This window comes from Desulfitibacter alkalitolerans DSM 16504 (assembly GCF_000620305.1).
Taxonomy (GTDB): domain Bacteria; phylum Bacillota; class DSM-16504; order Desulfitibacterales; family Desulfitibacteraceae; genus Desulfitibacter; species Desulfitibacter alkalitolerans.
On record NZ_KK211105.1, the window covers coordinates 117,843 to 175,513 of the forward strand.

Below are 57,671 nucleotides of genomic sequence, written 5' to 3' on the forward strand. Positions count from 1 at the left end.
AGGAAATATAGCTGCTTCCGGAACAGAAATAATTCAAAAATTGGGCAAAGAACATATGGAAACTGGCAAACCCATCGTTTATACTTCTGCAGATAGTGTTTTTCAAATTGCTGCCCATGAGGAGATTATTCCCCTGGAAACCCTATATGAGTACTGCAGAATTGCCAGGGAGATCTTACAGCCGCCCCATGGAGTTGGCAGGGTCATAGCCAGGCCTTTTATAGGAAGTCCTGGAAACTTTGTTAGAACTGCAAATAGACACGATTACTCCCTGGAACCTCCTTACCCAATGCTGTTGGATATCTTAACTGAAAGTGGTTATAATGTGGTAGGAATAGGAAAGATCAAAGACATTTATGCTGGCAGGGGAATTACACAGTCTATTCCCACAATAAATAACCAGGATGGCATTGCTAAAACCATTGAAGCAATGACCAGGACAATCAATGGATTAATTTTTACAAACCTGGTTGAATTTGACATGAAATTCGGTCACAGAAATGATCCCAGGGGATATGCTGATGCTTTAGAGGAATTTGATAGAGAGCTTCCTGAAATAATAAATGCCATGGATAAGAATGATATTCTATTTATTACAGCTGACCATGGTTGTGATCCTACCATGGCAAGCACGGATCATACCCGTGAATATGTTCCTTTAATCATTTATGGGCGTCATGTTAAAAATGGGGTTTCTTTGGGGACAAGACAATCCTTTGCTGATGTGGCAGCTACCATTACTAGCCTGCTAAAAACAAGTCCCGTGCCACATGGAACTGACATGAGTAAGGATTTTTTAATAGATTAAGGAGGTAGCTAAAGGTTATGCCTAATAAAATGATAAGAGAATTTGAAGATACAAAAAAGTATATTAGAAATTCAATAAACAGTGAACCTGAGCTTGGTATTATCCTGGGCTCAGGTCTTGGAGTCCTGGCTGAAGAAATACAAAACCCAACTTTACTTCCATATAATGACATCCCCCACTTTCCTGTAACCACTGTGGAAGGTCATAAGGGTCAGTTGGTAATAGGAGAGCTTGAAGGTAAAAATGTTGTAGTGATGCAGGGAAGGTTCCACTATTATGAAGGCTACACCATGGAAGAGGTGGTTTATCCAGTGAGGGTTATGGGACAGCTTGGTATTGAAAACCTTATTATTACCAATGCTGCCGGAGGAGTGAATTTAGATTTTCAGCCAGGAGATTTAATGCTTATTACGGACCATATAAATCTATTAGGAACCAATCCCTTAATTGGGCCAAATATCCAACAGTTAGGGGATAGGTTTCCAGACATGTCAGAAGCATATAATGCGGGCTTGAGAGAACTGGCAGCATTAACAGCAAAGGACTTGACAATCCATGTGCAAAAAGGGGTCTATGCAGCAGTTTCAGGGCCAAGCTATGAAACACCTGCTGAAATTCGCTACCTGAGGACAATTGGAGCTGATGCAGTAGGCATGTCAACTGTGCCTGAGGTAATAGCAGCTAATCATATGGGTATTAAAGTACTTGGTATTTCATGCATAACCAATATGGCTGCTGGTGTTTTACCAGAAAAACTTAGTCATGATGAGGTCGTGGAAACGGCTGACAGGGTCAAGGACACCTTTATAAAACTAGTTAAGGGAGTCGTGGGGAGGTTATAGCTGTGAGGGCCCATGAATTAATTTTAAAAAAAAGAAACGGACATGAGTTGACCAGAGAGGAAATTAATTATCTAATAGATGGCTTTGTAAAGGGCAGTATACCAGATTATCAAATAGCTGCATGGTCAATGGCAGTTTATTTTCAAGGACTATCTGAAGAAGAAACAATCCATCTAACAGAGTCCATGGTTAATTCTGGGGATACAATAGATCTTTCCCCAATACCCGGCTGCAAGGTTGATAAGCACAGTACTGGGGGAGTAGCAGACACAACTACACTCATTCTTGTACCCCTGGTGGCTGCTGCAGGTGTACCTGTTGTAAAAATGTCAGGCAGGGGACTGGGCCATACAGGGGGGACAATTGATAAGCTTGAAGCAATTCCAGGTTTTAATGTGGAGCTGGAAATTGATTCCGTAGTAAGATTAGTTAAGAAAACAGGAGCTGTAATAGCAGGCCAAACAGGCAATCTGGTTCCTGCAGATAAAAAGCTCTACTCTTTAAGAGATGTTACTGCTACTGTTGACATAGTATCCTTGATAGCAAGCAGCGTAATGTCCAAGAAGATTGCCGCTGGTGCAGATAAAATTCTTCTTGATGTAAAGGTAGGCAAGGGTGCCTTTATGAAATCCCAGGAACAGGCCCTAGAACTGGCAAAAACCATGGTGAAGATTGGTGCTGGCATGAATAGAGAGACTACTGCCTTAATCACCAATATGGATCAACCCCTTGGCATGGCCATTGGTAATGCCCTGGAGGTTAAGGAAGCAATCCTGACACTTAGAGGAGATTTAAAGGGAGATTTATATGACCTGTCCATAGAGTTAGCCTCTGAAATGCTTTTAATGGCAAAAGCCGTTGGAGATAAAGCACAGGCTAAGGCCTTATTAATAGAGCTTATAGAAAAGGGCAGGGCAATTGAAAAGCTTGTCGAGATTATAGAAAATCAAGGAGGAAATCCAGGTGTGGTAGAAGATCTATCTATACTGCCTCATGCATCAACCATTACACCAGTATTGGCCTCCATGGATGGATACATTTGGGAGTTAGATGCCGAGAAGTTAGGAAGGGCTGCCATGGTTTTAGGTGCAGGTAGAGAATACAAGGAACAGAGCATCCTCCTGGAAGTAGGTGTGACCTTAAAAAAGAGGATAGGAGATGCTGTAACAAAAGGCGAATGTATTGCAGATGTTCACTCAATGAATTCCCACAACTTTGATGCCGCCTTGAGAATAATAACTGATGCAGTGAGAATAAAGGCAAAAAAACCCAGGGAGTACCCCCTGGTGTTTGGTAAAATAGCAAATTAATTTATTGTCATAAAAACCTATTAACTAAAATAAATTGAAATTAAGGACACAGCCGGACAAAGAGTTAATAGGGGGAGATATCATGCATTGGAAAAAAGGGCTCACAATTTTTTTGTTTGCCTTATTGCTTGTATTATTTTTTTGTATGCCAGCAGGAGCAGAGGTGGATATTAAAGCTGAAACAGCCATTTTAATAGATGCAGCTACTGGTGATGTGCTTTTTGAATTAGACAGCGAGAAGAAATGGTATCCAGCTAGCATGACAAAGCTTATGACCCTTGTAGTGGTACTGGATTTAGTGGAAAAAGGCCAGCTATCCCTGGATGAAAAAGTAATAACAAGTGAAAATGCAGCAAGCTATGGAGGAGCCCAATTGTACCTGGAGGTTGGAGAGGAGTTTACCTTAGATGATATGCTTAAAGCAATCATCCTGGGTTCTGCCAATGACGCTAGTGTAGCTGTGGCAGAGCATGTTGCCGGCAGCGAAGAGGCTTTTGTTGATATTATGAATAAAATGGCCAAGGAGATTGGATGTAAAAACACCCATTTTGTAAACACTCATGGCTTGCACCATGAAGACCACTACACCACAGCAAAGGATATGGCTTTAATTGGGCAGTACAGCCTAAGATATCCAAAAACCTTAGAGTATACATCAATGCAGTATTATGAGTTTCGTGAGGATCCTCCAACTGCTAGATATAGCCTTAACAAGCTGCTCTGGTGGTATCCAGGAGCCGACGGTTTTAAGACAGGTACTACTTCAGTGGCAAAAAGAAATTTGGTGGCTACAGCTTCTAGAGACGGGTTAAGATTAATATCTGTAGTCATGGGTGTTGACGAGGTAAATGGCCATTTTAGAGAAAGTATGAAATTACTAAATTATGGGTTTTCAAAATATACCTTTAAACAATTCTATGCTCAAAATACTGTTTTTGGTCAAGCAAAAGTAGGTAAGGGTGCTGAAGATTTTGTTGATCTTATAACAACTGATAACGTTGGAGTTACGATTCTTAAGGGTCAAGATGAGGGGTATTCTACCAAAATAATTATGCGTCCCTATCTGCCTGCACCCGTAGCAAAAGGGACAATAGCTGGTGAGCTGGTTATTATGAAGGATGGCAAGGAATTAAAAAAATATGATCTAGTAACAGCTAAAGAGGTACAAAAAGGTTCCTTTATGAAAATGCTAACAAAAGTATTAAGGGGTGTATTCAGCCTAGTAATTTAATACTGGAATTAATAAATATAAACCAGAAGGGGGAGAATCCTCCTTCTTTTTTTACTGTAGTGGTCATTTCGACATTATTTCTGTAAATATTATGCAGGAAGGATGTAAAAGATGGTAGAATAACTTTGTAGATTGCAACATAAGGGGGAAATATTTTGCTTACTAAAACAGAGCTTTTGGAGGAAAGAATACTTGTTAACGTAGCAGGAGAATTGGATTTAAAGGTTGCCGACAAGCTTCGTACAAAATTGGATGAACTAATTAGTGAAAACCCAGGAAAGGAGTTAGTCCTGGATTTTTCCAATGTTAATTTTATAGATAGCTCAGGCTTAGGTGTTTTACTTGGCAGATATAAAAAAATGCTTACATCTGGTACTAAAATCTACATAAAAAATGTACAACCCCAGGTAAAGCGTGTCCTAGAATTATCTGGTATTACTAGATTGATCAATGTTACAGACCAGTATAGGGACGTAGGAGGAATTAATAATGACTAAAAAAAGTGATAAGGTTTTAAATTTATTGAAAATGGAATTTTTAAGCCTTCAGGAGAACGTAGGCCTGGCCAGAGTAGCTGTAGCATCCTTTGCAGCTCAAGATGACCTAACCCTTAACGAATTAGAGGAAATAAAAGTAGCTGTTTCTGAAGCCGTATCAAACTCTATAATTCATGGATATGATAATTCAGAAAAGGGTATAATAAAGGTTACTATTATTCGTTATGAAGATAGAATGGAGATAGAGGTTACGGATGAGGGCAAGGGCATAGAAGATGTAGATCAAGCTGTACAGCCTGCCTTTTCTACTGATCCAGAAAGAATGGGACTAGGTTTTGTTTTTATGGGTTCTTTCATGGACACTTTAATTGTAAATTCTAAGCCTGGTTCAGGGACTCAGGTAATTATGGGAAAGCGGATAGTTAATAATCTAAAAAATTAGGTGATATGATTATGGGATCTAGATTATCTGAAATGAATCTACCTAGATTTCCCTTATTATCCGATAAGGAGATGCAGGAGCTCCTGACCAAAACAAAAGACGGAGATGGGGAGGCTCGGGAACGCCTTATCAATTGTAATCTAAAACTTGTATTTAATCTTGTACAGAGGTTTGAGAATAGAGGACATGATCTCGAGGATTTGTTTCAAATAGGAACTATAGGTTTAATGAAGGCAATTGATAAATTTGATTTAAACTATAATGTCAAGTTTTCTACATATGCTGTTCCTATGATCCTTGGAGAAATACGCAGATTTCTAAGGGATGACAGTTCTGTTAAAATAAGCCGCTCTCTTAAAGAAACAGCTTTTAAAGCATATAAAATGAAAGAAGATATGACCAAAGAGCTAGGTCGTGAACCAACATTGGTTGAATTAAGTGAAAGGCTTCATATCCCCAAGGAGGATATCATTGCTTCTCTTGATGCTGTTCAATGCCCATCCTCTATCCATGATACTCTTTATCAGGACGAAGGTGATCCAATATTAGTTGTAGACCAGTTAAGTGATAATAAGGTAACTGAGGATGCCTGGTTTGATAGAATTCTTGTTAGGGAGGTCCTTAAACATCTGCCTCAAAAGCACAGGCAGATTATCCTGCTGAGGTTTTTCCATGATAAAACCCAAATGGAGGTAGCGGAAATAGTTGGCCTGTCACAGGTGCAGGTATCTAGAATTGAAAGACAGGCATTAAAAAATATTAAAAATATTTTAAAAGAGCCATCCTAATATTTATAATTTGGGATGGTCTTTTTTAGCATAGATATTTTTTTGCTGGCAATAATAATAGAGAAAACTTTTAAAGGAGGTATTTTATATAATGCATGTAAAGGTAGTGGAGCTCGTCGGTGAATCCCATACAAGTTGGAAGGATGCAGTTCAGCAAGCAGTTAATGAGGCATCCAGGGAAATTCCAAATATTACAGGTGTAGAAATATACAATCTTACTGCTGATGTGGTAAATGGCCAGCTGACTGATTATAAAGCAAATGTGAAAATTGCTTATTCAACTCAGAGGGGTCATATGAATCAGCAGTATCATCAGCAGTATCAAGGTGACATGCTTTAATAGTATTATCAATAGACTGTTGAATTGCTCAGCAGTCTTTAAATTTTTTATGAACATGTCTGAATATTTTATCGAAGTAAAGAAAAAATAGCTAATATAAAAACAACTAGGATGATTACATGGGAAAAAACAAAAGAAAAGTAATCTTAATAACCGATGGAGATAAGGCTGCAAGAAAAGCTGTTGAAAAGGTTGCCAGGCAGGTTGGAGGAAGATGTATTTCTCTTTCGGCTGGCAACCCCACACCAGTGTCCGGTGAGGACATAGTTAAGCTGGTTAAAAGAACCCCCTATGATCCTATTTTAATAATGCTTGATGATAAGGGGGCAATTGGCCAGGGCAAAGGTGAACAGGCCATGGACTACATAATCAATCATCCAGATATTGAGGTGTTAGGAGTGGTAGCAGTAGCTTCAAATACCGAGTATGCTAAAGAAATTGATGTGGATATTTCCATTGATAGGTATGGCCATATTATTAGTGGGAGTGTAGATAAGGAGGGGCTTCCCTCAACAGGGGGTCTAGCAGGTGATACTGTAGAAGTACTAGAGGGTGAGGGTGTTCCCTTGATTGTTGGAACAGGGGATACTGGCAAAATGGAAGGCTTTGATAGTCTTAAAATGGGAAGCCCAATTACCTTAAAAGCAGTTGAAGAAATTCTTGCTAGGAGTGGATTTCATGTCAGAGAAAGCTGATAATGTTAGCGTTAACAAAGAATTTTCCAAAAACGTTGATTACCTGATGAAAAGTCTCGCCGTGGATGAAAACTTTGATGTTATCTACAGAGAAATGGAGTTTTTCAAAAGAAAATTTGGCATGTTCTTTATTGATGGTTTTGTCAAGGATGACATAGTTACAAAAATAACTAGATCCCTGGAAACTGTCAGTCGCGAGGAAATGTGTCCCTTTTCCCTGGAGAAATTAATTAAAAGGCACATTCATTATGTAGAAGCAGAAACTGAAGAGAAAATGGATAAGGTTATGTATTCTGTTCTGTCTGGAGCAATGGCTGTTGTAGTTGAAGGTGCTGACAAAATCCTTATATTAGATGTTAGAGAATATCCAATAAGGGGCTCAGAAGAACCTGATCTTGAAAGGGTTATTAGAGGCTCCAGAGACGGCTTTGTGGAAACTATTGTATTTAACATAGCATTAATCAGAAGAAGAATTAGAGATCCAAAGCTAAGGGTTAATATTATGCAGGCAGGCAGAAGGTCCCAAACTGACATATGCATAATGTATATTGAAGATATTGCCAACCCTGATACAGTTAATTCTATAAAAGAAAAAATAGAATTAATAGATATTGATGGATTACCCATGGGTGAGAAATCTGTGGAGGAGCTTATCACACCTGGAAGCTATTGGAATCCATTTCCCAAGGTCCGTTATACTGAGAGACCAGATGTTGCGGCAGTACACTTATTAGAAGGACATATACTTGTTATTGTTGACACATCACCTAGTGTAATGATCCTGCCAGTTACATTTTTTCATCACCTCCAGCATGCAGAAGAATACCGGCAGGGACCATTATTAGGTGCCTTTTTGAAACTCGGAAGATATACTGGAGTGTTCCTTTCCATATTTCTCCTGCCCTTATGGTTGCTATTTTCACTCAATCCAGCTTTACTGCCGGAAGGGCTTAAATTTATAGGGCCTGAGGAAACAGGTAATGTGCCCTTGTTTGCACAGGCTTTATTTGCAGAATTAGGCATTAATCTTATGCGAATTGCTGCTATTCACACACCTTCTGCGCTGGCAACAGCCCTTGGTTTGATTGCTGCTGTTCTTATTGGGGACATTGCCATAACCATTGGTTTGTTTTCACCGGAGATTATACTATATGCTGCTATAGCTGCAGTAGGTATATTTTCAACACCAAGCTTCGAGTTAGGGCTGGCCAATACAATAGTGAGAATCTTTATACTTATTGCAACAGGGCTGTTCCTATTGCCTGGATTTTTGGGAGCAGCACTAATGGCCTTTGTTTTTATCGCACTAACCAAGAGTTTTGGCGTACCTTACATGTGGCCTTTAATACCCCTAAACCTAAAGGCCTTATATGCAGTGATCTTCAGAAGTCCTGTACCTTTACATAATACAAGACTCAGCATAATTAAGCCGCAGGATAGAGACAGGCAGGAGCCGTCTCCTGCCTTGAAGCCAAAATCCAAAGAGGAAAAAGATGAATAATAAATGCTTTTCAGGAATTAACTGGAAACCCAAGTATATTTGGGTTTCTTTATGTTTATACTAAAAAAAGCATTTGTATAACCAAAAGGAGGAGCTATGACAATTAGGATAGGCCTACCACAATCACTGTTTTATTATTACTATTATCCATTATGGTCGACATATTTTAAGGAGATAGGCTGCCAGGTGGTGGTTTCAAATAGCACCAACAAGAATATTGCCACCAAGGGCGTACAATTAACTGTAGATGAAGTGTGCTTCCCAGTAAAAATATATTTTGGACATGTAGAAAATCTTTTATCAAGGGTTGATTATATTTTCTGTCCAAGGATAGTGAGTATTGAACCAAGGGAATACATCTGTCCTAAATTTATGGGGTTGCCAGACATGGTAAGGGCAGTCTTTAACCATAAAGTTAAATGGTTGACTCCCACCATTGCCTTGAAAAAAAACTGTCAGCAGGAGCACAAAACAGCTTTTATAGTCATGGCCAGGGAATTAAAGATTGATTCCAAACTTGCTCATCATGCATGGGATAAAGCAGTCAATGCACAGTTAAATTATGAAAAATTCTTATTAAAGGAGCTAACCCCAAATGATGCTCTGGAAGTTTTTTCAGGTAGCAAGACAGAAAAAAAATTATCAAGTAGGGATGCTCCAAATATAGCAGTTCTCGGTCATGGATATAACCTCTATGATGAGCATCTTAATATGAACCTCATTAAAAAGCTAAGGGACAATGGTTTTAATGTACTTACACCTGAGATGGTAGATAAGGAAATAATTAATCAGCAGAGCAGTAAGCTGCGTAAAAGGATATTCTGGACCCTAGGAAAGAAAATAATAGGCTCCCTTTATGATTTCTCCGAAAATAACAGGATACAAGGCATTATCTATGTGGCATCCTTTGGTTGTGGCCCAGATTCTCTTATAGGTCATCTGGCTGAGGGTTATATCAGAAAAAATAATATCCCCTTTATGCTCCTGACCTTAGATGAACATACAGGGGAGGCCGGAGTGAATACACGATTGGAGGCTTTTTTAGATATGCTAAGGAGGAGACATGCAGTATGAAGGTAACCTTTCCCCATATGGGGCATTTTCATGTTACAGGTAAAACCATATTTGAAGGATTTGGTTTAGATGTGGTTGTGCCACCGCCATGCTCAAAAAAGACACTGAACATTGGTACCAAGTACTCTCCTGAATCAGCCTGTCTTCCATTGAAAATAAATCTTGGCAACTACATTGAGGCAGCCGAATTAGGGGCAGACACAATCATCATGGGTGGGGGAGTTGGTCCCTGCAGGTTTGGATATTATGCTGAAATTCAAAGAGAGATTTTGGAGGATTTAGGCTACAATCTGGAAATGGTAGTGCTGGAACCACCGGATGTTCATCTAAGTGAGGTCTGGGATAAGGTGAAATATCTGAAGCGTTCCACATGGAGCCAATCCCTAAAAAGCATCCATCTAGCATGGCATAAAACCTATGCCATTGACCAACTGGAAATGGAACTCCATAGGCTTCGTCCACGTGAAATTAATTCCGGGGATGCTGATAATATTTTCAAGCATTTTTTAATTGAAATTGAATTGTGCAGTACTAAAGCTCAGGTTAAAAAAACTGCCGGTTATTATAAAGGGGAGCTTTCTGGTATACCTCTATGCAAGGGTAAACCTGTTGTCAAAATAGCCATAGTAGGAGAGATATATACAGTTCTTGAACCCTTTGTAAATTTTGATATGGAAAAGATACTAGGAAGATTGGGCGTTGAGGTCTACAGGCCCTTGTTTCTAAGCCAGTGGATTAATGACCACCTTCTTGGAGGATTGCTGCCCATTAAAGGCGCAAAGAAAGCAAAGAAACTAGCCTCACCCTATTTAAACTATTTTGTAGGTGGACATGGAAGAGAAACAGTTGGTCATGCAGTAGAATTAAAGGACAAGGTAGATGGTGTCATTCAAATTGCACCTTTAACATGTATGCCTGAAATTGTTGCTCAAACACTATTATTTAAAGTTAGTGAAGATTCTGGGCTGCCTATTATGACCATTTATGTTGATGAACAGACAGGCAAAGCAGGATTAACAACTAGCTTAGAGGCTTTTACTGACATGATATATAGAAATAAGCTTTTAGGAAAAAAGGAGGAAGCTGTTACATGCATGGGTATTTAGGTATAGATGTAGGCTCTGTGAGTACAAATATTGTGGTTATTGACGATCATAATGAGGTTAAACATAAACTATATATAAGAACCCAGGGCCAGCCCATTAAGGCTGTCCAGAAGGGACTACAAAAGGTAAAGGAAGAAATTGGCGAGGACTTGACCATCATGGGTGTGGGCACAACAGGAAGTGCTAGAAACCTGACTGCTCTTATGGTTGGAGCTGATGTGGTGAAAAATGAGATTACTGCACATGCCGTTGCAGCATCCACTCTAGTACCAGATGCCAAAACGGTAATTGAAATTGGTGGGCAGGATTCAAAGATTATCATTATACGCAATGGGGTTGTTGCAGATTTTGCAATGAACACTGTTTGTGCGGCAGGAACAGGTTCCTTCTTAGACCAGCAGGCCTCTCGACTTGAACTGCCCATAGAGGAATTTGGAAGGATGGCTCTACACAGCAATAATCCTGTTAGGATAGCTGGTCGTTGTTCTGTATTTGCTGAATCTGATATGATACACAAGCAGCAAATGGGTCATTCTCTTGAGGACATAGTGGCAGGTCTTTGTGAGGCACTAGTTCGCAACTATTTGAACAATGTGGGTAAGGGCAAAAATATTCAGTCAAAAATAGTATTTCAGGGTGGAGTAGCCGCCAATCATGGCATGATTGAAGCTTTTAAAAGGGAGCTAAAATGTGAGGTTGTTGTACCTGAATACCATGATGTCATGGGTGCTATAGGTAGTGCTTTATTAGCTAAAGAAACAACAAAAGGGCAGAGCACCAAATTCAAGGGTTTCAAATCAGCAATGGCCCAATACCAGGCCAGCAGCTTTGAATGTAACAGCTGTGCTAATAGCTGTGAGGTTATACAAATACTTGAAGGTGAAGAGGTCTTGGCAAGATGGGGTGATAGGTGCGGCAAGTGGGAAAATGGCAGCATGAAAAGGGAACAAATCAGCTAGTGGATTAGAAACTCGTTGGATGGTAAGTTGTAAAATTAAATGCCGTAGGGCATCAAAAATATAGACTCATGGTAAATCCAATGTATAATGTTAAGTGATCAAACAAAACATTGCAAAGGAGATACCATGAGCCAATATAATAATACCTTAGAAGCTAGAAAAAATAAACACCTTAGCCTAAGAGAAAGATACAGAATCGAAGATTTGCTAAGAGAAGGAATAGGGCCTCTTGAAATAGCTAATAGGCTAGGTAGAAACAAGCGAACCATTGAAAGAGAAATCTCAAAAGGAACAATAAAGCTTCAAAACAGCGATTTAACCTATCGGAAAGAATATTGTGCTGATGTGGGGCAACGGATTTATGATAAAAATGGGCAAAACAAAGGGCCTGGGCTCAAAATAGGCAATGACCACAAGCTAGTAGAGCACATTGAAAGGAAAATAATTAAAGACAAGTACTCACCGGATGCAGTTATTGGTGAAATCAAGGCAAAGGAACTGAAGTTTAAAACAAGCATATGCACAAAGACTTTATACAACTACATAGACCAGGGGATTTTCTTAAACATCACAAACAAAGATTTGCCTGTTAAGAAGGATAAGAAAAAAAGGTCCTACAGCAAGGTTAGAACCCACAGGAAGCTCAAAGGAACCAGCATAGAAGATAGACCCCCCGAGATAGAGACCAGAGAAGAATACGGTCACTGGGAGATGGACTGTGTGGTAGGAAAACGTGACGGTGGTGGACCTGTCCTGCTCGTATTAAGCGAGAGGCAGCGGCGGGAAGAAATCATTTTCAAAATACCCCAAAAGACTCAGGAATTCGTCAAAGAGAAGCTCGATTACCTCGAACTCCTGCATGGAGATGGGTTTAAAAAGAAATTTAAATCCATCACAGTGGACAACGGAAGCGAGTTTTTGGATTATGAGTCTTTAGAAAAATCACTCCTAAACCAGGAGAACAAACGGGTAACCGTATACTATGCTCATCCATACAGTTCTTGGGAGAGAGGAACCAATGAGAATATAAACAAACTGATACGTCGGTTTATCCCCAAAGGATCAAATATAGATGATTATACTGAGGAAGATATAAAAAGAATAGAGCACTGGATAAACAGCTATCCCCGGAGGATATTCGGTTATCGATCAGCAAACGATATGGCCGCTTAATGGATTAGCCTCCGAGTTTAAAGCAAGAGGCTGTGGATATGCCTCAGTTGTGGATTCTGATGGATAACTCTGAAGAGTTATCCACAGACTCCACAACTGCTTGGACAACGCAAAAGCAGCGTTGCCCACATACCCACAACCTCGACTACTAATTTTAATTATTATATTTAATTATATTTTAAATAAATAGGACAAAAAAGATACCCAAACATTATACTAATTACCATAAAATTCTAGGCATTTAATATTGCAATTTATAGAAACTCGTTGGATAAGAATTATTATTGACACCCATGGCATGGTGTGATACTATTGTTCGCAAAGCAATTGCCCACTTTCTGGCATTTAAAAACAGGATTTTTTAAACAGTTGTGGGAGTTAGTATTCACAACTGTTTTTTAATTACAATAGATATGTATGAGGAGTGAGTTAAGTGAAGCTTCATGGTACTTCTACCGTTAATGCTCAAGGGATTTTGGAAATAGGTGGCTGCAGTGCAGTGGAACTAATAGAAAAGCATGGTTCCCCACTTTGGGTTATGGATGAAGAACTCATAAGAAATACCTGCCAAAGATTGTCTAAAGCCTTCTTAGAAAAGGGGAACTCTCAGATTTTATATGCAAGCAAGGCTTTTTTAACAACTGCCATGTGTAAAATAGTCAATGAGGAAGGTCTAGGCCTTGATGTGGTATCAGGGGGAGAGCTCTATACTGCACTTAAAGCTGGGTTTCCTATGGAGAAAGTATTTTTCCATGGCAATAATAAAAGCCTTGAAGAAATAGAGCTAGCCTTAAAGCATGAAGTTGGACGCATAGTTGTAGATAACTTTTATGAGCTTCATGTTTTAAATGGCATTGCAAGTGAATTAAACATTAAGCAGGCCATCCTTTTAAGGATCACACCAGGTATTGAAGCCCATACCCATGAATATATTAAAACTGGTCAAATAGATTCAAAGTTTGGTTTTACACTAGCTAATGGACAGGCCATGGAGGGAGTAAAGACTGCTCTGAAGCTGCCTTTTCTGGAATTAAAAGGTATTCACTGCCACATAGGCTCACAAATTTTTGAAATGGGTTCCTATGGACATGCAGCCCATGTGATGATTGAGTTCATGAAGAACATAGAAAAAGAGACTGGATATGTTGTTGAAGAACTAAACCTGGGTGGTGGGTTGGGAATCTACTATTCTGAAGGTGATGAGCCTGCCAGCATTGACAGCTACTCTGTAATTGTTATGACAACTGTAAAGGATAAATGTAAGGAGTTTTCACTCCCTGTCCCCAGGATACTTATTGAACCAGGCAGATCCATTGCTGGCCCCGCAGGAACCACCCTATATAGGGTAGGATCTATAAAGAATATACCCGGTGTACGTAAGTATGTGGCAGTTGATGGAGGTATGAATGAAAATCTACGTCCAGCCCTTTATGAAGCAAAATATGATGTATATGCTGCTAACAAAATGAATGCTCCTAAGACTGATAAGGTTACCATTACAGGAAAGTGCTGTGAATCAGGGGATATACTTGCATGGAATGTAAATCTGCCGGAGCTAGAGCCTGGAGATATACTGGCCATGCCAACAACAGGTGCCTATGGATACTCAATGTCAGGCAATTATAATAGGATACCAAGACAAGCAGTGGTACTTGTTTATAAAGGCACATCAGAAGAGATAGTAAAAAGAGAAACCTATGAGGATCTTATTAGAAATGACATAATACCTGAAAGGTTAAAATAAGTGTTTTCAATTAAGGAGTACTAATGGTACTCCTTATTTTTCTATTAATCTCTATCTTTTCACAAAGAGTATAGTAATTACTGGTAAATTTAATTATACTAATTATGTCTTTATTAATACTTTTCTTTCTTAGGGGGGCTTGATGTGCAGGTAATTATATCCCATTTAAATTTAGACTTTGATGGTCTCGCTTCCATGGTAGCTGCCGGGAAGCTATATCCCAAGGCAAAAAAGATACTGCCTGAAAGGTTGAGCCTTTCAGTACAGCAATTCCTTGCCCTATATAAAGATAGTATGCAGCTATTCTCACCGCGGCAAATAGACTGGCATCGGGTTGAGGAGGTAATCATAGTAGATACTGGTGGCCTTGACAGGGTGGGCTATTTTAAAGATTATCTCAAGGAAGCTAATTTAATTATCTATGACCATCATCAATCTTCCAGCGGGAGTAATGATAGAATAGTTTTTAAAAATATTGACAGTGTTGGCGCAACAGTAACCCTTTTAATTGAACAATTACAAAAAAACAATATAACTATATCTGCCTTTGAGGCTACAATCATGGCGCTTGGACTCTATACTGATACAGGGTCCTTCTGTTATGCAAACACAAGCTCAAGGGATTTACATGCTGCAGCCTATTTGCTGGAAAAGGGAGCAAATCTGGGAATTGTCTCTAGATTTTCTGAAAGGCCCTTACTAGGGGAGCAACAGAACCTCTTTAACTCTTTAATGGTAAATAGTACAGAATTCAACCTGAAGGGATTAGACATACTAATTGCCTGGCATAGGCAAAAAAACTTTCAGGGGGGTCTATCTCTCTTGGCCAGTAAAATTTTAGAGGTAACAGGTGTACATGCCCTTTTCCTGGTTGTGGAAATGTCCAACAAGATTTTTGTAGTTGGCAGATCAAATACCGACATGATTGACATTCAGACAATAGTTGCCCAGTTTGGAGGTGGTGGACACTCAAAAGCCGCCTCTGCCTCTATCAAAAATGGAAACTATCTAGAAATACTGGAAACAATAAAAAGCCTTATAACAAAAACCCTTAAACCTTCCATATATGCTAAAGACATTATGAGCAGCCCTGTAAAAACAGTTTCGCCTGAGACAAGCATCGAGGAAGCTGCAAAGATTATGCTCAGATATGGTCATACTGGTCTGCCAGTAGTTAAGGATAGTGAGGTAATAGGGATAATATCCAGACGGGACGTGGATAAAGCAGCTCACCATGGGCTGGGGCATGCCCCTGTTAAGGGATTCATGAGTAAAAATGTAATTACAATATCTAAGGATACCTCAATGGAAGAAATTCAAAACACCATGATTGACCAGGATGTGGGAAGGCTTCCGGTTATAGAGGATGGAAAACTTATAGGGATTGTTTCCAGAACTGATGTATTAAACTATTTACATGGTGAAAATATTAAAGGCAATGAAATCAGCACAGTTTTGCCCGTACCCATTGAAAAGAATGTTCAAGATCTGCTGGAAGATAATATTCCTCCCAAGCTTTTAAAGATAATAAAGCACATTGCAGCTGCAGCTGATATTTATGATTATAAGGTTTATATGGTGGGAGGTATAGTGAGAGATCTGTTGCTGGGCTACCCCAGTGAAGATATAGATATAGTTGTAGATGGTGATGCAATTGAATTTGCAGAATTTCTTGCTAAAAAATGGGGAGGCAGGGTCACAAGCCACAAAAAGTTTGGCACTGCCAAGTGGAAATTAGAAAATGGAGTGAACATAGACCTGGCTACTGCAAGAAGAGAATACTATGACTATCCTGCAGCCCTTCCAACTGTGGAAAGGTCAAGTCTCAAAGAGGATTTATATAGAAGGGATTTTACCATCAATGCCATGGCCATTAAGCTTAGCAATTTAAATTATGGAGTCTTAATTGACCATTTTCATGGCTACAGGGATTTACAACAGGGGAAAATTCGTATACTCTATAACTTGAGTTTTGTAGAGGATCCAACTAGAATTCTCAGGGCTGTACGCTTTGAACAGAGGTTTGGCTTTGCCATGGATTCTCAAACCCTGGAGCTTGCACAAAACTCAGTAGAACTCATTGAATCTGTGTCAAACCCCAGAATAGCCAATGAGCTAAAGATCCTTTTCAGAGAGACCAATGTGGTTAATTCCATAAGGAGATTAAACTATCTACGCATCTGGTACCACCTTTTTGGTTTTGATATTAATCAGGCCAAGCTTACCCAAGTAGCTACTCTGGACAAAATCTACAAGAAACTAGGGAAAAGTCTTGATGAGGGTATTGCCTGGATTTGCTATTTGGGGGTAATCCTATATAATACAGATGAATGGATAGACAGATTAAATAGATATGCACTAAATAATTTTGACAGGAAGGTTATCAAAGATATTGAATACTCTAGGAATATATGGATTAAGCTTAGTAACGGCCAAAAGATTACACCGGGTTTCTTACATAAAATTTTCAAAAAGACTTCCTTTAACGCCATACTTTTTATGGCTACTGTGGAGCCCACCTGTTATAATAATATGATGATAAACTATCTAAAGCAGCGTACAGGTCTTATCATCCCCATCCAGGGCTTGGATTTAAAGGATATGGGAATAAAACCAGGTCCTATTTATAAATTAATTCTTGCTAAACTAGAAGAAGCTTATTTAGATGGGAAATTTAGGGATAAAGATGGAGCAAAAAGGTGGGTGCGTGAATATCTTGCTTCAAATGGGAGGGAATAAGTTATGTTTTTTGGTTCATTAGAAGGCTTTCTGCTGGGTATACCAGCAATTCTAATTGCAATTACCTTACATGAATATGCCCATGGAAAAATGGCTGCCGTATTAGGTGATCCTACTCCACAAGCCCAGGGCCGACTAACCTTTAACCCTTTAAAGCACTTGGATGTTATGGGCTCCTTAATGTTAGTTCTAATTGGCTTTGGATGGGCAAAGCCTGTTCAGGTTAATCCCTTTCATTTTAAGATTGATAGGGAAAAGGGGATGATGATTGTAGGACTTGCAGGACCTGCAATGAATTTGCTTATTGCAGTTTTTGCTGGGATAGGCTACAACCTTTTTGGTTCTATAACAGTTCCTGGAACAGGAGTGACCTTTGGCCTGTTTTTTAGCTATTTAATATGGTTTAATGTTATGCTGGCAGTGTTTAACATGATACCCCTGCCTCCCCTTGATGGTTCCAAGGTGCTTATGGGAGTAATTCCTAAAAGAAAACTGACAATATTCTACACTTTAGAGGCTTACGGGCCTATTATCCTGCTAGTACTATTATTATTTGGATTTATTGGCCCTGTTATAAGACCTATAATACTATTCATAATTGATTTTATTGTTCGGATCACTTCCTTTGGTATATTTTAACGTGACTATTTTACCTGGTCATCGCTTCCATTCTAATTACAGTAAAAGGAGAAGATGCATATGTTTAAGGGAAGAATTTTAAGCGGTATGAGACCGACTGGCAGTCTGCACATAGGTCATTTAAGTGTATTGGAAAACTGGGCAAAACTCCAGGAGGAATATGAATGCTTTTTTACAATAGTTGATTGGCATGCCCTTACTACAAGCTTTAATGAAACAGAGAGTATACAAGAAAATATTCATGAGATGGCTCTTGATTGGTTAAGCGTTGGAATAGACCCAGAAAAAAGCTGCATCTTTGTACAAAGCCATGTTAAACAGCATGCAGAGCTGCATTTGCTTTTTTCCATGATAACTCCCCTATCATGGTTAGAAAGATGTCCCACATACAAAGACCAGGTACAGCAGCTGAGCAAAGAAGGCAAGGACATTGCCACCTATGGCTTTTTGGGCTATCCCTTGCTGCAGGCTGCAGATATTCTAGTTTACAAGGCAGATACTGTTCCAGTGGGTGAGGATCAGCTCCCCCATTTGGAATTTTGTCGTGAGATAGCAAGGCGTTTTAATTATTTATACAAAAGGGAGATTTTTCCCGAGCCCAGGGCAGTTCTGGCAAAGGTTTCACTTCTTCCTGGACTGGACAAGCGCAAAATGAGCAAGAGCTACAACAACTATATAGCAATTAATGAAGCCAAGGATGCATTACAACAAAAGGTTAGGCAGATGGTTACAGATCCCAGCAGAATCCACAAAACTGATCCTGGCAACCCAGACATTTGCGTTGTTTCTACTTATCATGGAATATACACCCCAGACGAAGTGACAGACATTCAAGAGAGCTGCAAACAGGGAACCATTGGGTGTGTTGCTTGCAAGAAAAAGCTGGCTCAGCAAATGGAGGTTGCACTAGCCCCCTACAGGGACAAAAGGGACTATTATGCACAAAGACCTGGATTAATCAAGGAGATCCTGCAAAATGGCAAGGAAAAAGCTGAAGCAAGGGCTGAAGCTACATTACATGAGGTTAGAAAAGCTATGCATTTGTAATAACAGGCCCTACCTAATCTCCATAAGCTTAAGGGTGATATAAATGGACTATAAGGTAAATCTAGAGTGCTTTCAAGGGCCGTTAGACCTGCTGCTCCATCTCATTGAAAAACAGGAATTAAACATTTATGACATACCAATATCAGTAATTACAGATCAGTATCTGTCCTATATAGAGAATCTGGATGAGCTTAATCTTGACTTTGCCTGCGACTTTCTGGTAATGGCAGCTACCCTGCTGTCTATTAAAGCTAAAATGCTTCTGCCCAAGCCTAAAAGGGAAGTAATCCATGAGGAAATGGAAGAAGATGATCCAAGGAATACCCTTGTCCAACATCTGCTTTCATACAAAAAAATCAAGGAGGCAGCCCAGATTCTCAAGGATATTGAGAGACAGCAGAGATTAAAAATTGCCAGGCCCATTGACAAAGAACATTTTATTAGTGTGCTTTTCCCGGATATGCCTGTGATTGGTTTAGGTATGGATGAGCTTTTAGGAGCATTGGAAAACCTCCTTAAAAAGTCAGAGCCTGAAAAGGCTCACATTATTCAAAAAAAACAGTACTTTATTAAAAACCAGATGAATGCTATATTAGCAGCCATTAAAAGCAGGAAACGATTGCTTTTTAGAGAATTGTTCGTTTCTCGACCTAGTGTTTTAGAAATAATCGTTACATTTTTGGCTTTACTTGAGCTTTCAAAGCTGCAAAAGGTCAGGGTTGTGCAGGAGGATGTTTTTGGGCAAATTACAATCCTGAAAAATTAGAAAACAAGGGAATGTTTTAAATGGTCCTTTTCTTTAAAAATGAAAGCAAGGGTATTCTAGAATCACTGCTATTTGTTGCAGCAGAACCTCTTACAATAGGCAGGTTGGCCCAGATAACTGAGATGGATGAGGATGCTGTAGAAGAGCTTTTAAAAGAAATTCAAGAGGAATACACAGCTCCCCATAAAGGTTTATTGATTGAAGAGGTTGGAGGGGGATACAGGATTATAACGCGGCCTGAATATGTAGCCTATGTGGAAAAGCTCTATAAACCACAGATTAACCCCTTGTCCCAGGCCGCCCTTGAAACCCTGGCGATTATTGCCTATAAACATCCAGTAACCAAGGCAGAAATTGAGACTATCAGGGGAGTAAAAGCAGATAGTGTGGTGGCAACCCTGCTTGAAAGGGGCTTAATAGAAGAGGTTGGCAGAAAAGATGGGCCAGGCAGACCTATCTTATACGGAGTTACAAAAAAATTCCTCTACTATTTGGGTCTTAATGACTTAAAGCAGTTGCCTCAGATAGACGGTCTTTGGGAAGTTCAAAAAACTTAAATATTGACGCATATAATTTTCAGTGGTGGGAAAAAGTAGAAATGCAGCCTTTTCGAGGTGGTACTCATGACTTGGATATTAATAGAAGTTTTTTTATTAATATTTGTTTTCTCCGCCATTATTTTTATTTTACCCATCAAGCTTGGGGTTAATTTTATAAAGGATGGGGAAAATGAAGACTTTTATATAAAGATCTGCATCATCCCTGGAATATTTAGTTTTCAAGTGGAAATGCCCTTGTTTAAAATCCATCTTAATGGATTTTTCCCTGCTATTCTGTTTCAGGCTGAAACAGAGGGTACAAGTGGTCAGCCAATTCATAAGGCCAGGGTCTATGTTGAAAAACCATGGTTTAACCTGAAAAGGCTAATAGAGATATCTCCCTTTTACAAGGCCGGCATTCTCCTTAGACTTTTTAAACGTATATTTAAAGTAAACAAAAAGTTTTTTAAAGAAATAGTCTGCCAGAGACTTATTTGGAAGACTAGCTTTGGATTTGGAGACCCTGCCTTAACTGCCATGTCAGCAGGAGGCATCTGGGCGGCTAAAAGCATTTTTTATATAAATTTACAGAATAATGTCCAGGTGAATTTTCATAAGCCTGTTTATGAGGTTAATCCAATTTTTAATAGAAGGGAATTCCAGGTTGTTTTTGACTGTATATTTACCTTTCGATTTGGCCATATTATTACGGCAGGATGTAAAATCTTGATTATTTCTGTAAAATCATTTTTTGCCCAAAGGGGGTAAATCACTTGTCGGAACATCCTATTGAAGCTTTAATGAAAACAGCAATGGAAAGTATCAAGGAAATGGTGGATGTAAATACTGTAGTTGGGGACCCAGTGGAAACTCCTGATGGGACCATAATTATACCTATTTCAAAATTAACATGTGGGTTTGCTGCTGGCGGTGGAGAATATGCCAGCGGAGGGGATGATGAGAAGAAGGGTAGTGAAAATGTCCCCTTTGGCGGTGGAAGTGGTGGTGGAATTTCTCTGGCACCTATGGGTTTCCTGGTGGTTGGAGGAGGACATGTAAGACTTTTGCCTGTGGATGGCAATAATGCTGTCATTGATAGGGTAATTGATATGGCTCCGCAAATTGCCAGTCAGCTGCAAGCCTTTTTCAAAAAATCCAATAAAGAAGAAATTAAAGAAGAAACGCTTTACCAAGGAGGGGTATAAAACCCTTCTTTTTTAATTAAAAAATACATTTTTACAAAGGTAGATAATACTGCATTTACATTAACCATGCTCTAAGTTCTAAATTTGGACATAGTTTCATAGATTTATTTTAGAAAGCTGTCCAAGGGGAGTGAGCTAATGGTTAATTTAATTTGGCTTTTTTTACTTTTATCGGGCATTGTGGTGGCAGCCATAAATGGAAACATAGAGATAGTGACAAAGGCTGCCCTGGAATCTGCACAAACCTCTGTAACCATAGCACTGGAGCTCATAGGTATAATGGCACTTTGGCTGGGTGTTTTAAGAATTGCCCAGGATGCCGGGTTGGTAAATGCAATGGCCAGGCTTGTCAGGCCTTTAACGGTCTTTTTGTTTCCCTCAGTGCCCAAAGATCACCCTGCAATTGGTGCCATTGTCATGAATCTAAGTGCTAATATTATGGGCCTTGGAAATGCAGCAACACCCTTTGGCTTAAAAGCCATGCAGGAGCTGCAAAAATTAAATAAAAATCCCCAAGAAGCTACCGAGGCAATGTGTACCTTTTTAGCCCTCAATACCGGCTGTATCACCTTAATACCTGCAACCATTATAGGCATTAGAGTTGTGGCAGGGTCTGCTAACCCTGCTGAAATTGTTGGTACAACTATCTTTGCTACAGCGTGTGCAATGATAGTTGCTATAATTGCAGACAGGATTTTACGTCATAGATACAGAAAAAAATACGGAGGCTAAAAGATGTTTACAGATATTATTAACATTATTTCTAAATGGGCTATTCCCTGTTTATTGTTTTTCATACCATTAATAGGCTATTTGAGGGGTGTAAGGGTTTATGAATCCTTTGTATCGGGGGCTAGTGAAGGCTTTTCTACAGCTGTTAAGATAATTCCCTTTCTAGTAGGGATGCTGGTAGCCCTGGGGGTTTTTAGAGCCTCTGGAGCCATGGATATGTTCGCCGCTGCACTAAACCCTATCCTGACCCTCTTACATGTCCCTGCAGAAATAATTCCCCTGGCTATTATGAGACCTCTATCTGGTGGAGGGGCCCTTGGGATAGCTGCTGAGCTAATAGGAGCCTATGGGCCTGATTCTTTCATAGGAAGACTTGCATCCACCATGCAGGGAAGCACAGACACTACCTTTTATGTATTAACTGTATATTTTGGGTCGATTGGAGTTATACGCTATAGATACGCCCTGACCCTGGGATTATTAGCTGATGTAACTGGCCTTATAGCCTGTATATATATTGTAAATCTAGTTTTTGGATAAAACTAAGAAAGCATGGATATTAAAAATGTCCATGCTTTTTAATAATTTGCTATTTATATATAGATATTTCTAATGATTTATCTTAAAATGAGAAATATTAAAGTCATCAGGCATTGATAAAGAGGTGTTAGTATGGAAAGACTCCAAAAATTCCTTGCAGCAGCCGGAATTGCTTCTAGAAGGAAAAGCGAAGAACTTATACAGCAGGGAAGAGTTAAAGTAAATGGCCAGGTTGTAACAACTTTAGGTGCTAAAATTGATCCAAGCAGGGATAGAATACATATAGACGGAAAGCCATTAGATACCAAGGAGGAGCCCGTATATATCCTTTTAAATAAACCAAAGGGCTACATTAGCACTGTTAGGGATACCCATGGCAGGAAGACCGTAATGGACCTGATTCCAAAGCACATGGGCAGATTATATCCAGTAGGCAGATTAGACTCTCAAACAACAGGTCTCCTGCTCCTTACAAATGATGGAGAGCTTACCTACAAGCTTACCCATCCAAAACATGAATTCTCTAAAACCTATCGCACCTTAGTAAAGGGAAAAATTACTCACGAAGCAATTAATCAACTAGAGCAGGGTATTCCTCTTGAGGACGGTCTAACAGCACCTGCAATAGTCAATGTTCTAGAAATAAAGGATGGTAAAAGTCTTGTTGAAATAACCATCCATGAAGGCAAGAATAGACAAGTAAGAAGAATGTTCCAGGCAGTTGGTTTTCCAGTACAAAACCTAAAAAGAATATCCTTTGGCTTTTTGAATTTAAAGGGAGTGTCCCCTGGTAAATTTCGAATGCTAACTTCCTATGAGATAAATAATCTAAAAAGATCGGTTTTATAGGGTTTCTTTTTAAAGGTTTTGGTAATACTACACTATGAGGTAGAGATTTCTAAGTGTGTATAGGAGTGACTTACCAATGCCTAGATGTTTAAATTGTGGTAACACTAATAGATTTGTAAGCAGTCAAATAGTTTCTTCCAGGAGGCACCATGAGCCCCATGGACTAGCTGGCCAATTTTCCGATGATGGAGGTATAGTTCATTTGGAAAACAATAATGCACCACTGGAATCTTATAATGAAGCGTGGCAAACTCCTGAGAAATATTTTGACACATGCCATAATTGTGGGAGCCAGAACCTTTTATGGTAGGACTTTTATATTAAAAGCTTATAGGTCTTTTATCCTCAGTTTATAATTAAACTGGGGATATTTATATTGTGGCCATTATTTAAGGAGGAAAATATTTCTTTATATAGAAATAAGATTGAAGATAGAATGGGAGAAAGGTGGATACAATGGTTAAAAAGTATGTAAATGGCGAAATAGCGGAGACAAGCTTAAAAGTAAGGATTAGATTGGACTTTAAAAGCGAAGTTAAAAATAAATTATTTGGAAATAAAAACCTTATGAAAGCCGCTGAAGAGGCCAGGGAACAGCATGTTGCTCTTTTACGTAATGTGCCTTTTCAGGGGGTTAAGGTAGAAGATATTGATCTTGGGATGGAAATTTATGTGGTATTTGATGAAAATATGGGTGAAGATGTTGCTTATGCACCTGTTTTTTTGACCCTAGAAGCAGACTCCTTTGAGGATATAGTTCGTTTCATAATGAGAGATGAATTTAGAAAAATTGAAATAATTGAACCTCAGGAAATTTTTATGACCAAACAGGATGCGGAAAGATTGTTATTTAAAACTAATACAGAGTTACGAAGTTACAGGAATGCTCTGGACAAAAAATATAACTTAAGATAAAATACAAAGTTAAGAAGGAATTCTTAACATATTCTAGAATTTAATACTTTATATGATTTTTTTGGTAATCTTAAATACATAAGGGAGGTAATGTTTAAATTGGCAAGGATGTATTATGATAGTGACGCTGACCTAAGTTTGTTAAAGGACAAGACAATTGCAATCATTGGATACGGTAGTCAGGGACATGCTCAGGCACTTAATCTAATGGAAAGTGGAATGAAGGTTGTAGTAGGCTTAAGGGACGATGCTCGTTTTAGAGCTGAATGGGAAGAGGCAGAAAGCAAGGGCTTAACTGTACTCCCTGTTTCCGATGCTGCTAAACAAGGAGATTTAATTCAAATATTAATTCCAGACGAAATTCAATCTGTTGTTTACGAAAATCAGATCGCCCACAACCTTGAGGAAGGCAATGTATTAATGTTTTCCCATGGTTTTAACATTCATTTCAAGCAGATTGTACCTCCTGCAAATGTAGATGTGATCATGGTTGCTCCCAAGGGGCCTGGCCATTTAGTTAGAAGAACTTATGAAGAAGGCAAGGGTGTACCTGCTTTACTTGCAGTATACCAGGATTATAGCGGCAAGGCCAAGGACATAGCTTTAGCTTATGCTAAAGGCATTGGAGGCACAAGAGCTGGCGTAATAGAAACCACCTTTGAAGAAGAAACTGAAACAGACCTATTTGGTGAACAGGCTGTTCTGTGTGGTGGTACTACTGAACTTGTAAAGGCAGGCTTTGAAACATTAGTTGAAGCTGGCTACCAGCCAGAAATTGCATACTTCGAATGCTTACATGAATTGAAGCTAATTGTTGATTTGATGTATGAAAGCGGCCTGGCAGGTATGAGGTACTCAATTAGTGACACAGCTCAATTTGGTGATCTTACAAGGGGAAAAAGAATAATAACACAGGAAACTCGCCAGGAAATGAAGAAAATATTGGCTGAAGTTCAAAATGGGGAATTTGCTAGAGAATGGATTTTAGAGAACAAGGCCAATAGACCGGTATTTAATGCTCTAAATGAGAAGGATGCTAGATGTGAGCTTGAGGTTGTAGGAAAAAAACTCAGAGATATGATGCCCTGGCTTAAAAAGTAATAGACAAAAGTGAAAGGATAAAACCTTTCACTTTTTTACACTGCGAACACAAGGAGGATACAAAGTGAAAATAGTTAGATTTTGGGATGGCAATAAAGTATCTTATGGCTCACTTGCAGATGATTTTATCCGGCCTATTGAAGGAGATCTGTTTGGTGAGTATGCCATAAGCAATAAAAGTTTAGGTATCAATGAGATTCAACTGCTAGCACCGTGTGAGCCCACAAAAGTTATATGCATAGGACTTAACTATTATGATCATGCAAAGGAAATGAATTTACCTATTCCTGAAGAGCCTATAGTATTTTTAAAACCATCTTCAGCTGTTACTGGCCCTGGTACCAATATAATTTATCCTCATCAATGCACAAGGATGGATTATGAAGCAGAATTAGCAATAATAATGGGAGCTGTAACAAAGAATATTGAGCCTGAGGATGCACTAGATAATGTTTTGGGTTATACTTGTTCCAATGATGTCACTGCAAGAAATCTCCAGCCCAAGGATGGTCAATGGACCCTGGCTAAATCCTTTGACACCTTTTGTCCAATAGGACCCTGTATAGCTACTGACATATCAGCAGACAATTTAAGTATTAAGCTCATGATAAATGGTGAAATTAAGCAAAATAGCAATACTTCCCAGATGATATTTTCCATACCATTTTTAATAAGCTATTTAAGTAAAATCATGACCATTTTCCCTGGTGATGTGATAATAACTGGAACTCCTCCAGGGGTTGGACCCATGGAACCTGGAGATACTGTTACTGTAGAGATTGAGAACATTGGAAAGCTTACTAATGTTGTAACACTCAAATAAAGGATGGTTTTTTCGTGAAAAAAGTTGCCATTGTAGGTGGTGGAGCTGCAGGATTAATGGCTGCAGTAGGTGTTTTAGAAAAGGAAGCAGTCCCAGTTATATTCGAAAAAAATAGGAGGCTGGGACTTAAGCTTCTTATTACGGGAAAGGGCAGATGTAATCTTACAAATGACCTTGAAATTCCTGAATTTGTAGAAAACTTTCCTGGTAATGGAACCTTTTTATATAGTTCCCTTTATAATTTCAGCAACCATCAATTATTAGATTTTTTTGCTGAACTTAACGTTCCAACTAAAATGGAAAGGGGAGGTAGATTTTTCCCCGAGTCTGACAAGGCTGGAGACGTTGTGGGTGCCCTGACAGATTATATAGTTAAAAAAGGTGCCCAAATCAAATATAATACCAGGGTTGAACAGTTGTGGCTGGAAAAGGGAAAGCTTCAGGGGATAAAAGCAGGCGGCAATTTTTATAGATTTACTTCAGTAATAATTGCTGCAGGTGGACTATCTTACCCTAAAACAGGGTCTACAGGTGACGGGTATAAATTAGCAAGAGAAGCTGGCCATACCATTGTAGATCCCTTTCCATCATTAGTACCTTTAAAAACCAAGGAAAAATGGGTTGCACAGGTTCAGGGATTGACTCTAAAGAATGTTCAAGTTACAGCTTTTTGGCATGATAAGGAACTTGGGAGCGAGTTTGGCGAGATGCTGTTTACCCATTTTGGTGTTTCTGGACCCATTATCCTTAGTTTAAGCAGAACTATTGTCCAAACATTAAAAACAAAGGGGGGGCCAATAAAAATAAGGATTAATCTTAAGCCTGCACTTGATTTTGCTCAATTAGACGCCAGGCTGCAGAGGGTTTTTTCAGAGTTCTCTAAGAAACAGTATAAGAACACCCTTGACAGTTTGTTTCCAAAGAGTCTTATTGAGCCAATAATTTTATTGAGTGGGATTGATCCCCATAAGCCAGCCCATCAGATATCAAAGGAAGAAAGAAGCCGTCTTGCCAATTTGATTCAAAGCCTGGAGTTAACTATTATAGGATTTAGTTCCTATGACGAGGCTATAGTTACTGCAGGAGGTGTTAGTGTTAAAGAGGTAGATCCATCAACCATGGAATCAAAAATATTGAAGGGTTTGTTCTTTGCAGGAGAAACCCTTGATATAGACGGATATACTGGGGGCTACAATTTACAGGCTGCTTTTTCAACAGGATACCTGGCAGGTCAATCCGCCGGAGAATATACTGGTGCCCACATGCATAACATTTAGAAAGGATGTGTTATTAGGAGGGTACTAGTTTTGAAGAAACTAAAAATTTTATTCATTTGTGTGTGCCTTTTAGTAATTGCCATCTATTCTTTGGCTAACTTTGAGTGGTATTATTATGTATGGGATACTATATACTATGAAAAAGCTCAGGATGCTTACCTTACTCAGTTTCCCCAGGCTAGAGAGGTATCAGCAGAAAATAATCATTTAGTTACCATAACATTAAAAAGCTCAGATTTTTTTTCATTACCTTATGCTAAAGTATATGTTAACCATCAGCAAATATCTGATTTAAGGGATGGTCAGATTACCCTAATTGTGAATCATGGAGATAAAATCTATTTAGACACGAGCTTTTATAACAGAGAGCTTGATTTTGAAATTGCAGCCACATCCGGGAGCGTTGTATATCCTGAAGCAGGTGAAAAATTTACCCTGCTTCCACAGAATAATCTGTTAGGGGAAGTAATAATTAACAGGCCATGATAGGAGTGATACCATACCATGAAAATAGGCAGTAAAAAGGTTGCATCGGTGGCTATCAGATTGGCCATTAGTGAAAGCCGTCAGGAGGAAGAAGACCTAAAGCTGGCATTTAGGGAATTAGGAATAAAGGCAGCAGCAGTAGATTATGGTGGTGAATATATAACATCTATCAAAAAAGTCATTGAAAGAACCGTTGTAGCTGCCAAAAGAGAAGGTATAATTAAGGATACCCATGCTGATGAAGGTGCAATAGCTGGGGCTACAAGAGAAGCTTTGTCCCAAATAATGCCCAAGGCTATAGGATTAAATGTTGGAGGTAAAATAGGAATAGCCCGTAAGGAAGACCATATAACTGTGGTTGTATTTTTCGGCATTGGCCTGGTTCATTTAGATGAAATTGGCATGGGTATAGCCCATAGGGCGGTACCATAAGATGCATGTACGAGGAATAAGAGGAGCCATTTCTGTTAGAAAGGATACTCCAGATGAGGTTTTGTCTGCAACAAAGCAGCTTTTATTAGAAATTGTAACAAGAAACCAGATTGAAGTGCAGGATATAGCCAGTATCTATTTTACTGTAACACAGGACTTAATTAGCTGTTTCCCTGCAGCAGGTGCAAGAGAGCTAGGCTGGACCTTTGTTCCACTTCTTTGCAGTGTGGAAATACCTGTTATCGGTAGTGATAAGAAATTGGTTAAGGTTTTAATGCATGTTAATACACTTAAAAAACAAGAAGAAATCATACATATATATTTAAAAAAAGCAAAAAGACTACGTCCAGACTTATCAACTATATGATATAATTTGTGGAGTACATTAGAACTACAGCGCTTGCGAAACTAAGGAGGCATTTAAGTGGTTATTGTAATGGAACCTGGTTCTTCTATTGAACAAGTAGAGAATATAAAGAACAAGCTCCAAAAGGCCGGTTTCCAAATTCACATAATTCCCTATGGCACATCAAGGATAACCATAGGGGTTATAGGAGAGGTTGCAAGACAACAACTCGAGGATATGGCCATTAAGGCCATGCCTGGTGTTGAAAAAATATTTTATATATTTAAGCCATATAAGCTGGCTAGTAGAGAGTTTAAATCTGAAGATACAATAATTCAGGTTGGAGATGCAGTAATAGGGGGAAAACAGATTCAAGTAATAGCAGGACCTTGTGCTGTTGAAAGCGAAGGACAAGCCCTGGAGACAGCTCTAGCTGTAAAAAAGGCTGGTGCCACTCTTTTTAGGGGTGGTGCCTTTAAGCCAAGAACATCACCCTATTCCTTTCAAGGATTAGGAGAAAAGGCCCTGCAGATTTTGGCCATGGTGCGCAAAGAAACTGGGCTTAGTGTTGTTACTGAGGTTATGGATACAGATACCTTGCCCCTGGTGGCAGAGTATGCCGATATTCTTCAGGTAGGCGCAAGAAATATGCAAAACTATCAGCTGCTAAAAAAGCTGGGTGAATATCGAAAGCCCGTATTACTAAAAAGGGGCTCTAGTGCTAGTGTTGAGGAGTGGCTTCTGGCTGCAGAATATATTCTTGCAGGAGGTAATTACCAGGTAATTCTATGTGAAAGAGGTATTAGGACCTTTGCCAATAGTACTAGATATACCCTGGATTTAAGTGTGGTGCCCCTAGTCAAAAGCTTAACTCACCTGCCTGTTTTAGTAGATCCAAGCCATGCTACTGGTAAATGGCAGCTGGTGCCCCCAATGTCAAGGGCAGCAATTGCCGCTGGTGCTGACGGAATAATTGTGGAGGTTCATCCCAATCCGGAGGACGCCCTCTCAGATGGAGCCCAGTCCCTGACCTTTGAGAACTTCAACAGCATGATGCACGATATAAAATCAGTAGCAAAAGCAGTTGGAAGGGAATAATCTTGTCATAGAGAAAAAGCTATTGGAGGTTTATAAATGGCTAACGTTGCTATAGATGGTCCTGCTGGTGCTGGTAAAAGCACTGTGGCAAGACTCCTTGCCCATAAGCTGGGATATGTATATATAGATACTGGTGCTATGTATAGAGCATTGACTCTTAAGGCCATTGAAAATAATATAGACATGACTGATGATCAAGCAATGACAAATCTTGCAAATAATACTGTAATTGAATTACAGCCAGGAGACCCACAAGAGGTTTATTTAGATAATAGAAGGGTCACTGATAAAATAAGAAGGCCTGATGTATCTCAGCATGTATCTTTGGTTGCCCAGCATCAGGGTGTTAGAGAAAAATTAGTGGCACTTCAACAGGAGATTGCTCTTTTAAATAAGGTAGTAATGGACGGAAGAGATATTGGCACAAAGGTGCTGCCAAATGCCAAATATAAGTTTTTCCTTGATGCAGATATTGCAGAAAGGGCTGAAAGAAGATATAGGGAGCTGTCAGCTGGTGGTTATCCTGTTACCAGGGAAGCTATTAAAGATATGCTGTTATCACGTGACAGCCAGGACACCTCTAGACAGTTTTCACCCTTACTAAAAGCAGAGGATGCAATATTAATTGATACCACATCCCTTTCAGCAGAAGAGGTTGCCGATAAAATGTATGCAATTGTTAAGGGAGGGTAACAATTATGCTATATTCTTTTGCTAAAGCAATTTTTTTATTTATTTTTAAATATTTTTGCAGGTGGAAGGTTGAGGGTGTTGAAAACATTCCTAAAGAGGGGCCTGTAATTATTGTTTCAAATCATGTAAGCTATTGGGACCCCATAGTATTAGGTGTTGCAGCACCCAGGCGCTTACATTTTATGGCCAAGGCCGAGCTTTTTAAAATCCCCATTCTAGCTCAAATAGTCAAAAGCCTTGGAGCATTTCCCGTTGATAGAAAAAAATCAGATAGGGCTGCGTTAAAAGCAGCCATGGAAATATTGGACAGGGGAGATGTTTTAGGAATGTTTCCGGAAGGTACAAGAATTAGAGATGCAGAGCTTGGGGAGTTTAAAATGGGAGCAGCCATGATAGCAGCCAAGACTAATGCTCCACTTGTCCCTGTAGCCCTTATAAACACACCAAATATTTACTCCAGGGGGTTTTTTAGACCTTTTAAAGTAGTAATTAAAAAACCAGTGCATATTGCAAAAAAAGAAGCCCAAAAGATAACATCACAGCAGCTTGAACAAGTATCCAATGATATTAGGCAGCAAATTTTATCAATTTTGCAGGATTCTAAAGATTTTTAACGAAAGATAAATAATGTTTGAAAAAATGCAGCACAATAATAAGGGAATTATTCACAGGAGTTGTAAGAATTTGTGGAAATAATTGTTGCTAAAGAAGCTGGTTTTTGTTTTGGGGTAAAAAGAGCAATTGAATTGGCATATAATCATATAGAAGATAACAATACATATTCCTATGGTCCATTAATACATAACCCGCAGGTTATTGCAGACCTGGAAGCAAAGGGAGTAAAGTATGTTACAGATATAAGCAGCTTAAAACCTGGAACAAAGCTCATTATTAGATCCCATGGAGCAGGACCACAAATTTTTGAAGAGGCTCAAAAACTGGACATTATTGATGGTACATGTCCCTTCGTATCAAAAGCACAGAAAATTGCTCATAATCTATTTAAGGATGGTTATAATGTTGTAATTGTGGGAGATAAAAATCACCCAGAGGTTCAAGGAATCAAGGATTGGGCCCAATCTGCTTACGTAGTTGCTAACCTTGATGAGGCAAATACACTGCCTGAAATGGACAAGGTTGGAATTCTGGCTCAAACAACTTTACCAGAAAAGCTTTTTTTAGAAATTGTAGAATTCCTTCAGGGCAAGGTGAGAGACATTAAAGTACACAATACCATCTGTCGTGCTACACATTTGCGACAATTGGCGGCCAAGGAACTGGCACCCAAGGTAGACTTGATGGTTGTGATAGGGGGATACAATAGCGCAAATACTGGCAAGCTTGTTGATTTATGCCAAAAGATGGGCACCTCTACAATTCATATTGAACATGCTCATGAATTAAAGGCAGACATGTTAAATGGAATTAAAACTGTGGGGGTAACTGCAGGCGCTTCAACCCCAGATTGGATTATTGAGGAGGTAGTTTTGAAAATGGTTGAATTTAGCGATGAACAAAACAAAGAAGTACAAAATGAAACAGTAGTTGAAAATGCTGGTGATGCGGCATCTGCTGTGAATGAAAAAGTTGAAACACAAGATGATGTTAATATTTCATCTGTAGCAACTTTTCAAAAGGGTGATATAATAACGGGTAAAGTTGTACAGGTGGATGAGGAGCAAATCCTTGTTGATGTTGGTGGAAAGTCTGAAGGAATTGTTCCAAAGGGAGAAATTTCTGCCACGGGAGATGGTGTGGACTTAAAGCCTGGCGATGAAATAGAGGTATTTGTAATTAAGCCTGAAAATGAGGAAGGTCATCCCATATTATCAAAAAGAAGAGCTGACAGACGTAGAGCCTGGGAAACCATTGAGGATGCCTTTGAAAATAATACTGAGTTAACAGGCAAGGCTGTTGAGGTTGTCAAGGGCGGTATTTTGGTGGATATAGGCATTAGAGGTTTTGTTCCAGCCTCTCTTGTGGAAAGAGGCTATGTAGAAAACCTTGAAGAATATATTGGCAAAGATCTTAGACTAAAGATTATCGAATTAGATAAGACAAAAAACAAGGTAGTGTTATCTCAAAAGGCAGTTCTAGATGAGGAATTTGACAAGCAAAAGCAGGAAACCTGGGATAACATAGAAGTTGGCCAGGTTAAAAAGGGTATTGTAAGAAGGTTAACAGACTTTGGTGCCTTTGTGGATATTGGTGGTGTTGATGGATTACTACATGTGTCTGAAATTTCTTGGGGCAGAGTAGATCATCCCAGGGATGTTTTACAGGAAAACCAGGAAGTAGATGTAATTATTCTAGGGGTTGACAAAAATACCGAAAAGGTTTCTTTGGGATTAAAGCAGCTGCAGGAGAATCCATGGAAAGCTGCCGCTACTAAATATCCAGTTGGTTCAATTGTGAAAGGCAATGTTTTGAGAATAGCTCCCTTTGGGGCATTTGTGGAGATAGAGCCAGGAGTTGAGGGATTAGTTCATATATCCCAGCTTTCTAATGACCATGTAGAAAAAACAGAAGATGTTCTTTCTGTAGGGGATGAGGTAGAAGTTAAGGTTCTTAGTGTAGATACTGAAGCACAGAGGATGAGTTTAAGTATTAAGGATGCACAACCTAAAAAACCTGCACCTCAAAAGAAAAAGGAAGAGAGAAAAGAGGAATATGTTACTACCAATGATGGTGGCTTCACCATTGGAGATTTATATGGGGATTTGTTAAAGGGTAATGGAGAAAAAAAGTAGACTGCAAAGAAAGCTAGAACACATAGAAAACACCCTTAAGTTTTCCGATGGACCAAACTCTCCCGGCTTTGAGGATATTTATCTTATTCATCAAGCTTTGCCAGGAATAGATTGGCATGATCTTGATACTAGTCAAATTCTATGGGGAAAGACCTTGTCTTTCCCCATGATTATTAATGCCATTACTGGCGGACCGCTAGAAACTGAAGAGATAAACAAGAAGCTGGCATTAGCGGCTTCAGAGTTTTCCCTGGGCATGGCAGTTGGTTCCCAAACAGCTGCCCTGGAAGATTCCTCAACTATGCGTACTTTTAAGATAACCCGTAAAATGAATCCTAAGGGAATCCTGATAGCCAATGTTAGTGCCAATAGTTCCTATACTAATGCAGTAAAAGCAGTTGAAATGATTGAGGCAGACGCTTTACAATTACATATTAATACTGCTCAGGAAATCTTCATGGACGAAGGTGACAGGCATTTTTCCCATCTTGGTGATAATATATGTGAAATAGTTTCAAGATCTCCCGTTCCTGTCATAGTAAAGGAAGTGGGCTTTGGGATTTCATTGGAGTGTGCCCTTAAACTATCTAATATGGGTGTTGAATGGGTAGATATAGGGGGGTCAGGTGGCACTAATTTTATAAAAATTGAAGCAGCAAGAAGTGAGGAAGAATATGCCACCTCATTAACAAGCTGGGGCATACCAACTGCTGCAAGCTTACTAGAAATCAAAGGTAGCAATTTGCCATTAAAGGTCATTGCATCTGGTGGTATTAGAAATGGCCTTGATTTATTAAAATCCTTAACATTAGGTGCTGTTACTGGCGCCATTGCCGGTCCTTTTTTAAAGGCGGCATTAAAGCCAGGAACTGATGAAATCAATAAACTTGTTATGCATATTTGTAGTGATTTTAAAAAAGGAATGCTCTTGAGTGGGTGTAGAAATATAACAGAACTTAAGAAAGCACCTATTATTATAACAGGATTTATAAAAGAGTGGTTGAGTGGACGTAATAGCCTATAAAGATAGGCTATTTTTTTACAATAAAATTTTATTACTTAAAGGAATTTTGTAATGATAAGCAGAATTAATTTTAATAAAACTAATAAAATAATGATTATAAGATAACTTGATGGTAATAATTAACATATTATTATTAGATATTTATATTTGCAATCTAAAGTATTATATAATATAGCTGGCTTGTTGTTTAACGTATTACACAAGGAATTCCCATGGAAGGAGGGGTTTAACTAAAAAGTAATTCATATCCTAACCAGAATCAAAATAAGGAGGTAATAATGTGCGTTTAGCAACAAAAATTTTAATTGGTCTTGTTGCAGGTATCATTGTTGGTTTATTTATGCAGGGGGCACAGGATATTGCAGTAACATACATTAAGCCCTTTGGCGACTTATTTATCCGTTTAATCATGATGATCATTGTTCCCTTGGTTTTATCTACATTAATAGTTGGTGCCGCTAGTACTGGTGATCTTAAGAAATTAGGAAGAATGGGCGGAAAAACCATTGCCTATTATCTTACCACCACAGCAATTGCAGTAACAATTGGTATTATTTTTGCAAACATATTTAAGCCAGGTAGAGGATTAACATTACCAGTAGATGCTGAGTATGCAGGCCGTGAGGCTCCCCCTATCTTGGATGTTTTATTAAATGTGGTTCCAAGAAACCCTGTGCAAGCAATGGCAGACGGTTCTATGCTGCAGATAATTGTATTTGCATTATTTGTTGGTATTGCAATCTCCATAGTAGGTCAAAAAGCTGCCCCTGTTAAGGCTTTTTTTGAAGGTTTCGCAGAGGTAATGTATAAGATTACTGGAATGGTTATGCAGGTAGCTCCCTACGGTGTATTTGCTCTTATAGTTCCGGTAGTAGCAGCCAATGGGCCTGCTGTTTTATTACCTTTAGGCAAGGTTATAGGAGTTATGTATTTAGCAGCTATAGTTCATGTACTGATAGTCTATACTGCAGTTATCAAAGGATTTTCCAATCTTACCCTGCCTGAGTTTTACAAGGGAATTCTACCTGCACAAGTTATTGCCTTTTCAACCTGCAGCAGTGGTGCTACTTTACCGGCTACTATTAAGTGTACTGAAGAAAATCTTAAAATATCTAAAAGTACAACAAGCTTTGTTCTCCCCTTGGGTGCTACAATTAATATGGATGGTTCAGCCATCTATCAGGGTGTGGCAGCACTATTTGTTGCTCAGGTGTATGCTTTAGATTTAACACTTGGTCAGCAGTTGACCATAGTCTTGACTGGAACATTAGCATCTATTGGTGCAGCAGGAGTTCCAGGTGCTGGATTGATTATTTTAACAATGGTATTGGCTTCAGTTGGTCTACCAATGGAAGGTATAGCCTTAATTGCTGGTATTGATAGAATTCTAGACATGGCTAGAACTACTGTCAATATTACAGGTGATGCTGCTGCTGCCGTATTCATTGATGCAACCGAACAAAAGTATGATACACCGGCGTCTAATGTTGATGATAAATCACTATCCATATAAATTTGAATTTATTTTAAATTTGATAAGGATTTACCGCAACCTCATCTAACCTAGTTAGGTGAGGTTTTTTGTATATTAGCATAAAGCAAGGGGAAATATAAACAAAGAAAAATAAAAGGAAGGGAGTTATTAATTTGGAGAGATTTCCAATAGGTATGATACTTCTAATGATTGTGGCAGTCCTAATATATTTTGGATTGGCACAAAGGATACTTGATAGAATGAGGTTAACTGATAAAGCTGCTCTTGTTATTGTGGCTGTAATATTTCTGGGTAGTTTTATTAATATTCCCATACCCTTTGCTAATATTGAAGGGTCCATTAATGTTGGAGGTGCAATAGTACCTATAGGGGTAGCAATATATGTTTTATCCCGTGCAGGAACAAGCAAGGAGGTTGTTCGTACTCTATTTGCCATTGCAGCAACGGCAGGAACAGTATACTTTTTTAACAGCTATGTTTTGGCGGCTGACCCCTGGCAGACCGGCAGGGATATTATTGATCCCCTTTATATTTATCCAATAGTTGCAGGTACTATAGCTTACATTGTAGGAAGATCAAGAAGAGGGGCATTTATCGCTGCAACATTAGGAGTTTTAATACTGGATATAGTAAACTTTAGTGTCCTTCTTGCCACCGGTATTAGAGGAACAGTTGCAGTTGGAGGCGGAGGAGCCTTTGATGTGATAGTACTATCAGGTCTATTTGCAGTTTTATTAGCTGAGGTAGTTGGGGAAACCCTGGAAAGAATACAGGGAGGTCCACGCACAGAAGGAAGGTCCAAAGAGCTAATTAAGGGTCTTCAGGATATAGAAAGTCCAGCACCTGCAAGAAAACCTACTGAAAAAGATTATGACCCACTTGTAATGGGAGGTGAAGAAAAAGATGAGAAATAGATTAACTGTAATTGCTGCCGTGTTATTACTATTTTTGACAATCAGCTTTAGCCCTTCAGGATTGAATGCTGGTTTGATTGAAGAATTAGACTTTCACTCCAGCGCACACGAACCCTTTGAAATCTATAATGAAGATAATGAATTATTATCAGTAATGGCAAGGGTTGTCCAAGTTGGTGATGAGCTTATTGCCTTTGATGATAAACATTATAGAATAGACAGGGTTGAAGGCAGAAAAGCTTTTGCAGTATACGTGGGCAAACATGATATACAACCCATGAAGCTATCAATGGTATCAAGCTTACCTGCTCAACAAGAAGGTGAAGGAAATAATGTAATTGCAATCTACCATACTCATAGTGATGAATCCTATGTTCCTTCTGATGGTACAGAAAGCATACCTGGGTCAGGCGGGATATTTGATGTAGGTGAAGTTTTTACCCAGGCTTTAGAAGAACAAGGATTTACAGTTATTCATGATTTAAGGGCACATGAGCCCCGTGATGCCCAGGCATATAACAGATCAAGGAGAACTGCAGTAGAGCTTCTAAAGCAGGGTCCATCTGTATTAATTGATGTCCACAGAGATGGAATTCCTGATCCCGAGTTTTATAGAGAAAAGATTTCTGGTATGCATGCAACCCAGATACGCCTGGTGGTAGGAAGACAAAATCAAAATATGGAAAGCAACCTGGACTTTGCAAAACATATAAAGGCTGCAGGAAATGAAATCCATCCAGGGATAGTTAGGGAAATTTTTATGGCCCAGGGCAATTACAATCAGGATTTAACCCCAAGAGCTATATTGATAGAGGTTGGTACTTACACAAACACGAAAGAGGAGGCAAAGGCGGGTGCAAAACTTTTTGCTGAAATAATGCCCGCAGTAATGGGAGTAACCCCAGGTGTCCCGGGACCACCAGATCAAGGAAGTGATTGGAGGACTGTCTTTTGGATACTGGTTCTAACTGTTATAGGAGTAGGAGGATTTCTGGTAATTAGTACTGGTAGCTGGGAGGGTGCCGTTAATAAGGCTAAACAGTTTGTCACTAAAGAATGGGCCAACTACATTGGTTTTAGGAAAAAGAATAGGACAGATAATAATGATAAGCAAGAATAACAGTTTAAGAAATGGGGGATTTCCATGGAAGAATACGGTGTAATGCTGTTGCTATCTGTTGTTCTTGGAACATTAGGAAGAATCATCTTATTAAGAACTGATTACAGACAGTACCCTGGATATCCCCATGGTTATTTAACCCATATTTCTCTGGGATTTATAGCGGCTGCCTTGGGGGCAGTAGCTATTCCTGCCCTGGCAGAAAAGGAGTTTACAGCTGTAACCTTTTTAGCACTAGCAGCGCAGCAATTTAGAGAAATTAGAAACATGGAAAGAGATTCTTTGGCAAAACTAGAGGATGGGGATATTATTAGAAGAGGCAATGACTATATAGAGGGGATAGCCAAGGTTTTTGAAGCTCGCAACTACCTTGTCATGATTATCTCCTTTGGAACAAGTATTGTAATATTTTTTACCAGCTGGATAGTTGGTTTAGCAGTGGGCGTATTATTAATCTATCTTGCAACCAGGTTAATGCAGGGACAAATAATTAGAGATATTGCAGAGGTAAAACCTGCCAAACTCCATTTTCAGGATTCTCTTTTAATGGTCGATGACATTGTAATCATGAATCTAGGCTTAAAGGCTTCCAAAGAGAAGATTTTAAAGGAGGGCTTGGCCGTAATAATAAAGCCAAAGGATGATAATGCAAGGGCCACACTACATAACCCCGGGCAAAGGCAGGCAATTGTGCACATTGCTGCAACTGTAGTTGGGACTAAAGCAGAAGTAGGGGAGCAGGAATGGACTCCATTAGCCAGAAAAAATATTGATACTGGCGTCATAGGCTTGTTTATACTACCCAACGAGCCGGACATGAAGGCTTTAATCAAAGCAGTTGAGATGTCACCTGTTCTAGAGAGTTCCAGAAGAAACATTCTTTCTACAGAGGCTGGCAAATATGCTTCTGATTAATGTAAATATATGTGTCATGGTCTTTTTCTTTGCAAAGAAGGAAGGTGAATGATATGGATGCAGGGGTTTTGATAGCTATTGTTACAACAAACCTGGATTTGGTTAGGGGAGGGGGTGCTCCAGTTTTTCTGGCAAGAGATGAAGAGGAATTAGAAAGGCTATCTTTACTAATGAGCAGAATTTTTAAAGCAATGGTACATGATTTGGAAAATGGTGTTTACCTTTTATATAGACAATAAATGAGAAATCAGGTGAAACTATGAAGATAGTTTATCATTGCTATGGGGGCTCCCATTCATCTGTAACAGCAGCTGCAATTCATTTGGGATATTTAGCTAGTGACAAGAAACCCACTCCACACACACTTATGGAGATTCCATTTTTTGACAAACAAACAGATAAGGATCATGGAAAATTTAAATTTATGGGTAGGGATGAATTAGGTAATGAGGTCTATATTTGTGGCTGCCGCGGCCTAGGCAAAAAAGTGGAGAAAAGCTTACAGGGAATTGCTAAAATAATTGATACTCCACTAGATGACATAATTTACGTGGATACCTTGAAAGGTGTTAATTTCCTGATGCGTATAGGGGGGTTTTTATCACGGAGGCTTAGATTAGTCAGGCTTGGAAGGCCTATTGTTTTAAAGGGGACTGTAACCGCCTTTAATAATTTTGTTAATATGGTGGAAGAGGTAAAAAATAAATTGCAAAATTGACTAAGACCTGGAGGAAAATATGAAAATAATTTATTACTGTTCAACAGGACGACACACCTCAATTTTTATGGCAAATTTACATCTAGGTAATATTTCATTAAAGAAACGATATAAAGGCGAAGATATAACCAGCTTAAAATATTTTGGAGGAGCATCAATACAGGAGGAACCGTTATTTATTGGAACTGACAAGGATAACAACGAGATTTATACAATAGGCATACCCAGGGAAAAGGAAATAATGATAAAGCTAATTGAAAGCTTTTTAGAATTAAAAGGTAAGAATCCTAAGGATATTCAAATGATTGATGCCGACGCATGCACCAATCCCTGGATAAAACTAGGGATTTTTTTATCCGTACACACTAGATTTAAAGGTCTTGCCAAGCAGCTTGTAATCAAGGGATTTGAAAATTATTCCTCCTGCTTCTTGACTACTGCCCATAGTTAGCGGATAATAAAGTGCGTAGGAATAGGGGTGGGAGTATGGGTCAGAAAAAAGTATATAACTCTTTAATTCGAGATGTTAAGCCTAATTCCATTGCTGAAGAAATTAATATACAAATGGGAGATAGGCTTAAAAAAATAAATGGAAAACCATTAAGGGATATTCTTGATTATTATATACTAACAGAAAATGATTACATATTATTAGAAATTGAAAAGGAAAATGGCCAGATATGGGAAATAGAGATTGAAAAGGACTTTCATGAACCATTAGGCATCTCCTTTAAGGAAGAATGCTTTGATGGATTGCAGAAGTGCCAAAATAATTGTATATTTTGCTTTCTTAAAGGTCTGCCAAGGGGAATGCGCAAAAGCCTCTATGTAAAGGATGATGATTATAGACATTCTTTCCTTCACGGCAATTATATCACCCTAACAAATGTTGATTGGTATGACCTAAAAAGAATAGTTGATTACAAGCTTGCGCCCTTATATATCTCTGTACATTCCACAAACCCTGAGTTAAGGGTGAGAATGCTGGGTAATAATAAAGCAGCAGACCTTAATGAAAAGCTCAAATACCTGGCAGAACATGGCATTACAATGCATACACAAATTGTGTTGTGTCCTGGCTTAAATGACAGCAAAGAACTGGATCGTACCATCAATGACCTATCCAAATTATGGCCGTGGGTTTCATCTCTTGCAGTAGTTCCAGTAGGGCTAACAAAATATAATTATCTTGCAAATGAGTACCTTAGACAATTTAATGTCCAGGAAAGCAATTTAGTTATTAACAAAATAAAGAATTGGCAAAATATTTGTCTAAAAAAGTACAATACAAGGTTTGTTTTTCCCTCGGATGAATTTTTTATTAGAGCTAACCTGGAAATACCTGCAGAAAAGGAATATGAAGGCTATCCTCAGTTAGAAAATGGAGTTGGCCTTGTAAGAAGCTTTGTAAATGATTTTAAATATTATTTTAGGGAAAAGGGCCAAGATGGTATAACCATGGACAGAGCCTATGTTATAGTCACTGGGGAGGCGGCCTTTCCTATTCTTGACAGCCTGGTCAAAGACTTTTTACCATCTGATAATGTAAGGGTTATACAAATCAAGAACAGCTTTTTTGGATACCCTGTCTCAGTAACGGGTCTTTTGACAGGTAGTGACATTATTAAGGGGTTAAAAGATATTCCCTTGAACAATTGTATATTACTAATATCTGATGTTTTACTAAAAAAAGATCATGATATATTTTTAGATAATATGACAATAAGTGAGTTAGAGAAAAACCTTGATCTAGAAATACAAATCATACCTAATTCAGGAAGTATTCTTGCGAAAACATTAACAGGGGGTGAATAGCCATGCCTAAACCAGTAATTGCAATTGTAGGCAGGCCAAATGTTGGTAAGTCAACCTTATTTAATAGAATAACCGGAGGTAGAGTGGCTATTGTAGACGATATGCCGGGTGTAACCAGGGACAGAATGTACAGGGAAGGCACCTGGCTTAACAAGCCCTTTACATTAATAGATACAGGCGGCCTGGAATTTGAAGATGAGATTAATTCTATCAGCAGCCTGGTTAAAATGCAGGTGCAGGTCGCCATTGATGAAGCTGATCTAATAATCTTTGTTGTTGACGGTAAAATTGGCTTAACTCCTGACGACCACACCATTGCCACCATGCTGCGTAAATCAGGCAAACCGATTATCTTGGCTGTAAACAAAATAGACAATTTTTCCACCTTTGAAAACTATGAGTTTTATACTCTAGGCTTGGGAGATCCTATTGCCATTTCAGCTGAACATAAAATTAACATAGGAGACCTATTAGATCAGATTATGAAAAATCTTCCCCACCAACCTGAGGAGGAATTTGAGGAGGATATTATCAAAGTAGCTGTGGTGGGCAAGCCCAATGTTGGGAAATCTTCACTAATAAACAAAATACTTGGGGAAGATAGGGTTATTGTTAGCAGTGTTCCTGGAACTACTCGAGATGCTATTGATACTTTATTTGAGCATGATGGCCAAAAATATGTCTTAATAGATACTGCAGGAATGAGAAGGCGTGCAAAAATTCATAATCCTACTGAAAGATATAGTGTCATTAGATCTTTAAGGGCAATAGACAGGTCAGATGTAGCCCTAATACTCATAGATTCACAAGAGGGAGTTACTGAACAAGACAAAAAGATTGCTGGATATGTACACGAAGCTGGTAAGAGCTCCATTATAGTTGTTAACAAGTGGGACCTAATAAAAAAAGATAATACTACCATGAATGAATTTGATAAAAGCATACGTGAAGAGCTGGGCTTCATGCAATATGCACCAACAGCTTATATTTCAGCTTTTACTGGCCAAAGGGTTATGAGATTGTTTGAGCTAATCAGGTTTGTGTCTGAACAGGCTAATTACAGGGTTCCTACTCCCATACTTAATGACTTTATCAGGGACATAGTAGCTTTTACTCCCCCACCTACAGATAAAGGTAACAGATTAAAAATATTATATGTCACACAGAGTTCGGTTAAGCCACCTACATTCAGGCTTTTTGTTAACAACCCTGAACTATTTCATTTTTCATATAAAAGACATGTAGAAAACCAGTTAAGAAAAGCCTTTGGTTTCGAGGGCAATCCAATTCGTTTGGATATTTCTAAAAGAGGAGAATCACAGTAGAGAGGCAGGTATTAGAAATGATAAATGTAACAGTAATTGGGTCTGGCAGCTGGGGAACTGCTCTATCCCTGGTGTTATCCGATGGGAGGAACAAGGTTACACTTTGGGGTAGAGAACAGGAAATTCATGATATTCATAAAAATCAACGAGAGAATAAGGCTTATCTTCCTGGAGTGCAGCTTCCTGACGGCATCAATATTACTAGTGATATTGATGAAGCTCTAGCTGAAGCTGAGCTAATTGTTCTTTCTATTCCTTCACAGTCCTTAAGAGAAGTTTGTTCCCACATAAGACCTTTCATAAAGGGAATGCCCATAATTGTGAATACTGCAAAGGGTTTGGAAATTAAAACCCTTTCAAGACTATCCCAGGTAATCAAGGAAGAGCTGCCCCTATACAGCAAAAACATTGCAGTTTTGTCAGGACCAAGCCATGCTGAAGAGGTCGGCCGCAGAATACCAACGGCAATAGTTTCTGCTGCAGAGGATAAAAGGATTGCAGAATATGTACAGGATGCATTTATGACACCTTATTTTAGAGTATATACCAACCCTGATGTTATTGGGGTAGAAATGGCTGGTGCCCTGAAAAATATCATTGCTGTTGCAACTGGCATCTCTGATGGACTGGGGTTTGGAGATAATAGTAAGGCTGCTCTTATTACAAGGGGTCTTGCGGAAATTGCCAGATTAGGAACTAAAATGGGTGGTGAGCTTTTAACCTTTGCGGGTTTATGCGGCGTGGGCGATTTGGTGGTAACCTGTACAAGTATGCATAGTCGTAATAGAAGAGCAGGAATACAAATTGGCCAGGGTAAGCCATTAGAGCAGGTCTTAAGAGACATGGGGATGGTTGTAGAAGGTATTAAGACCACCAGGGCAGCCTATGAAATAGCTGCTAAGAATCAGGTAGATGTACCCATTACTGAAGAACTACATAACATCCTGTTTAAAGGCCTTGATCCCAAGAAAGGAGTTTCTAATTTAATGGAAAGAAGTAAGACCCACGAGGTTGAAGAAATAGTTCTAAACCGAAAAGATTGGTAAAAAAAAGTATGGCTTTAGCTGTACTTTTTTTCTTTGTCCAGGCATATTCTGTAATAATCGTCCAACCATTTCATATACATATATTGGTGAATGATTTCAACAGCATAACATAAATAATTCATCATGGTCCTTAGATTATTATTCCCCTGGTTGGATGAAGGAGGGATGAGCATTTAGAAATTACAATCCTGTCCTTTGTAATTATAAAAAATATAGTATAGGGAGGGAAAGAAAGCGTGGATAATACGACTATCTTTCGTGACATAGCTGAACGTACAGGAGGTGATATTTATCTGGGTGTAGTTGGCCCTGTTCGTACGGGTAAATCCACCTTCATCAAAAAGTTTATGGAGTTAATGGTCATACCTAATATTGAAAACCCTAATGAAAGAGATCGAGCTAGGGATGAACTTCCACAAAGTGGAGCTGGTAAGACTATCATGACAACAGAGCCAAAATTTATTCCAGCTGATGCAGTTGAAGTAAAAATTAAAGATGGACTTAAAATGAATGTAAGGGTAGTAGATTGTGTTGGTTATACTGTAGAGGGTGCTAAAGGATATGGTGATGAAGACGGTCCCAGAATGGTAAGAACCCCATGGTTTGAGGATGATATTCCCTTTCAAGATGCAGCAGAGTTTGGTACTAAAAAGGTAATTGAAGATCACTCAACTATTGGAATAGTGGTATTAACAGATGGAAGCATCTCCGATATTCCAAGAGAAAACTATGAATCAGCTGAGGAAAGGGTTATCTGGGAATTACAAAACCTAAACAAACCCTTCATAATTATTTTAAATTCGACTAATCCATACTCTGAAGAGACCTACAACCTTGCACATGCCCTTGAAGAACACTATAAAGCTCCAGTATTACCTATGGATGTGTCAAACTTAAAAGAAGAAGACATTATGAATGTATTAGAAGAAGCTCTTTATGAATTCCCAGTTGTTGAAATTAGCATTAACCTGCCATCTTGGATTGAAGAGCTTGATGAAGGTCACTGGCTGAGAAGTGCCTATCAAGAAAGTGTAAACAAGGCAACAGAAAATATCCGGAAAATAAGAGACATTGACAATGTCATAGAAGTATTATCTGTTGAAGAAAATGTTGCTGATGTTATTTTGAAAGACATGAATCTTGGTACTGGTACAGCATATATAGATGTAAATGCTAATAGGCAGCTCTACTATAAAGTACTACAAGAGCAAACTGGTTTTGCAATTGACAATGAACAAAAATTAATGAAGCTTATGAAAGAATTGGCAGTAGTAAAGAAGGATTATGATAAAATTGCCGCAGGGCTTAATGAAGTAAGAAATACTGGATATGGAACTGTCACCCCTACCCTTGAAGAAATGATTTTGGAAGAACCTGAATTAATCAGGCAGGGTAGAGGCTTTGGAGTAAAATTAAAGGCTACAGCGCCCTCTTATCATTTTATTAGGGCTAATATTTCCACTGAATTAACCCCTCTCATAGGTACAGAAAAACAATGTGAAGAACTCATTAGTTATATCACTAATGAGTTTGAAGACAACCCACAAAAAATATGGGATACAAATATTTTTGGGAAGTCACTTTATGATTTAACCAGAGAGGGTATTCAAGGGAAGCTCTATAGAATGCCTGAAAACGCTCAAGAAAAGCTTCAGGAAACATTGGAAAGGATCATAAATGATGGCAGTGGAGGTCTTATCTGCATTATTATATAATCTTTAGTCGGTTAATCACCGACTTTTTTATTTGATCCAGTTCTTTTTAGTACTAACTTTAAACTACGAAGGTTTACTGCTCAATCAAATTATTTATACAAAATCTCTGTATAAAAAAGGTATTTTTCTCCTAAGTATCAAAATAATAAAAAAAGCTATTCAGTACTTATTAAAAATTTAGGAGGTATCTATATGTTTGAAAAAATCTTGTTTCCCACTACAGGTTCAAGGCTATCTGAAAAAATTTCCAATACAATTGTAGGTTTGATAAAGGAAAAACCTGACAGAGAAGTAACAATACTGCATGTATTAGAAAAATACGATATGCCAGCAGAGGTGGAATATGAAATAGTCTCCAGGGGACATGATTTTGAAGAGATGTTGAGTTCCCACGTTAAAGAATGTATACAAAAATCAACAAAAGTGTTTAGGGAAAATGGAATTCCCTATAAAGTTAGAATTAAAAGAGGAGACCCCGTTAAAGTTATTATAAAGATTTCTGAAGAGATGTGTTGTGATTTAATGATAATAGGCTATCATGGCGAGACAACGCTAACTGAACTAATCTTTAAAGGAAATACCATGGCAAGGTTGATTGACAATTCTCCTTGTCCGGTAATGGTAATTAAATAAATTTTAATTCGTTAATTTTCAAGCTGCTGAACTAAACAGCTTTATATATCCAGAAAATTGAAATTATTTTTTGAAATAAAAAAAAGGAAATAAAAGGTTTATATAGAAATACTAAAATACCTACATACATCCTGAATTTATGAAAATTGGATTTAATTACTCAGGATAAGAAAAATATAATCCAAGTTAAGGGGGTGAGCTTTAACTAGTTATATTTTTTAGTCTTGTAAATAATTATGGTATGTTTTTAAAAAAGTAAATGGGGAGGTTTATAATGAAAAGAAAAGGATTGTTGCTTTTAGTCTGCTTACTTGCTGCAAGTCTTGTTTTTACCGCATGTGGAGGCCAAACCGATTCAAAAGAAGAAAAAAATGGAGAAGAGGTAGTAGAACTAACAAGGCTACTTATGGCTACAGGTGGTACCGGAGGAACATATTATCCTCTTGGTGGTGCTATTGCAGAGGCTTGGAATGAGCATATAGAAGGACTTGAAGTAACTACCCAGGCTACTGGAGCGTCAGTGGAGAATCTTAGACTTTTAGGTTCTGGTGAGACTGAGCTTGCAATGGCTATGAATGGGCCCGCAATGGCTGCTTATCTAGGTATAGGAGATTTTGCCGGTAACCCTATTGACTTCTCAGCTCTTGGTGTAATATATCCAGAGGTAATGCAGATAGTAGCACCAAAAGGCACTGGTATAGTTAACGTTGAAGATTTAAGGGGAAAGAGAGTTTCCATAGGACCTCCAGGTAGTGGAACTGCTTCTTCTGCAATTACAATTTTAGAATCCTTTGGAATTGATCCAGAAACCGATATAACTAAACATCAGGACAACTTTACAGATGCTGCTATGAAACTAAAAGACGGACACTTAGATGCTGCCTTTGCTGTATTAGCCGTCCCAGCTGGAAATATTGTTGATGTGACAACGTCTACACCTGTTAATATTGTCAATATCACAGGTGATGGTTTAAATAAACTTTTAGAAGCTGACCCTACCTTTTCACCCTATGAAATTCCTGGTGGAACTTACGAAGGGCAGGATGAAACAGCATATACAGTATCTCAATGGGCTGTATTATATGTTCCAAATGACCTTCCAGAAGATCTGGTTTACCAAATGACCAAGGTTATGTATGAACAAACAGAGCAAATTGCCAGAACCCATGCAAGGGGAGACCAGATTACTTTAGATAATGCTACTTTAGGCATTGACCCTGTTCCCTTTCATCCTGGAGCAGCTAAATATTTTAAAGAAAAGGGTATTCTTGAGTAAATATGAAACTGTCTGCCAAAAAGAGCACCTTAACTGGTGCTCTTTGCCTGAAAATGCTTATTATTATAGCTGTTACTATTTTAACATTTAATTATTTCAATGATAGGACAGTACTGCAAATAGTCAATCATAATACAGGTGAGCTTTTATATGAGAAAAATCTAAATGTTGGTGACCAAATAAAACTTAAATATATACATTCAGTCACAAAGCAGCCTGTATACGAGATCTTTGTGGTGTACGATAAAAGTACATTGGCATTAAAAGAAATGCTTTATGATTCCTTTGGAGCAAATCTTCCTGTAGGACCAGAGACAACTGCTACAGAAACCACTAAATTCATTGTGGAAGAGAACTATTATCGAATAGTTTATGAGAATAGACGTTTTGATGTCATTCCTTTAAGGGTAGGTCAGGTAATTGCAGATCACACTCTAATTTTTAAGGATGAAGATACTATAAGACTATTAGATATTGTTGAAGGAGGTGCTTATGTAGAAGTCCACGTGAAGCCGTTAATAGGAAGCTTTTGGAAAGGAAGGTGGCTTAAGATTGACTAACAAAACAGAACATGACAAGATGAAGATTGAAGCTAAAATGAAAAGTCTTCAATCAGTTGAATATAATCAAGAGCTGGTAATAGAGGATAATGTAGATACAGAAGAAATACTAGAAAAATATGATTCAGGTTATAACTACCGTAAAAAAGTTCCTTTTTTCTGGAAATGGTTTATTTTTTTAACTACCATATCCTTAAGCGTATTCCATTTATACACTGCAATATTGGGAACTTTACCGTCTAACCAGCAAAGGGGATTCCATCTCGCTCTTGCTTTAGGACTAATTTTTTTATTGTATCCAGCAAATAAAAAGGATAAGCCAAAGGTTGGAGTAACTAGCTGGATCAGCACTTTAGTATTACTTGCAATTGTTATACTATTTTTTGTTGATGGTAAAATTAAATTACCTCTAATGGCAGCTTCAATAATAGTAATTCTGCTCATACACATTTCAAAGTTCTTCAGTAAAAAATATAAATCTATTCCAATTTCCGATGCTATTTTAAGCTTATTAGGCTTCGGGGTAGGATTATACCATTTCTTTTTTTACCAAGAAATAATAAGTCGTGTAGGAATGTATAATCAAACAGATTTTATAGTAGCAGGTACTGCTGTTCTGCTTGTGATTGAGGGCGCTAGAAGGGTTATTGGTATACCAATTGTTATGGTTGCTACATTTATGCTGTTTTATGCTCATTACGGCCCCCATTTGCCCTTTTTGGATCATAGGGGATTTAGTGTAGAGAGGATTATTTCCCACTCCTTTTTGAGCTTGGAAGGCATATTAGGCATACCTATTGCTATATCAGCAACCTTCATATATTTATATATGATGTTTGGAGTAATACTACAAAAGACAGGTCTAGAAGAATTTTTTAGTGATCTGGCAATGTCTATGACAGGGTGGATGACTGGAGGAACTGCAAAGGTAGGGGTATTGACAAGTGTTTTTTCTGGGACAATTACAGGGAGTTCAGTTGCTAATACTGTTGGGAATGGTGCATTTACAATACCAATGATGAAGAGATCAGGATATAAGCCAGAATTTGCTGCAGCAGTTGAAGCTGCTTCATCAACAGGTGGACAGATAATGCCTCCTATAATGGGTTCTGCCGCCTTCCTTATGATTGAATTTACAGGCTTGCAGTATGCACAAATATTAAAAGCAGCAATTATACCTGCACTGCTGTTTTTTTTAGCCCAATTTATTTTTGTTCACTATGAATCAAAACGTATTGGAATTATGGGTGTTCCAAAGAGTCAATTAGCAAGTCTTTCAAGTTTATTACTAACTAGAGGTTATCTTCTGCTACCTATTATAGCTATAATTTATATCCTATCTGTGGGCAGGTCTCCAATGCAGGCTGCCATGTGGGGTATTTATACGGCATTGGGAATAAACCTGATTGTCATGATCCTGGCCTTCATAGTAAAAAAATATGATAAAGTCAAATACAAGCTAACACTAATTGTTTTCTTAGAAATTTTATCTGAATCTGCCAGAAAAGCATTACCTGTAATTGCTGCTTGTGCCTGTGCTGGTATCATTGTTGGCGTTATTACATTAACAGGCCTGGGGCTCAGAATTGCAGGAGGCATATTACAGTTAGCCCAAAATAAACTCTTTTTAACAATGTTCTTTACAATGATAGCAAGTATTATCCTTGGTATGGGCTTACCTACTACTGCAAATTATGTTATCACAGCTACAATGGCTGCTCCTGCATTACTTGCCTTTGATACTGTTCCAGTAGTAGCAGCTCACCTATTTGTTTTTTACTTTGGAATAGTAGCTGACATAACTCCTCCAGTTGCTTTAGCTGCTTATGCAGGTTCAGGTATTGCTCAAAGCAATCCTTTTAAAACCAGTATAATCGCTGTAAAAATAGCAGTAGGAGCTTTCCTTGTGCCTTATATGTTTGTACTCTCTCCAGCTCTGGTACTAGAGGCAGCTTCTGTATCTAAAACAATTCTTGCAATATGCACAGCAATTTTAGGAATGTTCTGTATAGGTACAGCAATGGCTGGATTTATAGAAAGAAAACTTTTCTGGTACGAAAGGGCCCTGTTGGTATCTGCAGGCTTGGGTTTACTCTACGCCCATTTATTTACTGATTTATTAGGAGCTGCAGTATTCGTATCAATATATATTTCCCAACTTTTATATACAAAAAAGAGAAACAAAAAAAATGAACCATCTTTACCTGCATAAACTGGGCTGACATTCAATGAATTACCGATTTTAACACTACCTACCATAAAAAATTAGTAAAATTACTTTCTAAATAATATTGACAATTTAACGAATTAGATGTATAGTTTGTTGTAATTTAATAAACAATCTTATTTAGAGTGGTGGAGGGACTGGCCCTATGAAACCCGGCAACCCCCTGGGGGAAGGTGCTAAATCCTGCAGCCAAAAAAGGCTGATAGATAAGATAGAGTCAAGGATGTCAATAGCCTCTTCTTATGGAAGAGGCTAATTTTATATCAACAAAAGGAGCGATAAACCATGAGCAACAGTTTTAATTTTAACACAAAAGTACTACATGAGGGGCATGTTCCAGACAAAGAGACCCTGTCCAGGGCAGTGCCAATTTACCAGACCACCAGTTACTTATTTGAAGATACTGACCATGCCGCTAGACTTTTTTCCCTGGAGGAAGCAGGAAACATCTATACAAGAATAATGAATCCTACTACTGATGTTCTTGAAAAAAGGGTAGCTTCTCTAGAAGGAGGGGTAGGGGCTTTAGCAGTTTCCTCAGGCCAGGCTGCAATTACCCTTGCTATTCTAAATATTTGCAGCTCAGGTGACCATGTTGTATCATCCGCCAGTCTCTATGGTGGAACCTTTAATTTATTTGCAGTGACCATGAAAAAACTAGGCATTGATGTAACCATGGTTAAGCCTGAAGTTGCTGAAATGGCTGGAGCTATTACTGCAAAAACAAAGTGTCTATATATAGAATCTATTGGCAACCCCAAAATGGATATTCCTGATATTAAAGCTCTAGCAAAACTAGCCGAGGAACATAACATACCTCTGATAGTGGATAATACCTTTGCCACCCCATATTTATGCCGTCCCTTTGAGCATGGGGCACATATAGTTGTACATTCTGCAACCAAATTTCTTGGTGGACATGGTACATCCATTGCCGGAATTATTGTAGATTCTGGCAAGTTTCAATGGAATATGGAAAAGTTCCCTGGACTTGTTGAACCAGATCCAAGTTACCATGGGGTGAGCTATACTGAAGTATGTGGGCCAGCAGCGTATATAGTTAAAGCACGTGTTCAGCTTTTAAGGGATATAGGATGCAGTCTCAGCCCTTTTAATTCCTTCTTGCTGCTTCAGGGAATTGAAACCCTTCACCTTAGAATGGAAAGGCACAGTGAAAATGCTTTCACAGCAGCAAAACACCTGGAAAACCATCCCCATGTAAGCTGGGTAAACTATCCCGGCCTTAAGAGCCACCCATATCATGAGCGGGCCCAGCACTACCTTCCAAGGGGCTACGGAGCTTTAATGACCTTTGGCATAAAGGGCGGAATTGGAGAAGGTAAAAAATTTATTGACAATCTGAAGCTATTTTCCCTGCTTGCCAATATTGGAGATGCCAAGTCTCTGGTTATCCATCCAGCAAGCACAACACACCAACAGCTAACTGCAGCGCAGAGATTAGCTAGTGGTGTAAGTGATGACCTGATACGTTTGTCAATAGGAATTGAAGATGTGCAGGATATAATTAATGACCTTGACAATGCATTAGAGGCTAGTCAAAAATAATCTACAAAAACTAAAGTTATATAAAATTCAGCTTGCACCCCCTTAATGGGGGTGTTATAATGTCTATCATATATGGATAATTGTTTTTAAACCATGGACATCAAGGGGGTTTGAGGATATGATGTCAAAAAGAGACAATGATGAACAAAAGTTTTTCCTTGTAAGAGCAGACATTCTCCCTGAAGCAATTTTAAAAACAGCCCAGGCCAAGGATATAATCAGCAAGGGGAAGGTTGAAACAGTTAATCAGGCAGTTGATAAGGTTGGATTAAGCAGGAGTGCCTTTTATAAATACAGGGATGGTGTTTTTCCACTGCAAGACCCTCTTAAAGGCACCATAGTTAGCTTGTCAATGCTTTTAGAACACAGGGCAGGTATTTTATCACAGGTATTAAATACCATTGCCAGGGCTAATGCTAATATATTGACCATCAACCAGAATATACCTTTACAAGGTGTAGGGCATGTAACTATTTCCGTAGAAATAGCTCAAATGAGTGTTTCATTAGATAAATTACTTAAAAATCTAAGTGACCTGGCTGGAGTTGTAAAGGTTGAACTCGTTGGACAGGCATAAGGGGGGAAATATTCATGGACACAATTAAAGTTGGTTTATTAGGTCTAGGAACAGTAGGTACTGGTGTGGCAAAGGTTTTAAAAAATAATCAGGATAGTATTACCAAAAAGGTTGGCAAACCTGTAGAGCTGGCAAAGGTTCTGGTGAACAACACTAAAAAACAGCGATCTATAACATTGCCAGATGGAGTTATAACTGATAAGCCTGAGGATGTACTAGACAATCCTGAGATTAGTATTATAGTGGAGGTCATGGGTGGTATTGAGCCTGCCAAGGATTATATCATTAGAGCTTTAGATAATGACAAGCATGTTGTCACCGCTAACAAGGATTTGATTGCCATTCATGGAAAGGAATTATTTGAAGCGGCTCAAAACAAGAATAGTGATCTTTTCTTTGAAGCAAGTGTAGCTGGCGGCATCCCAATTATTAGACCTTTAAAAGAATGTTTAGCAGGAAATAGATTAGAGCAGGTTATGGGAATTATTAATGGGACCACCAACTATATATTAACTAAAATGACCCAGGAGGGCTCTGATTTTAGTGAGGTTCTTAAGGAGGCCCAGGATTTAGGGTATGCAGAAGCAGATCCAACAGCTGATATAGAAGGCTATGATGCAGCAAGAAAGATAGCCATTCTAGCTTCTGTAGCTTTTGGCACCAGGGTAACCTTTTCAGATGTTTATGTAGAAGGTATAACTAAAATAACAGCTGAAGACATTCAATATGCCAGGGATTTAGGCTATGTTATTAAACTATTAGGTATTGCCAACAGCATTAATGGTCACGTTGAAGTTAGAGTTCATCCGGCATTCATACCAAAGCATCATCCCCTGGCCGCTGTAAATGATGTTTTCAATGCCATTTTCATAAAAGGTGATGCCATTGGTGAAGCCATGTTTTTTGGCAGGGGTGCAGGTGAGATGCCCACAGCAAGTGCTGTGGTAGGAGACATAGTGGCCGCCGCTAGAGACATTGTATATGGTGTTACCGGAAGAATTTCCTGTACATGTTTTGAAGAAAAGCCTATAATTAAGATTGGTGAAATACAAAGTGAATACTATTTAAGACTTAAGGTTGCTGACAAACCTGGAGTACTTGCCAGCATTGCAGGCGTTTTTGGCAATCATGATGTCAGTATAGCTTCAGTTGTACAAAAGAGCACTGGTAAAAATGGCAAGGCTGAAATAGTATTGATTACCCATAAGGTAAATGAGAATAGTATTAGAGATGCTTTACAAATTATTGGTGGTATGTCTATAGTAGACACCATTTCAAATGTTATTCGTGTCGAAGGGGGAAACAAGTAAATGCATTGGCAGGGCTTAATTAAAGAATATGCAGCATATCTACCTGTAACAAGCAATACACCATTTGTTACACTATTAGAGGGAAATACCCCTTTAGTTAAAAGTGAAAACCTATCCAAAGAGCTGGATTTAAACCTGTTTTTCAAATATGAGGGCTTAAATCCTACTGGTTCCTTTAAAGATAGGGGCATGGTTATGGCAGTAGCCAAGGCAGTTGAGAAAGGATCAAAGGCAATAATGTGTGCCTCTACTGGAAATACATCTGCAGCCGCTGCGGCTTATGCTGCGCGCTGTGGTTTAAAATGTATTGTTTTAATACCTGATGGGAACATAGCCCTTGGCAAGCTTGCCCAGGCACTGATTTATGGAGCACAGGTTCTGGCCATAGAAGGTAATTTTGACGAAGCACTAGAAATAGTTAAAGAGATTACAAATGAATACCCTATAACCCTTGTTAATTCATTAAATCCATATAGAATTGAGGGTCAAAAGACTGCAGCCTTTGAAGTTTCCGATGCCCTGGGAAGGGCACCTGACTTTTTGGCAATTCCAGTAGGCAATGCCGGAAATATTACAGCATATTGGAAAGGGTTCAAGGAATACTATGATGCGGGGAAAAATGCCAGCTGTCCTAAAATGTTAGGTTTCCAAGCTGCAGGAGCTGCACCAATTGTGAAAAATCAAGTAGTTGAAAACCCTGAAACTGTGGCAACTGCCATCAGGATAGGAAATCCGGCAAGCTGGCAGGGAGCAAAAAATGCCATAAACGAATCACAAGGACTTATAGATAGTGTAACTGATGACGAAATCCTAGCTGCTTACAAGCTCCTGGCATCAAAAGAGGGTATCTTTGCCGAGCCTGCATCAGCTGCTTCAATAGCAGGGGTTTTAAAATATAAGAGCAAGGGATTATTTAAAAGTGGTGATACTGTAGTTTGTGTACTAACTGGTCATGGGTTAAAGGATCCACAAAACGCCATCAAGCAAATTGCCGAGCCTGTTAAAATACCTGCCCAAAAATCAGCTGTTCTTGATATAATAAATAGTTAGTGGGGGAGATATAATGGTAGTACTGAGAGTACCTGCCACTACTGCTAACTTGGGGCCGGGGTTTGATACCCTGGGAATGGCCTTAAATATGTACAATTATATAGCTATGGTGGAGACAGGTAATGATCTAGTTATAGAGGTCGAGGGAGATGGAGCAGAAAAAGTACCAAGAAACACTTCAAATCTAGTCTATAAGGCTGCATCAAGGGTATTCCAAAGGGTTAGCCACCAGCCAAAAGGTCTAAGAATAAAAATAGAAAACAATATACCCATGGCTCGAGGTTTAGGAAGCAGTGCTTCAGTAATTGTTGGAGGGATGGTAGCCGCTAATTATATTACCGGCTCCAGGTTAAGCTATGACCAACTCCTTCATATGGCAACCTGCATGGAAGGTCATCCGGATAATGTAGCTCCAGCATTAATTGGAGGAATTGTAATAAGTGCACAATTTGATGAAGAAATTATCTATAGAAGAATCCAGCCGCCTGCTGGTTTAACTACGGTGGTTGCAATACCAGACTATGAGTTGTCTACTAGAGAGGCCAGGAACGCTCTACCTGCAAAGGTACCAATGGATGATGCTGTATATAATATGAGTCGTACAAGCCTGTTAGTATGGGCATTTATGAATTCAGACATGGAATTGATGGGCAAAGCAATGGAGGACAAACTCCATCAGCCATATAGAATGTCACTAATTCCAGGAATGGATAAGGTTGCCCAGGCTGCCAGGGAAATGGGTGCCTATTCTGTAGCACTAAGTGGGGCTGGTCCAACAATCATTGCATTTTGTACAAGCAATAAATCAGAAGCTATTGGTAAAACAATGAAAAGAACTTTTAAAGAGGCAGGAGTACAATGTTCAATCAAGGATTTAACTCCTGAGACAAATGGTGTTAAAATAATAAAAGAGAAAGGGGTGCAGCTATGGGCATAATAGTTCAAAAGTTTGGCGGAAGCTCAGTAGCTGACGCTGAAAGAATTAAAAGGGTAGCAAAAAGGGTTGTTGAGACTAAAAAACTTGGTCATAAAGTTGTTGCTGTAGTATCAGCCATGGGTGACAATACTGACCATCTAATATCACTAGCCAGACAAGTTTCAGATGCTCCATCAGAGAGAGAAATGGATATGCTGTTGGCTACTGGGGAGCAGGTATCCATAGCACTTTTAGCCATGGCTATTCAATCAATGGGTGAGGCGGTTATTTCTCTAACTGGACCACAGGCAGGCATAAAGACCAACAATACCCACAGCAAAGCAAAAATACTTGACATTAGCTCTGAAAGACTTCACCAGGAGCTTGATCAGGGCAAAATTGTTATAGTGGCAGGTTTTCAGGGAGCCACCATCAATGATGAGATTACTACTCTAGGCAGAGGTGGGTCTGACACAACTGCGGCTGCCATTGCTGCAGCCCTAAAAGCAGATGTTTGTGAAATTTTTACTGATGTTGATGGAGTATATGCTACTGATCCTAGAGTTGTCCCAAACATTAAAAAGTTAGATACTGTGTCCTTTGATGAGATGCTGGAGCTTGCCAGCCTTGGAGCAAAGGTTCTGCAGCCAAGAGCAGTAGAATTTGCAAAATTATATAATGTCAAACTTCACGTCAGGTCAAGCTTTAATTATAATCAAGGAACCATTGTACAGGAGGTAAACCATATGGAAAAGGAAATTGTAGTAAGTGGTGTAGCCCATGACTTTAATGCCGTTAAAATGGCAGTATTTGGTGTCCCTGATAAGCCTGGAATGGCATGCAAAATATTTAAAACCCTTGCCGAGCATGCTATTAATGTGGACATGATAGTGCAAAGTGCCAAGGTAAACGGAGTAAATGATATTGCATTTACCATTGAAAAGCAAGACATGGAAAAAGCAAAAACCCTGCTAGAGAAAATCTCCAGGGAAATCAACGCCAGGGGAATAAGCTGTACAGATAATATTGCCAAGGTTAGTATAGTAGGTGCTGGAATGATAACCAACCCAGGTGTGGCTGCTGACATGTTTGAAGCCCTGGCAGAGGCAAATATAAACTTGGAAATGATAAGCACCTCAGAAATTAAAGTTTCCGTAATAATAGAAGCTAATGACTGCATCAAGGCTGTTAAAAAACTAGTAGAAAAGTTTAACCTGCAGGATAGTGATGTAGCTACAGTAGCTGGTTAGAGTCTGGTTATTATCACAGCCGGGGTATTACGGTCGGCTACAGAACTGACGCATGAATAAAGAAAAGCTTGTCTCTTACAGGATTTAATGGTGAAGCGAAAAAATTTTTTCGCAAAAGGGGCTGGACAGAAAAAATCACTTATGAGATAATAGTGGGCTCTTGCTCATAATCGTGGGAAAAAGCTGGACATTGACCCTGCTCTATGTTATGATATAATTAAATTTTGTGAGCGGGAGAGATGATTATGTCAGGTAAATTGAGTTGGAAAGACGTCCTCATAAATCAGTTAATAAAGGGCGGTTTCAGCAAAGAGGAATCACACTCGGTCTATCTGGTTGAAATGGAAGCAAGAAAGTTTTTTGATTTCGATGGAATAGTGCCAAGCAGTCTGATACTGCAGAACATTGAGCAGGACAAGAAAGAAATACAGTACTTCTGGGAATCGGATTCTGTGGAAGCACTATGCCCATTTTGCGGAGCGCTGAGCACAAGGCCGAGCAGCGACTACTACACCAAGCTAATACAAGATATACCATACAACAACAAGGCTGTGTATCACGTCATACGCTTCAACAGATACTTCTGCGAGAATTCAGAGTGTAAATACGAGGAATTCATTGAGCGATTCAGTCATTTTTCCGAAGAGAAAGCAAGGAAAACGGTTCGTTTCAAAAAATACTGTATAGAACGTTCACTTGGATGTGGATGCAACCATGCGGAATACGAGCTAA

General features: G+C 38.8%; 60 protein-coding genes and 1 riboswitch (2 of these 61 cut by a window edge). All 60 genes read left to right on the forward strand.

Annotated elements, in window-relative coordinates; genetic code table 11:
• Positions 1–808 carry the 3' portion of a phosphopentomutase gene (locus K364_RS25020; RefSeq protein ID WP_035270449.1) on the forward strand. The gene continues 368 nt to the left of window position 1, outside the view, so only the last 808 of its 1,176 coding nucleotides appear in the window; its start codon lies off the left edge, out of view; its stop codon occupies positions 806–808.
• A gap of 17 nt (positions 809–825) precedes the next feature.
• Entirely contained in the window at positions 826–1,650 is an 825-nt protein-coding gene (locus K364_RS0120200; protein WP_277995625.1) for a purine-nucleoside phosphorylase, read from the forward strand.
• 2 nt (positions 1,651–1,652) lie between these two features.
• Positions 1,653–2,960, forward strand: coding sequence for a pyrimidine-nucleoside phosphorylase (locus K364_RS0120205; RefSeq protein WP_028309510.1), 1,308 nt, complete (start codon positions 1,653–1,655; stop codon positions 2,958–2,960).
• 82 nt (positions 2,961–3,042) lie between these two features.
• Positions 3,043–4,191 (forward strand): D-alanyl-D-alanine carboxypeptidase family protein, encoded by a 1,149-nt coding sequence (locus tag K364_RS0120210; RefSeq protein ID WP_028309511.1) that lies wholly within the window; start codon positions 3,043–3,045, stop codon positions 4,189–4,191.
• Between the two features lie 155 nt (positions 4,192–4,346).
• A complete protein-coding gene (locus K364_RS25025) occupies positions 4,347–4,688 on the forward strand; it encodes an STAS domain-containing protein (RefSeq protein ID WP_035270450.1) in 342 nt (113 codons plus the stop codon).
• Entirely contained in the window at positions 4,681–5,130 is a 450-nt protein-coding gene (gene spoIIAB, locus K364_RS0120220; RefSeq protein WP_035270452.1) for an anti-sigma F factor, read from the forward strand. Before K364_RS25025 ends, spoIIAB begins: the two co-directional genes overlap by 8 nt.
• 11 nt (positions 5,131–5,141) lie before the next feature.
• Positions 5,142–5,918 (forward strand): RNA polymerase sporulation sigma factor SigF, encoded by a 777-nt coding sequence (gene sigF, locus K364_RS0120225; protein WP_028309513.1) that lies wholly within the window; start codon positions 5,142–5,144, stop codon positions 5,916–5,918.
• 91 nt (positions 5,919–6,009) lie between these two features.
• Entirely contained in the window at positions 6,010–6,258 is a 249-nt protein-coding gene (locus K364_RS25030) for a dodecin family protein (RefSeq protein WP_051534275.1), read from the forward strand.
• Positions 6,259–6,377: 119 nt separating this feature from the next.
• Positions 6,378–6,953 carry a stage V sporulation protein SpoVABEA gene (gene spoVAEA, locus K364_RS0120235; RefSeq protein ID WP_028309514.1) on the forward strand — a complete coding sequence of 192 codons (576 nt, stop codon included), beginning with the start codon at positions 6,378–6,380 and terminating at the stop codon, positions 6,951–6,953.
• Positions 6,937–8,454, forward strand: coding sequence for a spore germination protein (locus tag K364_RS0120240; RefSeq protein ID WP_028309515.1), 1,518 nt, complete (start codon positions 6,937–6,939; stop codon positions 8,452–8,454). The genes spoVAEA and K364_RS0120240 overlap by 17 nt, the downstream gene beginning before the upstream one ends.
• A gap of 96 nt (positions 8,455–8,550) precedes the next feature.
• Positions 8,551–9,528: an acyl-CoA dehydratase activase-related protein gene (locus K364_RS0120245; protein WP_028309516.1), complete on the forward strand. Its 978-nt coding sequence runs from the start codon at positions 8,551–8,553 to the stop codon at positions 9,526–9,528.
• On the forward strand, positions 9,525–10,634 hold the full coding sequence (locus tag K364_RS0120250; protein ID WP_028309517.1) for a CoA protein activase: 1,110 nt from the start codon (positions 9,525–9,527) through the stop codon (positions 10,632–10,634). Before K364_RS0120245 ends, K364_RS0120250 begins: the two co-directional genes overlap by 4 nt.
• Complete coding sequence (locus tag K364_RS0120255; RefSeq protein WP_028309518.1) at positions 10,619–11,593, forward strand: acyl-CoA dehydratase activase; 975 nt, start codon at positions 10,619–10,621, stop codon at positions 11,591–11,593. Before K364_RS0120250 ends, K364_RS0120255 begins: the two co-directional genes overlap by 16 nt.
• A 126-nt stretch (positions 11,594–11,719) precedes the next feature.
• Positions 11,720–12,766, forward strand: coding sequence for an IS30 family transposase (locus K364_RS0120260; RefSeq protein ID WP_028307680.1), 1,047 nt, complete (start codon positions 11,720–11,722; stop codon positions 12,764–12,766).
• A gap of 433 nt (positions 12,767–13,199) precedes the next feature.
• Positions 13,200–14,510, forward strand: a complete 1,311-nt coding sequence (lysA, locus tag K364_RS0120265) for a diaminopimelate decarboxylase (RefSeq protein ID WP_028309519.1) — start codon at positions 13,200–13,202, stop codon at positions 14,508–14,510.
• A gap of 144 nt (positions 14,511–14,654) precedes the next feature.
• Positions 14,655–17,249, forward strand: coding sequence for a CBS domain-containing protein (locus K364_RS0120270; protein WP_028309520.1), 2,595 nt, complete (start codon positions 14,655–14,657; stop codon positions 17,247–17,249).
• 3 nt (positions 17,250–17,252) lie between these two features.
• The gene (locus tag K364_RS0120275) at positions 17,253–17,888 is read left to right on the forward strand and encodes a site-2 protease family protein (protein ID WP_028309521.1); all 636 of its coding nucleotides are present in this window, start codon (positions 17,253–17,255) and stop codon (positions 17,886–17,888) included.
• A 60-nt stretch (positions 17,889–17,948) separates the two neighbouring features.
• A complete protein-coding gene (gene trpS, locus K364_RS0120280) occupies positions 17,949–18,935 on the forward strand; it encodes a tryptophan--tRNA ligase (protein WP_028309522.1) in 987 nt (328 codons plus the stop codon).
• A gap of 43 nt (positions 18,936–18,978) precedes the next feature.
• Positions 18,979–19,701 carry a segregation and condensation protein A gene (locus tag K364_RS0120285; protein ID WP_028309523.1) on the forward strand — a complete coding sequence of 241 codons (723 nt, stop codon included), beginning with the start codon at positions 18,979–18,981 and terminating at the stop codon, positions 19,699–19,701.
• A gap of 20 nt (positions 19,702–19,721) precedes the next feature.
• Entirely contained in the window at positions 19,722–20,258 is a 537-nt protein-coding gene (gene scpB / locus K364_RS0120290) for an SMC-Scp complex subunit ScpB (protein WP_028309524.1), read from the forward strand.
• Positions 20,259–20,324: 66 nt separating this feature from the next.
• Positions 20,325–21,008 (forward strand): DUF2953 domain-containing protein, encoded by a 684-nt coding sequence (locus K364_RS0120295; protein WP_028309525.1) that lies wholly within the window; start codon positions 20,325–20,327, stop codon positions 21,006–21,008.
• Between the two features lie 5 nt (positions 21,009–21,013).
• A complete protein-coding gene (gene ytfJ / locus K364_RS25035) occupies positions 21,014–21,445 on the forward strand; it encodes a GerW family sporulation protein (RefSeq protein WP_028309526.1) in 432 nt (143 codons plus the stop codon).
• 138 nt (positions 21,446–21,583) lie between these two features.
• Positions 21,584–22,177, forward strand: a complete 594-nt coding sequence (locus tag K364_RS0120305; RefSeq protein ID WP_028309527.1) for a nucleoside recognition domain-containing protein — start codon at positions 21,584–21,586, stop codon at positions 22,175–22,177.
• Positions 22,178–22,180: 3 nt separating this feature from the next.
• Entirely contained in the window at positions 22,181–22,717 is a 537-nt protein-coding gene (locus tag K364_RS0120310; RefSeq protein WP_028309528.1) for a spore maturation protein, read from the forward strand.
• Between the two features lie 132 nt (positions 22,718–22,849).
• Entirely contained in the window at positions 22,850–23,566 is a 717-nt protein-coding gene (locus K364_RS0120315; RefSeq protein ID WP_028309529.1) for a pseudouridine synthase, read from the forward strand.
• A 76-nt stretch (positions 23,567–23,642) separates the two neighbouring features.
• On the forward strand, positions 23,643–23,876 hold the full coding sequence (locus K364_RS25040) for a hypothetical protein (RefSeq protein WP_035270453.1): 234 nt from the start codon (positions 23,643–23,645) through the stop codon (positions 23,874–23,876).
• A gap of 146 nt (positions 23,877–24,022) precedes the next feature.
• Positions 24,023–24,481: a hypothetical protein gene (locus K364_RS0120330; RefSeq protein ID WP_028309530.1), complete on the forward strand. Its 459-nt coding sequence runs from the start codon at positions 24,023–24,025 to the stop codon at positions 24,479–24,481.
• 99 nt (positions 24,482–24,580) lie between these two features.
• Entirely contained in the window at positions 24,581–25,582 is a 1,002-nt protein-coding gene (gene ilvC, locus K364_RS0120335; RefSeq protein WP_028309531.1) for a ketol-acid reductoisomerase, read from the forward strand.
• Positions 25,583–25,646: 64 nt separating this feature from the next.
• Entirely contained in the window at positions 25,647–26,405 is a 759-nt protein-coding gene (locus K364_RS0120340) for a fumarylacetoacetate hydrolase family protein (RefSeq protein WP_028309532.1), read from the forward strand.
• Between the two features lie 14 nt (positions 26,406–26,419).
• Complete coding sequence (locus tag K364_RS0120345) at positions 26,420–27,682, forward strand: BaiN/RdsA family NAD(P)/FAD-dependent oxidoreductase (protein ID WP_028309533.1); 1,263 nt, start codon at positions 26,420–26,422, stop codon at positions 27,680–27,682.
• A 30-nt stretch (positions 27,683–27,712) separates the two neighbouring features.
• Positions 27,713–28,168 carry a hypothetical protein gene (locus K364_RS0120350; RefSeq protein WP_028309534.1) on the forward strand — a complete coding sequence of 152 codons (456 nt, stop codon included), beginning with the start codon at positions 27,713–27,715 and terminating at the stop codon, positions 28,166–28,168.
• 18 nt (positions 28,169–28,186) lie between these two features.
• Positions 28,187–28,600, forward strand: coding sequence for a HutP family protein (locus tag K364_RS0120355; protein ID WP_028309535.1), 414 nt, complete (start codon positions 28,187–28,189; stop codon positions 28,598–28,600).
• A 1-nt stretch (position 28,601) separates the two neighbouring features.
• Entirely contained in the window at positions 28,602–28,967 is a 366-nt protein-coding gene (aroH, locus tag K364_RS0120360) for a chorismate mutase (protein WP_028309536.1), read from the forward strand.
• A 57-nt stretch (positions 28,968–29,024) separates the two neighbouring features.
• Positions 29,025–30,044 (forward strand): 3-deoxy-7-phosphoheptulonate synthase, encoded by a 1,020-nt coding sequence (aroF, locus tag K364_RS0120365; protein WP_028309537.1) that lies wholly within the window; start codon positions 29,025–29,027, stop codon positions 30,042–30,044.
• 36 nt (positions 30,045–30,080) lie between these two features.
• Positions 30,081–30,737, forward strand: a complete 657-nt coding sequence (gene cmk / locus K364_RS0120370; protein ID WP_028309538.1) for a (d)CMP kinase — start codon at positions 30,081–30,083, stop codon at positions 30,735–30,737.
• Positions 30,738–30,742: 5 nt separating this feature from the next.
• Positions 30,743–31,351, forward strand: a complete 609-nt coding sequence (locus K364_RS0120375; RefSeq protein WP_028309539.1) for a lysophospholipid acyltransferase family protein — start codon at positions 30,743–30,745, stop codon at positions 31,349–31,351.
• Between the two features lie 72 nt (positions 31,352–31,423).
• A complete protein-coding gene (locus K364_RS0120380; protein ID WP_028309540.1) occupies positions 31,424–33,487 on the forward strand; it encodes a bifunctional 4-hydroxy-3-methylbut-2-enyl diphosphate reductase/30S ribosomal protein S1 in 2,064 nt (687 codons plus the stop codon).
• Positions 33,471–34,511, forward strand: a complete 1,041-nt coding sequence (fni, locus tag K364_RS0120385) for a type 2 isopentenyl-diphosphate Delta-isomerase (RefSeq protein WP_028309541.1) — start codon at positions 33,471–33,473, stop codon at positions 34,509–34,511. Before K364_RS0120380 ends, fni begins: the two co-directional genes overlap by 17 nt.
• Positions 34,512–34,791: 280 nt before the next feature.
• Positions 34,792–36,024: a dicarboxylate/amino acid:cation symporter gene (locus K364_RS0120390; protein ID WP_028309542.1), complete on the forward strand. Its 1,233-nt coding sequence runs from the start codon at positions 34,792–34,794 to the stop codon at positions 36,022–36,024.
• A gap of 134 nt (positions 36,025–36,158) precedes the next feature.
• Complete coding sequence (locus K364_RS25045; RefSeq protein ID WP_035270460.1) at positions 36,159–36,920, forward strand: DUF1614 domain-containing protein; 762 nt, start codon at positions 36,159–36,161, stop codon at positions 36,918–36,920.
• On the forward strand, positions 36,910–38,040 hold the full coding sequence (spoIIP, locus tag K364_RS25050) for a stage II sporulation protein P (RefSeq protein WP_035270463.1): 1,131 nt from the start codon (positions 36,910–36,912) through the stop codon (positions 38,038–38,040). The genes K364_RS25045 and spoIIP overlap by 11 nt, the downstream gene beginning before the upstream one ends.
• Before the next feature lie 24 nt (positions 38,041–38,064).
• Positions 38,065–38,955: a YIEGIA family protein gene (locus K364_RS0120405; protein ID WP_028309543.1), complete on the forward strand. Its 891-nt coding sequence runs from the start codon at positions 38,065–38,067 to the stop codon at positions 38,953–38,955.
• A 53-nt stretch (positions 38,956–39,008) separates the two neighbouring features.
• On the forward strand, positions 39,009–39,194 hold the full coding sequence (locus K364_RS0120410; protein WP_028309544.1) for a capping complex subunit for YIEGIA: 186 nt from the start codon (positions 39,009–39,011) through the stop codon (positions 39,192–39,194).
• A 20-nt stretch (positions 39,195–39,214) separates the two neighbouring features.
• The gene (locus K364_RS0120415; RefSeq protein WP_028309545.1) at positions 39,215–39,673 is read left to right on the forward strand and encodes a DUF3189 family protein; all 459 of its coding nucleotides are present in this window, start codon (positions 39,215–39,217) and stop codon (positions 39,671–39,673) included.
• Positions 39,674–39,692: 19 nt separating this feature from the next.
• Positions 39,693–40,124, forward strand: a complete 432-nt coding sequence (locus tag K364_RS0120420) for a DUF3189 family protein (RefSeq protein ID WP_028309546.1) — start codon at positions 39,693–39,695, stop codon at positions 40,122–40,124.
• 35 nt (positions 40,125–40,159) lie between these two features.
• Positions 40,160–41,488 (forward strand): DUF512 domain-containing protein, encoded by a 1,329-nt coding sequence (locus K364_RS25055; protein WP_035270466.1) that lies wholly within the window; start codon positions 40,160–40,162, stop codon positions 41,486–41,488.
• Positions 41,489–41,490: 2 nt separating this feature from the next.
• Complete coding sequence (gene der / locus K364_RS0120430; protein ID WP_028309547.1) at positions 41,491–42,813, forward strand: ribosome biogenesis GTPase Der; 1,323 nt, start codon at positions 41,491–41,493, stop codon at positions 42,811–42,813.
• A 17-nt stretch (positions 42,814–42,830) separates the two neighbouring features.
• A complete protein-coding gene (locus tag K364_RS0120435) occupies positions 42,831–43,859 on the forward strand; it encodes an NAD(P)H-dependent glycerol-3-phosphate dehydrogenase (protein ID WP_028309548.1) in 1,029 nt (342 codons plus the stop codon).
• Positions 43,860–44,095: 236 nt separating this feature from the next.
• The gene (gene spoIVA, locus K364_RS0120440; protein WP_028309549.1) at positions 44,096–45,574 is read left to right on the forward strand and encodes a stage IV sporulation protein A; all 1,479 of its coding nucleotides are present in this window, start codon (positions 44,096–44,098) and stop codon (positions 45,572–45,574) included.
• Positions 45,575–45,766: 192 nt separating this feature from the next.
• Positions 45,767–46,207 (forward strand): universal stress protein, encoded by a 441-nt coding sequence (locus K364_RS0120445; protein WP_028309550.1) that lies wholly within the window; start codon positions 45,767–45,769, stop codon positions 46,205–46,207.
• Between the two features lie 274 nt (positions 46,208–46,481).
• Entirely contained in the window at positions 46,482–47,483 is a 1,002-nt protein-coding gene (locus tag K364_RS0120450) for a TAXI family TRAP transporter solute-binding subunit (RefSeq protein WP_035270469.1), read from the forward strand.
• 2 nt (positions 47,484–47,485) lie between these two features.
• On the forward strand, positions 47,486–48,043 hold the full coding sequence (locus tag K364_RS25880) for a DUF1850 domain-containing protein (protein ID WP_051534276.1): 558 nt from the start codon (positions 47,486–47,488) through the stop codon (positions 48,041–48,043).
• A complete protein-coding gene (locus K364_RS0120460; protein WP_084296129.1) occupies positions 48,036–50,255 on the forward strand; it encodes a TRAP transporter permease in 2,220 nt (739 codons plus the stop codon). Before K364_RS25880 ends, K364_RS0120460 begins: the two co-directional genes overlap by 8 nt.
• A 128-nt stretch (positions 50,256–50,383) precedes the next feature.
• A riboswitch (SAM riboswitch) is annotated at positions 50,384–50,483 on the forward strand.
• A 72-nt stretch (positions 50,484–50,555) separates the two neighbouring features.
• Entirely contained in the window at positions 50,556–51,836 is a 1,281-nt protein-coding gene (locus tag K364_RS0120470) for an O-acetylhomoserine aminocarboxypropyltransferase/cysteine synthase family protein (protein WP_028309553.1), read from the forward strand.
• Between the two features lie 121 nt (positions 51,837–51,957).
• Positions 51,958–52,413 carry an ACT domain-containing protein gene (locus K364_RS0120475; protein WP_028309554.1) on the forward strand — a complete coding sequence of 152 codons (456 nt, stop codon included), beginning with the start codon at positions 51,958–51,960 and terminating at the stop codon, positions 52,411–52,413.
• 14 nt (positions 52,414–52,427) lie between these two features.
• Positions 52,428–53,723 (forward strand): homoserine dehydrogenase, encoded by a 1,296-nt coding sequence (locus K364_RS0120480; protein ID WP_035270476.1) that lies wholly within the window; start codon positions 52,428–52,430, stop codon positions 53,721–53,723.
• The gene (gene thrC, locus K364_RS0120485) at positions 53,724–54,773 is read left to right on the forward strand and encodes a threonine synthase (protein WP_028309556.1); all 1,050 of its coding nucleotides are present in this window, start codon (positions 53,724–53,726) and stop codon (positions 54,771–54,773) included.
• Between the two features lie 13 nt (positions 54,774–54,786).
• Positions 54,787–55,710 carry a homoserine kinase gene (thrB, locus tag K364_RS0120490; protein WP_028309557.1) on the forward strand — a complete coding sequence of 308 codons (924 nt, stop codon included), beginning with the start codon at positions 54,787–54,789 and terminating at the stop codon, positions 55,708–55,710.
• Positions 55,701–56,939: an aspartate kinase gene (locus K364_RS0120495; RefSeq protein WP_028309558.1), complete on the forward strand. Its 1,239-nt coding sequence runs from the start codon at positions 55,701–55,703 to the stop codon at positions 56,937–56,939. The genes thrB and K364_RS0120495 overlap by 10 nt, the downstream gene beginning before the upstream one ends.
• Before the next feature lie 245 nt (positions 56,940–57,184).
• Positions 57,185–57,671: the 5' end (the start) of a transposase gene (locus tag K364_RS0120500; RefSeq protein WP_028309559.1), read on the forward strand. It continues 1,226 nt past the right edge of the window; 487 of the gene's 1,713 nt are visible here — the first part of the coding sequence; it begins with the start codon at positions 57,185–57,187; its stop codon lies beyond the right edge, outside the window.

Coding starts and splice junctions, on each gene's coding strand:
- K364_RS0120200 (WP_277995625.1), top strand. CDS start 826: ATGCCTAATAAAATGATAAGAGAATTTGAAGATACAAAAAAGTATATT.
- K364_RS0120210 (WP_028309511.1), top strand. CDS start 3,043: ATGCATTGGAAAAAAGGGCTCACAATTTTTTTGTTTGCCTTATTGCTT.
- spoIIAB (WP_035270452.1), top strand. CDS start 4,681: ATGACTAAAAAAAGTGATAAGGTTTTAAATTTATTGAAAATGGAATTT.
- sigF (WP_028309513.1), top strand. CDS start 5,142: ATGGGATCTAGATTATCTGAAATGAATCTACCTAGATTTCCCTTATTA.
- K364_RS25030 (WP_051534275.1), top strand. CDS start 6,010: ATGCATGTAAAGGTAGTGGAGCTCGTCGGTGAATCCCATACAAGTTGG.
- spoVAEA (WP_028309514.1), top strand. CDS start 6,378: ATGGGAAAAAACAAAAGAAAAGTAATCTTAATAACCGATGGAGATAAG.
- K364_RS0120240 (WP_028309515.1), top strand. CDS start 6,937: ATGTCAGAGAAAGCTGATAATGTTAGCGTTAACAAAGAATTTTCCAAA.
- K364_RS0120245 (WP_028309516.1), top strand. CDS start 8,551: ATGACAATTAGGATAGGCCTACCACAATCACTGTTTTATTATTACTAT.
- K364_RS0120250 (WP_028309517.1), top strand. CDS start 9,525: ATGAAGGTAACCTTTCCCCATATGGGGCATTTTCATGTTACAGGTAAA.
- K364_RS0120255 (WP_028309518.1), top strand. CDS start 10,619: ATGCATGGGTATTTAGGTATAGATGTAGGCTCTGTGAGTACAAATATT.
- K364_RS0120260 (WP_028307680.1), top strand. CDS start 11,720: ATGAGCCAATATAATAATACCTTAGAAGCTAGAAAAAATAAACACCTT.
- K364_RS0120275 (WP_028309521.1), top strand. CDS start 17,253: ATGTTTTTTGGTTCATTAGAAGGCTTTCTGCTGGGTATACCAGCAATT.
- trpS (WP_028309522.1), top strand. CDS start 17,949: ATGTTTAAGGGAAGAATTTTAAGCGGTATGAGACCGACTGGCAGTCTG.
- K364_RS0120285 (WP_028309523.1), top strand. CDS start 18,979: ATGGACTATAAGGTAAATCTAGAGTGCTTTCAAGGGCCGTTAGACCTG.
- scpB (WP_028309524.1), top strand. CDS start 19,722: ATGGTCCTTTTCTTTAAAAATGAAAGCAAGGGTATTCTAGAATCACTG.
- K364_RS0120295 (WP_028309525.1), top strand. CDS start 20,325: ATGACTTGGATATTAATAGAAGTTTTTTTATTAATATTTGTTTTCTCC.
- K364_RS0120305 (WP_028309527.1), top strand. CDS start 21,584: ATGGTTAATTTAATTTGGCTTTTTTTACTTTTATCGGGCATTGTGGTG.
- K364_RS0120310 (WP_028309528.1), top strand. CDS start 22,181: ATGTTTACAGATATTATTAACATTATTTCTAAATGGGCTATTCCCTGT.
- K364_RS0120315 (WP_028309529.1), top strand. CDS start 22,850: ATGGAAAGACTCCAAAAATTCCTTGCAGCAGCCGGAATTGCTTCTAGA.
- K364_RS25040 (WP_035270453.1), top strand. CDS start 23,643: ATGCCTAGATGTTTAAATTGTGGTAACACTAATAGATTTGTAAGCAGT.
- K364_RS0120330 (WP_028309530.1), top strand. CDS start 24,023: ATGGTTAAAAAGTATGTAAATGGCGAAATAGCGGAGACAAGCTTAAAA.
- K364_RS0120355 (WP_028309535.1), top strand. CDS start 28,187: ATGAAAATAGGCAGTAAAAAGGTTGCATCGGTGGCTATCAGATTGGCC.
- aroH (WP_028309536.1), top strand. CDS start 28,602: ATGCATGTACGAGGAATAAGAGGAGCCATTTCTGTTAGAAAGGATACT.
- cmk (WP_028309538.1), top strand. CDS start 30,081: ATGGCTAACGTTGCTATAGATGGTCCTGCTGGTGCTGGTAAAAGCACT.
- K364_RS0120375 (WP_028309539.1), top strand. CDS start 30,743: ATGCTATATTCTTTTGCTAAAGCAATTTTTTTATTTATTTTTAAATAT.
- fni (WP_028309541.1), top strand. CDS start 33,471: ATGGAGAAAAAAAGTAGACTGCAAAGAAAGCTAGAACACATAGAAAAC.
- spoIIP (WP_035270463.1), top strand. CDS start 36,910: ATGAGAAATAGATTAACTGTAATTGCTGCCGTGTTATTACTATTTTTG.
- K364_RS0120405 (WP_028309543.1), top strand. CDS start 38,065: ATGGAAGAATACGGTGTAATGCTGTTGCTATCTGTTGTTCTTGGAACA.
- K364_RS0120410 (WP_028309544.1), top strand. CDS start 39,009: ATGGATGCAGGGGTTTTGATAGCTATTGTTACAACAAACCTGGATTTG.
- K364_RS0120415 (WP_028309545.1), top strand. CDS start 39,215: ATGAAGATAGTTTATCATTGCTATGGGGGCTCCCATTCATCTGTAACA.
- K364_RS0120420 (WP_028309546.1), top strand. CDS start 39,693: ATGAAAATAATTTATTACTGTTCAACAGGACGACACACCTCAATTTTT.
- K364_RS25055 (WP_035270466.1), top strand. CDS start 40,160: ATGGGTCAGAAAAAAGTATATAACTCTTTAATTCGAGATGTTAAGCCT.
- der (WP_028309547.1), top strand. CDS start 41,491: ATGCCTAAACCAGTAATTGCAATTGTAGGCAGGCCAAATGTTGGTAAG.
- K364_RS0120435 (WP_028309548.1), top strand. CDS start 42,831: ATGATAAATGTAACAGTAATTGGGTCTGGCAGCTGGGGAACTGCTCTA.
- K364_RS0120445 (WP_028309550.1), top strand. CDS start 45,767: ATGTTTGAAAAAATCTTGTTTCCCACTACAGGTTCAAGGCTATCTGAA.
- K364_RS0120450 (WP_035270469.1), top strand. CDS start 46,482: ATGAAAAGAAAAGGATTGTTGCTTTTAGTCTGCTTACTTGCTGCAAGT.
- K364_RS25880 (WP_051534276.1), top strand. CDS start 47,486: ATGAAACTGTCTGCCAAAAAGAGCACCTTAACTGGTGCTCTTTGCCTG.
- K364_RS0120470 (WP_028309553.1), top strand. CDS start 50,556: ATGAGCAACAGTTTTAATTTTAACACAAAAGTACTACATGAGGGGCAT.
- K364_RS0120475 (WP_028309554.1), top strand. CDS start 51,958: ATGTCAAAAAGAGACAATGATGAACAAAAGTTTTTCCTTGTAAGAGCA.
- K364_RS0120480 (WP_035270476.1), top strand. CDS start 52,428: ATGGACACAATTAAAGTTGGTTTATTAGGTCTAGGAACAGTAGGTACT.
- thrC (WP_028309556.1), top strand. CDS start 53,724: ATGCATTGGCAGGGCTTAATTAAAGAATATGCAGCATATCTACCTGTA.
- thrB (WP_028309557.1), top strand. CDS start 54,787: ATGGTAGTACTGAGAGTACCTGCCACTACTGCTAACTTGGGGCCGGGG.
- K364_RS0120495 (WP_028309558.1), top strand. CDS start 55,701: ATGGGCATAATAGTTCAAAAGTTTGGCGGAAGCTCAGTAGCTGACGCT.